The 57270-nt window shown below is 73.2% G+C and carries 50 protein-coding genes and 4 pseudogenes (2 of these 54 cut by a window edge); 32 read left to right on the top strand and 22 right to left on the bottom strand.

The genetic code is table 11. The features are described from left to right. Nucleotides 1-41: the 3' end of an SWIM zinc finger family protein gene (locus BLV05_RS06105; RefSeq protein WP_046766937.1), read on the top strand. The gene continues 1480 nt to the left of window position 1, outside the view; 41 of the gene's 1521 nt are visible here — the last part of the coding sequence; the start codon falls outside the window, past its left edge; the stop codon is at nucleotides 39-41. Nucleotides 42-51: 10 nt separating this feature from the next. On the opposite strand, the gene BLV05_RS06100 is transcribed toward BLV05_RS06105, so the two are convergent. Together BLV05_RS06100 and BLV05_RS06095 are read right to left on the bottom strand one after the other, a co-directional pair. Beyond that, nucleotides 52-333 (bottom strand): DUF2277 domain-containing protein, encoded by a 282-nt coding sequence (locus BLV05_RS06100; RefSeq protein ID WP_046766938.1) that lies wholly within the window; start codon nucleotides 331-333, stop codon nucleotides 52-54. A gap of 41 nt (nucleotides 334-374) precedes the next feature. Further along, nucleotides 375-1361, bottom strand: a complete 987-nt coding sequence (locus tag BLV05_RS06095) for an ArsR/SmtB family transcription factor (RefSeq protein ID WP_046766939.1) — start codon at nucleotides 1359-1361, stop codon at nucleotides 375-377. 106 nt (nucleotides 1362-1467) lie between these two features. Between BLV05_RS06095 and BLV05_RS06090 the strand changes: the two genes are divergently transcribed. Beyond that, entirely contained in the window at nucleotides 1468-1971 is a 504-nt protein-coding gene (locus tag BLV05_RS06090; protein WP_046766940.1) for a YybH family protein, read from the top strand. A 31-nt stretch (nucleotides 1972-2002) separates the two neighbouring features. On the opposite strand, the gene BLV05_RS06085 is transcribed toward BLV05_RS06090, so the two are convergent. Then, on the bottom strand, nucleotides 2003-3187 hold the full coding sequence (locus BLV05_RS06085; RefSeq protein WP_046766941.1) for a winged helix DNA-binding domain-containing protein: 1185 nt from the start codon (nucleotides 3185-3187) through the stop codon (nucleotides 2003-2005). Between the two features lie 193 nt (nucleotides 3188-3380). On the opposite strand from BLV05_RS06085, the gene BLV05_RS38120 reads away from it, so the two are divergent. Next, entirely contained in the window at nucleotides 3381-3515 is a 135-nt protein-coding gene (locus tag BLV05_RS38120) for a hypothetical protein (protein ID WP_267884843.1), read from the top strand. Between the two features lie 3 nt (nucleotides 3516-3518). Here the strand turns inward: BLV05_RS38120 and BLV05_RS06080 are convergent, their stop codons facing one another. The 5 genes from BLV05_RS06080 to BLV05_RS06060 are packed head-to-tail and all read right to left on the bottom strand — an operon-like array spanning nucleotide 3519 to nucleotide 8105. After that, the gene (locus tag BLV05_RS06080) at nucleotides 3519-4292 is read right to left on the bottom strand and encodes a maleylpyruvate isomerase N-terminal domain-containing protein (protein ID WP_052762127.1); all 774 of its coding nucleotides are present in this window, start codon (nucleotides 4290-4292) and stop codon (nucleotides 3519-3521) included. A 19-nt stretch (nucleotides 4293-4311) separates the two neighbouring features. Then, complete coding sequence (gene dgoD / locus BLV05_RS06075) at nucleotides 4312-5457, bottom strand: galactonate dehydratase (RefSeq protein ID WP_046766942.1); 1146 nt, start codon at nucleotides 5455-5457, stop codon at nucleotides 4312-4314. Then, nucleotides 5454-6176, bottom strand: coding sequence for a FadR/GntR family transcriptional regulator (locus BLV05_RS06070; protein ID WP_197683550.1), 723 nt, complete (start codon nucleotides 6174-6176; stop codon nucleotides 5454-5456). Before BLV05_RS06070 ends, dgoD begins: the two co-directional genes overlap by 4 nt. Further along, nucleotides 6173-6967 (bottom strand): SDR family NAD(P)-dependent oxidoreductase, encoded by a 795-nt coding sequence (locus BLV05_RS06065; protein WP_082154935.1) that lies wholly within the window; start codon nucleotides 6965-6967, stop codon nucleotides 6173-6175. The genes BLV05_RS06070 and BLV05_RS06065 overlap by 4 nt, the downstream gene beginning before the upstream one ends. 34 nt (nucleotides 6968-7001) lie before the next feature. Continuing rightward, nucleotides 7002-8105: a helix-turn-helix transcriptional regulator gene (locus BLV05_RS06060; protein ID WP_046766944.1), complete on the bottom strand. Its 1104-nt coding sequence runs from the start codon at nucleotides 8103-8105 to the stop codon at nucleotides 7002-7004. Nucleotides 8106-8168: 63 nt separating this feature from the next. Between BLV05_RS06060 and BLV05_RS06055 the strand changes: the two genes are divergently transcribed. Then, entirely contained in the window at nucleotides 8169-9308 is a 1140-nt protein-coding gene (locus BLV05_RS06055; RefSeq protein ID WP_082154936.1) for an epoxide hydrolase family protein, read from the top strand. A 63-nt stretch (nucleotides 9309-9371) separates the two neighbouring features. Then, on the top strand, nucleotides 9372-10310 hold the full coding sequence (locus BLV05_RS06050) for a phosphatase PAP2 family protein (protein WP_063932492.1): 939 nt from the start codon (nucleotides 9372-9374) through the stop codon (nucleotides 10308-10310). Between the two features lie 475 nt (nucleotides 10311-10785). Here the strand turns inward: BLV05_RS06050 and BLV05_RS06040 are convergent, their stop codons facing one another. Continuing rightward, a complete protein-coding gene (locus BLV05_RS06040) occupies nucleotides 10786-11661 on the bottom strand; it encodes an RNA polymerase sigma-70 factor (protein ID WP_046766946.1) in 876 nt (291 codons plus the stop codon). A gap of 98 nt (nucleotides 11662-11759) precedes the next feature. Here BLV05_RS06040 and BLV05_RS06035 point away from each other — a divergent pair, with 98 nt between their 5' ends. The 5 genes from BLV05_RS06035 to BLV05_RS06015 all read left to right on the top strand — a co-directional run bounded on the left by BLV05_RS06035 (nucleotide 11760) and on the right by BLV05_RS06015 (nucleotide 15911). Continuing rightward, entirely contained in the window at nucleotides 11760-12278 is a 519-nt protein-coding gene (locus BLV05_RS06035) for a DUF1990 family protein (protein ID WP_052762128.1), read from the top strand. A 115-nt stretch (nucleotides 12279-12393) separates the two neighbouring features. After that, nucleotides 12394-12951, top strand: a complete 558-nt coding sequence (locus tag BLV05_RS06030; RefSeq protein WP_046767201.1) for a Uma2 family endonuclease — start codon at nucleotides 12394-12396, stop codon at nucleotides 12949-12951. Nucleotides 12952-13388: 437 nt separating this feature from the next. Beyond that, nucleotides 13389-14048 (top strand): acVLRF1 family peptidyl-tRNA hydrolase, encoded by a 660-nt coding sequence (locus BLV05_RS06025; RefSeq protein ID WP_046766948.1) that lies wholly within the window; start codon nucleotides 13389-13391, stop codon nucleotides 14046-14048. A 159-nt stretch (nucleotides 14049-14207) separates the two neighbouring features. Next, the gene (locus tag BLV05_RS06020) at nucleotides 14208-14831 is read left to right on the top strand and encodes a superoxide dismutase (protein ID WP_046766949.1); all 624 of its coding nucleotides are present in this window, start codon (nucleotides 14208-14210) and stop codon (nucleotides 14829-14831) included. A gap of 201 nt (nucleotides 14832-15032) precedes the next feature. Next, nucleotides 15033-15911 carry a proline dehydrogenase family protein gene (locus tag BLV05_RS06015; protein ID WP_052762129.1) on the top strand — a complete coding sequence of 293 codons (879 nt, stop codon included), beginning with the start codon at nucleotides 15033-15035 and terminating at the stop codon, nucleotides 15909-15911. 1 nt (nucleotide 15912) lies between these two features. Here the strand turns inward: BLV05_RS06015 and BLV05_RS06010 are convergent, their stop codons facing one another. Beyond that, entirely contained in the window at nucleotides 15913-16221 is a 309-nt protein-coding gene (locus tag BLV05_RS06010; RefSeq protein ID WP_152690575.1) for an LLM class oxidoreductase, read from the bottom strand. A gap of 160 nt (nucleotides 16222-16381) precedes the next feature. On the opposite strand from BLV05_RS06010, the pseudogene BLV05_RS06005 reads away from it, so the two are divergent. Next, nucleotides 16382-17305, top strand: a pseudogene (locus BLV05_RS06005) (phosphoketolase family protein); the annotation flags it as partial. Between the two features lie 9 nt (nucleotides 17306-17314). Continuing rightward, nucleotides 17315-17533: pseudogene (locus tag BLV05_RS35575) on the top strand (thiamine-binding protein); the annotation flags it as partial. Here BLV05_RS35575 and BLV05_RS06000 read toward each other — a convergent pair. From BLV05_RS06000 to BLV05_RS05990, 3 genes are all read right to left on the bottom strand, one after another. Further along, nucleotides 17527-18900, bottom strand: coding sequence for a glutamate decarboxylase (locus BLV05_RS06000; protein WP_046766951.1), 1374 nt, complete (start codon nucleotides 18898-18900; stop codon nucleotides 17527-17529). The pseudogene BLV05_RS35575 and the gene BLV05_RS06000 overlap by 7 nt on opposite strands. 63 nt (nucleotides 18901-18963) lie before the next feature. Further along, complete coding sequence (locus BLV05_RS05995) at nucleotides 18964-20946, bottom strand: ABC1 kinase family protein (protein WP_046766952.1); 1983 nt, start codon at nucleotides 20944-20946, stop codon at nucleotides 18964-18966. 120 nt (nucleotides 20947-21066) lie between these two features. Then, a complete protein-coding gene (locus BLV05_RS05990; RefSeq protein WP_052762130.1) occupies nucleotides 21067-24423 on the bottom strand; it encodes a S8 family peptidase in 3357 nt (1118 codons plus the stop codon). A 136-nt stretch (nucleotides 24424-24559) separates the two neighbouring features. Here BLV05_RS05990 and BLV05_RS05985 point away from each other — a divergent pair, with 136 nt between their 5' ends. After that, nucleotides 24560-25528 (top strand): helix-turn-helix domain-containing protein, encoded by a 969-nt coding sequence (locus BLV05_RS05985; RefSeq protein ID WP_197683549.1) that lies wholly within the window; start codon nucleotides 24560-24562, stop codon nucleotides 25526-25528. Here BLV05_RS05985 and BLV05_RS05980 read toward each other — a convergent pair. After that, nucleotides 25525-26862, bottom strand: coding sequence for an MATE family efflux transporter (locus tag BLV05_RS05980; protein ID WP_046767206.1), 1338 nt, complete (start codon nucleotides 26860-26862; stop codon nucleotides 25525-25527). The genes BLV05_RS05985 and BLV05_RS05980 overlap by 4 nt on opposite strands. Before the next feature lie 328 nt (nucleotides 26863-27190). On the opposite strand from BLV05_RS05980, the gene BLV05_RS05975 reads away from it, so the two are divergent. Both BLV05_RS05975 and BLV05_RS37530 read left to right on the top strand, forming a co-directional pair. Continuing rightward, entirely contained in the window at nucleotides 27191-30727 is a 3537-nt protein-coding gene (locus BLV05_RS05975; RefSeq protein ID WP_046767207.1) for a replicative DNA helicase, read from the top strand. A gap of 118 nt (nucleotides 30728-30845) precedes the next feature. Beyond that, nucleotides 30846-31571: pseudogene (locus tag BLV05_RS37530) on the top strand (helix-turn-helix domain-containing protein); the annotation flags it as partial. A gap of 12 nt (nucleotides 31572-31583) precedes the next feature. Here the strand turns inward: BLV05_RS37530 and BLV05_RS38375 are convergent. After that, nucleotides 31584-32762 (bottom strand): MFS transporter, encoded by a 1179-nt coding sequence (locus BLV05_RS38375; protein ID WP_046766954.1) that lies wholly within the window; start codon nucleotides 32760-32762, stop codon nucleotides 31584-31586. A gap of 77 nt (nucleotides 32763-32839) precedes the next feature. Further along, nucleotides 32840-33682 (bottom strand): helix-turn-helix transcriptional regulator, encoded by an 843-nt coding sequence (locus BLV05_RS05960; RefSeq protein WP_046767208.1) that lies wholly within the window; start codon nucleotides 33680-33682, stop codon nucleotides 32840-32842. Nucleotides 33683-33786: 104 nt separating this feature from the next. Between BLV05_RS05960 and BLV05_RS05955 the strand changes: the two genes are divergently transcribed. After that, complete coding sequence (locus tag BLV05_RS05955) at nucleotides 33787-34776, top strand: aldo/keto reductase (protein WP_046766955.1); 990 nt, start codon at nucleotides 33787-33789, stop codon at nucleotides 34774-34776. A 7-nt stretch (nucleotides 34777-34783) separates the two neighbouring features. Here the strand turns inward: BLV05_RS05955 and BLV05_RS05950 are convergent, their stop codons facing one another. Then, complete coding sequence (locus tag BLV05_RS05950; protein ID WP_152690577.1) at nucleotides 34784-35740, bottom strand: helix-turn-helix transcriptional regulator; 957 nt, start codon at nucleotides 35738-35740, stop codon at nucleotides 34784-34786. 75 nt (nucleotides 35741-35815) lie between these two features. On the opposite strand from BLV05_RS05950, the gene BLV05_RS05945 reads away from it, so the two are divergent. The 4 genes from BLV05_RS05945 (at nucleotide 35816) to BLV05_RS05930 (ending at nucleotide 39007) form a co-directional block, all read left to right on the top strand. Next, nucleotides 35816-36376: a mycothiol transferase gene (locus BLV05_RS05945; protein WP_046766957.1), complete on the top strand. Its 561-nt coding sequence runs from the start codon at nucleotides 35816-35818 to the stop codon at nucleotides 36374-36376. Continuing rightward, nucleotides 36373-37002, top strand: coding sequence for a GNAT family N-acetyltransferase (locus BLV05_RS05940; RefSeq protein WP_197683548.1), 630 nt, complete (start codon nucleotides 36373-36375; stop codon nucleotides 37000-37002). Before BLV05_RS05945 ends, BLV05_RS05940 begins: the two co-directional genes overlap by 4 nt. A 410-nt stretch (nucleotides 37003-37412) precedes the next feature. Continuing rightward, nucleotides 37413-37754 (top strand): YciI family protein, encoded by a 342-nt coding sequence (locus BLV05_RS05935; protein WP_046766958.1) that lies wholly within the window; start codon nucleotides 37413-37415, stop codon nucleotides 37752-37754. Beyond that, nucleotides 37751-39007, top strand: a complete 1257-nt coding sequence (locus BLV05_RS05930; protein ID WP_046766959.1) for an RNA polymerase sigma factor — start codon at nucleotides 37751-37753, stop codon at nucleotides 39005-39007. Before BLV05_RS05935 ends, BLV05_RS05930 begins: the two co-directional genes overlap by 4 nt. Here the strand turns inward: BLV05_RS05930 and BLV05_RS05925 are convergent. From BLV05_RS05925 to BLV05_RS05910, 4 genes are all read right to left on the bottom strand, one after another. Next, nucleotides 38982-39446 (bottom strand): hypothetical protein, encoded by a 465-nt coding sequence (locus BLV05_RS05925; protein WP_046766960.1) that lies wholly within the window; start codon nucleotides 39444-39446, stop codon nucleotides 38982-38984. The genes BLV05_RS05930 and BLV05_RS05925 overlap by 26 nt on opposite strands. A 40-nt stretch (nucleotides 39447-39486) precedes the next feature. Next, nucleotides 39487-41586 (bottom strand): MMPL family transporter, encoded by a 2100-nt coding sequence (locus BLV05_RS05920; protein WP_046766961.1) that lies wholly within the window; start codon nucleotides 41584-41586, stop codon nucleotides 39487-39489. Nucleotides 41587-41688: 102 nt separating this feature from the next. Continuing rightward, nucleotides 41689-42375 (bottom strand): response regulator, encoded by a 687-nt coding sequence (locus tag BLV05_RS05915; RefSeq protein WP_197683547.1) that lies wholly within the window; start codon nucleotides 42373-42375, stop codon nucleotides 41689-41691. A 4-nt stretch (nucleotides 42376-42379) separates the two neighbouring features. Next, entirely contained in the window at nucleotides 42380-43540 is a 1161-nt protein-coding gene (locus BLV05_RS05910) for a sensor histidine kinase (RefSeq protein ID WP_052762132.1), read from the bottom strand. Nucleotides 43541-43686: 146 nt separating this feature from the next. Here BLV05_RS05910 and BLV05_RS05905 point away from each other — a divergent pair, with 146 nt between their 5' ends. Beyond that, the gene (locus BLV05_RS05905) at nucleotides 43687-44685 is read left to right on the top strand and encodes a hypothetical protein (protein ID WP_046766962.1); all 999 of its coding nucleotides are present in this window, start codon (nucleotides 43687-43689) and stop codon (nucleotides 44683-44685) included. On the opposite strand, the gene BLV05_RS05900 is transcribed toward BLV05_RS05905, so the two are convergent. Continuing rightward, entirely contained in the window at nucleotides 44648-45205 is a 558-nt protein-coding gene (locus BLV05_RS05900) for a TetR family transcriptional regulator (protein ID WP_046766963.1), read from the bottom strand. The two genes, BLV05_RS05905 and BLV05_RS05900, sit on opposite strands and share 38 nt — an antisense overlap. A gap of 80 nt (nucleotides 45206-45285) precedes the next feature. On the opposite strand from BLV05_RS05900, the gene BLV05_RS05895 reads away from it, so the two are divergent. The 11 genes and pseudogenes from BLV05_RS05895 to BLV05_RS05845 all read left to right on the top strand — a co-directional run. Further along, entirely contained in the window at nucleotides 45286-46173 is an 888-nt protein-coding gene (locus BLV05_RS05895) for an SDR family oxidoreductase (protein WP_046766964.1), read from the top strand. 53 nt (nucleotides 46174-46226) lie between these two features. Further along, on the top strand, nucleotides 46227-47648 hold the full coding sequence (locus BLV05_RS05890) for a 3' terminal RNA ribose 2'-O-methyltransferase Hen1 (RefSeq protein ID WP_046766965.1): 1422 nt from the start codon (nucleotides 46227-46229) through the stop codon (nucleotides 47646-47648). Then, the gene (locus tag BLV05_RS05885) at nucleotides 47645-50191 is read left to right on the top strand and encodes a polynucleotide kinase-phosphatase (RefSeq protein ID WP_046766966.1); all 2547 of its coding nucleotides are present in this window, start codon (nucleotides 47645-47647) and stop codon (nucleotides 50189-50191) included. Before BLV05_RS05890 ends, BLV05_RS05885 begins: the two co-directional genes overlap by 4 nt. A gap of 52 nt (nucleotides 50192-50243) precedes the next feature. Beyond that, nucleotides 50244-50708: a MarR family winged helix-turn-helix transcriptional regulator gene (locus BLV05_RS05880; protein ID WP_046766967.1), complete on the top strand. Its 465-nt coding sequence runs from the start codon at nucleotides 50244-50246 to the stop codon at nucleotides 50706-50708. Then, nucleotides 50705-51139 (top strand): MarR family winged helix-turn-helix transcriptional regulator, encoded by a 435-nt coding sequence (locus BLV05_RS05875; RefSeq protein WP_046766968.1) that lies wholly within the window; start codon nucleotides 50705-50707, stop codon nucleotides 51137-51139. The genes BLV05_RS05880 and BLV05_RS05875 overlap by 4 nt, the downstream gene beginning before the upstream one ends. A gap of 32 nt (nucleotides 51140-51171) precedes the next feature. Continuing rightward, entirely contained in the window at nucleotides 51172-52680 is a 1509-nt protein-coding gene (locus tag BLV05_RS05870; RefSeq protein WP_046766969.1) for an MFS transporter, read from the top strand. Beyond that, nucleotides 52677-54350, top strand: coding sequence for a DUF885 domain-containing protein (locus tag BLV05_RS05865; RefSeq protein ID WP_046766970.1), 1674 nt, complete (start codon nucleotides 52677-52679; stop codon nucleotides 54348-54350). The genes BLV05_RS05870 and BLV05_RS05865 overlap by 4 nt, the downstream gene beginning before the upstream one ends. 3 nt (nucleotides 54351-54353) lie before the next feature. Further along, nucleotides 54354-55444 (top strand): annotated as a pseudogene (locus tag BLV05_RS38505) (winged helix DNA-binding domain-containing protein). After that, nucleotides 55441-55947: a GNAT family N-acetyltransferase gene (locus tag BLV05_RS05855; RefSeq protein ID WP_197683544.1), complete on the top strand. Its 507-nt coding sequence runs from the start codon at nucleotides 55441-55443 to the stop codon at nucleotides 55945-55947. The pseudogene BLV05_RS38505 and the gene BLV05_RS05855 overlap by 4 nt, the downstream one beginning before the upstream one ends. Before the next feature lie 4 nt (nucleotides 55948-55951). Further along, nucleotides 55952-56641 carry an HAD family hydrolase gene (locus tag BLV05_RS05850; protein ID WP_052762133.1) on the top strand — a complete coding sequence of 230 codons (690 nt, stop codon included), beginning with the start codon at nucleotides 55952-55954 and terminating at the stop codon, nucleotides 56639-56641. A 4-nt stretch (nucleotides 56642-56645) separates the two neighbouring features. Beyond that, nucleotides 56646-57270: the 5' portion of an MFS transporter gene (locus BLV05_RS05845; RefSeq protein WP_052762134.1), read on the top strand. 599 nt of this gene lie beyond the right edge of the window; only the first 625 of its 1224 coding nucleotides appear in the window; it begins with the start codon at nucleotides 56646-56648; its stop codon lies off the right edge, out of view.

Below are 57270 nucleotides of genomic sequence, written 5' to 3'. Positions count from 1 at the left end.
GCCGGGCGCTCGAGGAGGAACTGCGCCGCGGCGGACTGTGACGGGTTGCCGTCAGCGCGGCGCGCCAGCCGCGACCCGCGCCTCGTAGCGCGCCCGGGCCTTGGCGGCCTCGGTCTCGCGGTCGCGCGCCGGGGCGTTGGTGACCAGCGCGTCGAGGAGGTGCCGCGTGGTGTGGGCGATCTCCTCGACGGCATGGTCGAACGCCTCGCGGTTGGCCTGCGACGGGTTGCGCGTGCCCGCGAGCTTGCGCACGAACTGCAGCGCGGCGTCGTAGACCTCGTCGTTCGTCGCAGGCGGGGCCAGGTTGTTGAGTGGTCTGATGTTGCGGCACATGTCACCGAGCCTAGGCGCAGCCGCCCACAGTGCGCACGCCGTCAATCGCCGACCACGACGTCGCCGCTGGCGCTGCGCTGGTAGCGGACCACCCGCCCGTCGCGGGTCCGGTGGACGAGCCCGGCCCGCAGCAGGATGCCCAGGTGGTGCGAGACGGTGGCCGGGGCCAGGCCGTGCCGCGCGCTGAGATCGCCGGTGGACCGTGCCTCGCCGAGATCGCAGAGCAGCGCGCCGCGGGTGATCCCCAGCAGCGCGGACACCGCCCGGCGGCGACGATGCCCAGCGGACCCGCCGGCCCGCGCCCGCTCCGAGCCCAGGCCGTCGGCGGGATAGCAGAGCACCGCGTTGCCGGGTGCGCAGATCTGCACGCTCAGCGCCGGCCAGCGCAGCGCCGACGGCGCCAGCACGAGTTCCTCGTCGCGCAGCGCGAGGCGTTCCTGGTATGGCTTGCGGACCTCGAGCCGGCCGCCGGCCCAGCGCAGGTCGGGGTGCAGCGTCGCGAGCACGTCGCCGACGCCGAACTCGGCCAGCCGGTGCGAGCGGGCGCGGATGTCGGCGTCGAGCGTCCCCTGCAGCGCCGCCCAGCCGTCGGCGAGCGTCGCCTGCCAGAAGGCCCGCATCCCCTCGGCGACGCGGGCGGCGAACGTGCCGGCACGCGCGGCCGCACGCACCTCGCCCGGCAACGCGCGCTCGGCCGCGCACCATGCGAGCTGCCGTCTGACGACGTCAGACGGCGTGGCGGCAACGGCGTCGAGCTGGGCCTCGAGCAGGCGCGCCCGGCGTCCAGCCGGTGGCTGCGGCGTCAGCAGATCGGGGATGTAGCCGCGGCCGGCCAGTGGCAGGACGGCCGCGAGCAGCGCGGTGCGCGGGTCGCGCAGGGCCGTCCGCGCCGCCGGACCCGGATCGCCGAACACCGGATGCCGGCGCCCCTGGGCGGCGAGCATCAGCCAGCCGACCAGCTCGTAGGCGGGCGATGGCGTCAGCCGCACCCTCGCCAGGCTGGCGCTGTCGACGTCGACCAGGATCACGGATGCACGATAGCCCGGTCGGTCCAGATTCGACCCGGGTCGAATCTCTTCGGGACCGGCCAGGTCCTGCTCTTGAATCGGCGCACCGTCCCTGAGAGGAGCACCCATGAAGATCCGCGCCCGGGCCGCCCTGCCGGCCATCGGCGTCCTCGCCGCCGCCGCGCTCCCCGCGACCTCGCACGCCGACCTCAGCGCCGAGGCGTCAACCGCCGGTCAGCCGCACCGGCTGTGCGCGAGGACGTTCGACCGCGCCGTCGACGCCTACGTGCAGACGACGTACGACCGCGACTCCGACGGGTTCGCCGCCGTCCTGCACGAGGACGTCACCGCGATCTTCGCCACCGGCGACGTCCTGTACGGCAAGGACCAGACGATGGACTTCATCGACCGGTTCTTCGCCGCGCCGGACTGGACGCAGACGTTCGACGAACTCACCCGCGAGGTGCGTGGCTGCAGCACCGGCTTCGTGCTCTTCGACTCCGTCTACACACCGGCGCCGGACGCCGACCCTGAGCCGCTGGTCATCGGCGTGACGTTCGTCTTCGAACGGGGCCGCTGGCTGGCGCTGCACAACCAGGACAGCACCGGACCGGCCATCGGGACGCCCTGACGGCCGACGGCGGTACGAGACCGCCGCGCGGTCAGCCGGCCAGCTCGCGTTCCAGCGGCGTCCGGAAGGCCGGGATGATCGTGGCGCCGCCGAGGCGTGGCTCGAGCTCCGCGACCGCCCGTTCGACGGCGTCGGCGGCCTCGGCGCCGGCGTCCTCGAGCAGCCGCCACCGGATCGCGCCGCCGGCCATGCCCCAGCCGCCGACCACCCGCCCGCCCCACCACACCGTCGGCCCGATGTTGCCGTTGCGGTCGAACAGCGCTTCGCGGTGCGGACCGAGGAACCAGTCGCGCCGTTGCCAGCCCATCGGCGTCGGGTCGAGGGCGGGCAGCAGCGTGGCCACCGGCGTGGCGTCGGCCTCGGGCTCGGTGTCGTCGGCCAGGACGATGCCGGGTTCGCCGTCGAGGTCGACGTCGGCGGTGTCGAGCCCGGCCAGCACCTGACGCGTGACGCCGAGCGTCCACCCCGTCCACCACTGCACGTCGGCCACCGTGGCCGGACCGAACACCCGCAGCCAGCGCCGGGCCAGCTCGGCCCGCGCCTCGGCGACGGGCACGTCGGGCAGGCCGTCGGGCCACAGCCCGCGCACCGACGCCCACCGGTGCTGCCGCGACAGCCAGGTTCCGGCCGGCCGCCCGCGCACGATGCGGCCGTCGGCGCCCATGAGCGTGAGCACGCGGCTGGTGATGTTCTGCTTGACGTCCCACTTCTTGTCGGTGGTCGGCAGGACGGCGGTGCGCAGCCGCGGCTCGGCCTTGGCCAGCTCGGTGGCCAGCGCCTCGCCGCGTTCGTCGACCGCCTTCTCGGTGCCGGTCTCGACATCGGCCAGCCAGGCGGCGACGTCGCCCTCGACCGGCGGGTCGGTGGGCAGCGTCGAGAGGTGCTGGACCAGCTGACGGCGCAGGCGGTCGGCGATGGCGAGGCCGGCGGCGCTGTGAATGACCGGCATGAGCTCGGTGGGCGTGACGAACATGGTGCGCCGCATCGCGATGAGCTTGACCACCGAGCGGTCGTCGTAGAGCGCGGCCGACACGTCGTCGAGGGTCGCCTCGGGCGCCCTGACCAGCGCCGACACGTACACCGTGGCGGGATCGGTGGCGTGCAGCACGACCATGCCGCCGGTCGCCGCGGCGACCGACCCGGCCGGCGTCTCGCGGGCGAGGTGGTGACGGCGCAGCAGCCGGTGGCGGCGCTGTTCGGCGCTGATCGTGAGCATCTGCCGATCCTGGCACGGCGGTCCGACAATCTCGGAAACTCCTGGATTCACTGGACCACGGAAAGGGAACGATCTACGCGAATTGGTTGACAGCACCTCTAAGGTATGTTTTCGGAACAAATCTTCTCAGTCCGTGGACTTCTCGGGGGGCTCCGTGAGTCAACACAAGGCAACGGAAGAGCGGCGTTACCGCGTGGAGCTGGCGGTCGTCGTCCTCATCGGCATCGCCATCGCCGTCGGCGCCGTCATCGCGATCCTGAGCCTGGGCGGATCGTCCGGCGACGACCTGCCGCAGGAGTTCGGCGGGCTGTCCGCCGGCGTCGAGTAGGCGTCAGCTCCAGCGCACCCGCACCTGCGACCGCCAGTCGCGCAGCACGTTCGGCCGGCCGGTCGCCGTCAGCTCGTCGCCGCGATTCCACAGGCCGAGATAGAGCTGCGCGGCGGTGCCGGACAGCTCGGCGTCCGGTGCGGCCTCCGGCTCCGCGCCCGCCGTCGTCGTCAGCGACTCGGACTCGACCCGCAGCAGCCACGCGTCGCCGGTGTCGGTGGCCCGGACGGCGATCGTGTACGGCCGCTCGGTGCGCAGCTTGCCGCGGCCGCGGGTGATGAACCCGGTGAGCAGCTCGTCGACGCCGTCGGCGGCCGGCTCGGGCGCGACGGTGACCTCGGCCGCCGATGGTGCCCGGCCCAGGACGGCGGCCAGCGCGTCGGCGCCGTGGATCGTCGTCTCGTGCGCCTGCCGCCGGGCCCAGAATCGCCGGGGCGGCGGCGCGTCCTTCAGGAACACCATCGCTTCGGCATCGTCGGGCGTGGCCACGATGGTCGCGAGCAGCGCGTCGAGCCCGTCGGCGAACCAGGACAGTAGGTCGGGCACGGCGTCAGCCTCGGCGACCGAGGCAGCGGTGTCGTGGTCCTTCTCGCCGCGCAGGTGCGCGGCGGCCCAGCGGTGCACCATGCCCTGGTGCGTGACCAGCGCGCGGACGTCCCAGTTCGGGCAGGTGGGCACGGGCGCGGCCAGTCCGGCCCGCGCTGCGGCGTCGTGCAGCGCCGCGCCGCTGCGCCGCAGCAACGTCAGGTGCTCGTCCAGCCCCAGCCGGGTCGCCACGCCCGCATCGTAGACGGGCTCACCACTCCGCGAAGCTCCCGTCCGGGTGCCGCCAGAGCGGGGCGCGCCAGCGGTGCCCGGCCTCGTCGGCGCGGCGGACGGCGGCCTCGTCGATCGCGATGCCCAGCCCGGGCGCCGCGGACCGCTCGACGTGGCCGTCGACGAAGCGGAAGACGGCCGGGTCGACGAGATAGTCGAGCAGATCGTTGCCCAGGTTGTAGTGGATGCCGAGGCTCTGCTCCTGAATGAGGAAGTTCGGCGTCGCGAACGCCACCTGCAGGCTCGCGGCCAGCGCGATCGGGCCGAGCGGGCAGTGCGGCGCCAAGCTCGCGCCGGTGACCTCCGCCTGGGCGGCGATGCGGCGGACCTCGGAGATGCCGCCGGCGTGCGAGATGTCCGGCTGCACGATGCTGACGCCGGCGGCCAGCGGCTCGACGAAGTCGCGCCGGCCGAACAGCCGCTCGCCGGTCGCGATCGGCACCGAGCTGCACGCGACGACGCCCGCCAGCTGAGCGCCCAGCTCCGGAAGCACCGGCTCCTCGACGAACAGCGGGTGCAGCGGCGCCATCAGCGGCAGCAGCCGGCGCGCGTTGGCCGGCGAGACGCGGCCGTGGAAGTCGACGGCGACGTCGCGGTCCGGGCCGAGCACCTCGCGGGCTGCCGCCAACCGCCGCAGCACGTCGTCGGTCTCGGCGGCGGTGCCGATGGGGCCGAGCTTGGCGGTGCCGTTCATCTTCACCGCGGTGAATCCCTCGGCGACCTTCGCGGCGATGCCGTCGGCGACCTCGCCCGGCTCGTCGCCGCCGACCCACGTGTACATGCGGACGCGGTCGCGAACAGGCCCGCCGAGCAGCGCGTGCACCGGCGCGTCGTACACCTGGCCGGCGATGTCCCACAGCGCCTGGTCCAGCCCCGCGACGGCGCTGGAGAGCACCGGCCCGCCGCGGTAGAACGTCGACTTCGTCATGACCTGCCAGTGGTCCTCGATCCGCAGCGGGTCCTGGCCGACGAGGTAGTCGGCCAGCTCGTGGACGGCGGTGCGGACGGTGTCGGCGCGGCCCTCGACGACAGGCTCGCCCCAGCCGACCACCCCCTCGTCGGTGGCGACGCGGCAGAACAGCCAGCGCGGCGGGACCTGGAACGTCTCGATCGCGGTGATCTTCACTCGGGCTCCTTCCCGGACGTGATCGCCCGGACGTCGCGGTCGGCCTCGGCGAGCAGGTCGCGGACGGCGCGCTCGGCGCCGTCGGCGTCGCCACGGGTGACGGCGTCGAGTACGGCTCGGTGCGAGGGGACGCCGCGGTGCGCGGGGGCGCTGTCGCCGCGCGGCCCGCCGCTGTGCACCAGCAGGTCGCGAGCGCGCAGGCCGGTCGCGATGACCTGCTCCAGCTGCCGCAGCAGGGCGTTGTGGGCGGCGGCCAGCAGCGCGTGGTGGAACGTCAGGTCGGCCTCGACGACGCCGTCGACCGAGGCGTCCGGGTCGGCCATGCCGTCGAGGGCGGCGCGCAGCGCGGCGAGGTCGGCGTCGGTCCGCCGGGTCGCCGCCAGCCGTGCGCCGGCCGGCTCGACGATGTCGCGCACCTCGGCGAGGTCGGCCAGGAACGCGTCGTCGGCGCGGTTCTGCGCCTGCCAGCCCAGCACGTCGGCGTCGAGCAGCGCCCACTCCTCGCGCGGCCGGACGATCGTGCCGCGCTTCGGCCGGGCGTCGACCATCCCCTTGGCGGCCAGGACGCGCAGCGCCTCGCGGACGACGGTGCGGCTGACGCCCAGGTCTTTCTCCAGCCGCAGTGGATCGAGCGCCGCGCCGGGTGCGACGTCGCCGCGGACGATCAGCTCGCCGAGGTGCGCGACCACCGCGCCGTGGATGCCCTTGAACACGCTCACGCGGAGTCCGCCGTGACGCTCCAGCCGCCGTCGACGACCAGGCTCGCGCCGGTGACGTAGGACGCGTCGTCAGAGCCGAAGAACGCCACCGCCGCCGCGACCTCGCTGGGCCGGCCGAACCGGGCCAGCGTGGTGGCGCGGATGCTCCGCTCGCGGTCCGGCTCGCTGACGTCGGCCCAGGCCGGCGACATGATCGGGCCCGGGACGACGGTGTTGACTCGCACGTCGGGCCCGTAGTCGGCGGCCAGCTGACGGCCGAGCGACAGCAGCGCGCCCTTCGTCGCCGCGTACGCCGGGCGGCCGGGCAGCCCGCGCATCGCGTGCACCGACGAGGTGATGACGATCGACCCGCCGGTGCGGGTCAGCAGCCCGGCCAGCGCGCGCACGGCGAGGAACGTCGCGGTCAGATTGACGTCGAGCTGCCGGTGCCAGTCGGCGACGGTCAGACGGTCGGCCGGCTGGATCACCGCGATGGCGGCGTTCGAGTGCAGCAGGTCCAGCCGGCCGGGCCCGTCCTCGAGGTGCCGGGCCACCCGCGCCCAGCCCGCCTCGTCGGCGACGTCCAGCGGCAGGCCCTCGGCGCCGCCGCCGAACCCCGTCGCTCGGGCTGCGCTGCCGGCCGCCTCGACAGCCAGGCCCAGGGACGCCTCGTCCACGTCGGCCAGCAGGACGTGGGCGCCCTCGGCGGCCAGCCGCGACGCGGTAGCCGCGCCGATGCCCGAGCCGGCGCCGGTGACCAGCGCGACCTTGCCGCGGAAGCGGGGTGCGAGGACGGTGTCGCTCTCACTCACGAGAGGCAACCTAGCATTCAGTCATCTTGTATGACTATTTGTTCGGCCTGACGGCGACGGCGGCGGCCGCGCGGCCGGCGAGGGCGCGCACCGCTGCGGTCAGCGCGGGCGGCGCCTCGACGGTGAAGTCGCAGCCGAGCGCCACCAGCCGCGACGCCAGCCACTCCATCGAGTCGTCACGCCGTGCGTCCAGTCGCGACCTCGCGTCGTCGACCGCCACGACCTGTCCCGGCCCGTCGCCGAGCCGGCCCGCCACCGCACCCACCGGTGCGTCGAAGTCCACGACGACGCGCAACTCGGGCGTGCCCCAGTCGGTGCGCCGACCGGCGACGTAGGCCGCGGCGTCATCGGCCGGCAGGGGGTGCTCCTCGCGAATGCGCACGCCGGTCGGCTGGACCCGGGCGATCCGGTCCACCCGATACGTCCGCCAGCCTGCGTAGTCGCCGTCGCTGCCGCTGCGAACGCGGTTGTCAGCGCCCGCCCGTAGGGTGGGAGGACGCTCCCCACCGGGCGGGGTCCGGCCAGCGCCGCGGCGAATGTCCCGGTCCACATTCCGGCGGACGTCCCATTCGACGTTCCAGCCGACGAGGTACCAGCGGCGGCCGGAGGGGACCAGCGCGAGCGGTTCGACCAGCCGGCCCGACTGCTCGCCGTCACCCGACGTGTAGCGGAAGCGGACCCGCTCGCGGGTCGCGACGGCGGCAGCCAGCGCCGTCAGCACCTCCGGGTCGACCATCGGGCCGCCGCCGACCGGCAGGGTCGCCACGCCGAGCGAGCGCACCCGATGGCGCAGCCGCGCCGGCAGCACCTGCTCCAGCTTGCCGAGCGCCCGGACCGATGCCTCCTCGATCCCGGCGACGGCGGACCCGGCGGCCGCGCGCAGCCCCACCGCGATCGCCACCGCCTCCTCGTCGTCCAACAAAAGCGGCGGCAGGGCGGCGCCCGCCACCAGCCGGTAGCCGCCGGCCGCGCCGAGCGTCGCCTCGACCGGGTAGCCGAGGTCGCGCAGCCGGTCGACGTCGCGGCGGACGGTGCGTGGGGTGACGCCGAGGCGCCGGGCGAGCTCGCTGCCAGGCCACTCGCGCGGCGTCTGCAGCAGGGACAGCAGCGCGAGCAGCCGCCCGGACGTTTCACTCATGGAGACCAGGATGCCGCAGAACTAGGACAAGAACCGACCTAGATGCGTCCTACCGTCGGACCCATGACCCCCTTCACGATCGACATCCCGCAGTCCGACCTCGACGACCTGCACGACCGGCTGGCCCGCACCCGCTGGACACCGCAGCTGCCCAGCGACGGGTGGGAGCGTGGCGTGCCCACCGACTGGTTGCGCGACCTCGCCGAGTACTGGCGCACCGGCTACGACTGGCGCGCCCGCGAGGCCGCGCTCAACGCGTTCCCGCAGTTCGTCGACGAGATCGACGGGCTGGACCTGCACTACCTGCACGTGCGCTCGCCGGAGCCGGACGCGCTGCCGCTGGTCCTGGCGCACGGCTGGCCGAACTCGTTCGTCGAGTTCGCCCGCACGATCCCGCTGCTCACCGACCCGCGAGCGCACGGAGGCGACCCTGCGCAGGCGTTCCATGTGGTCGTGCCGTCCATCCCCGGGTTCGGCTTCTCCGGCGCGCCGCGCACGACCGGGTTCGGCATCCCCGCGGTGGCCGGCATGTTCGCCGAGCTGATGGCCCGGCTCGGTTACGACCGCTACGGCACGCAGGGCGGCGACCTCGGCGCGTACGTCACGCCTGAACTGGCCCGGCGGCACCCCGACCGCGTCGTCGGCGTGCACATCGACGGCGGCTTCGGCTTCCCGACCGAGGACGACGTGCCCGGCATGACCGAGGAGGAGCGGGCCGAGTGGGACCTGATGCAGCAGTGGTCGTCCGGCGGGGTCGACCACCACGCGCTGCTGCGAGTGGCGCCGCAGACGTTCGGGCACGGCTGGCACGACTCGCCGGTGTCGCTGCTGGCCTGGCACGCGCACAAGTTCCAGGAGTTCTCCATGTCCGACCAGCCGCTGCTCGACGTCATCGACCGCGACCTGTTCCTCGACAACGTCAGCGTCTACTGGTTCACGAAGACCGCCGCGACGTCGTCGTGGCCGATGTACGAAGGGCTGGCACAGGGCGGCGCCGCGAGGTTCGAGTGGCCGAAGGCGCCGGCGGGCGTGCCGTCCGGCGTCTACGGCGGCGGCTCGGCCCTGATGCGGCGGCTGGCCGAGCGCGACGGCCCGATCGTGCACTGGCCCGAGGGCAACCCGGGCCGGCACCACTTCATCGCGATGGAGGAGCCGGCCGGGCACGTTGCGGACATCCGCGCCTTCTTCGCCCAGTTGCGGTGACCCATCCGCTCCCCGGCGGCTCGGTCCCAGGGGATTCTCAGCGTGTCTGACTACCCTCGGAGCATGCGCCGCTACTCGCCCCGGCCCGGAGGTGTCGTCCTCGGCCTGCTGATGTTCCTGGCCGGCGCCCTCGGCACCTGGGCGAGCTGGCGGTGGTTCGTCGACACCGCCGTGGGGCAGCGCATCGACCAGGTCGCCTATCGCGGCTCCGGCATCGGCCGCTCGACGCTGTGGTCGGGCGCGGAGCAGGTGCTCGACGTCGTGTCGGTGCCGTTCGTCGTGGTGGTGCTGGGCGCCGTCGCGCTGATCGCGCTGCTGCGCCAGCGGTGGCTGCTGGCGTTGCAGGTCATCGTGCTGGTCGGCGGCGCCAACCTCACCACGCAGGTGCTCAAGCGCGTGGTATTCGACCGGCCGCGGCTGGCCGAGGACACCGGGCCGCTGGACAACTCGCTGCCCAGCGGGCACACGACGGTCGCGGCCAGCGTCGCGGCCGCGCTGGTTCTGGTGGTGCCGCGACGGGCCCGGCCGGCGGTCGCGATCCTCGGCGCCGGGTACACCGCGATCACCGGCGTCTCCACCATGGTGGGCGGCTGGCACCGGCCGTCCGACGTCGTCGCCGCCATCACCGTCGTGCTGGCCTGGGCCGGGCTGGCGACGGTGCTCACCGCGCTGAGCAGCCCGGAGCGGATACCGTCGCCGCCGGCCGGCAATGCCCCGACGGCGATCGTCAGCGGCCTGTTCGTCGTGGTGGCCGGGGTCGCCGGCGCCATGGCCGCGTCGGCGCTGCTGCGCACCCGCGACGTGCTGAACACCGCGGGCGCCGTCACCGAACGCTCCGACCTGGCGACGGCCTACGTGGGCGCGGGGCTCGGCGTCGTGGCCGTCACGGCGCTCTCGTTCGCCGCGATCCTCGTCGCGCACCAGGTCGCCAGCCGGCCGTCACAGGACGCACGTCCGTCGTCGCGATCCGTCGCGGCCGGCGTCTCCGACACCGTGTCCTAGCCGTTCGGTGCTGTCACGGCAGCGTGCCGGTCGACGGGGAACACGTGTTCAACGTTGCCCGCCGAACTGATGGTCAAGAGTTGACATAGTCTTCCAAAGAGGGCTACACATCTGCGGCCCAGAACGGCAGACTGACGGAATGACCTCTCGTACACCGGCCGCGAGGCCTGTTTATCCTTCTAGCCCGTTCCGCCCCATCGCCCCTCCGCCCCCGCAGAAGTTCGTCGTTGATGACCTGCTCACTCACGACCGTCACGGTCTTGGCCGCGTAGTCAGCGTGCCCGGCGATCACGAGGTACACGTCGATTTCGGCACCGCGGTACGTCGTATCGCCCTGCCGAACCCGAAGGTGACCCGGCTCTGAGCCGTCGCCATTCTGAAATAGTCACAAAACAGCGCCGAAACGTCCCGGCATCCGGCCGCCCGGCATCAGGTTGTGTCAATATCCGCCATGCCGGCGGCCGGGGCGGGACGCTCATCGCCAGTTGCGCCTCAGACCGGTCAGCCGATCCGGGTTCCGGAACGCGAGCAGCCGCACCACCTGGCCGCCCCTCGTCTCGATGAGGCCCGCCACGTCGACGCGTCCGTTCAGCACGCCGACGACGCCCGGCTCGCCGTTGAGCTCCGCGTACTCGAACCGGTAGCCGGCCAGTTCGCGGCGGACCAGCGGGCCCACGAGCAGGCGGGCCACCTTGTCCCGGCCGAAGATCGGGCGCAGGGCCGCGCGCGCCTTCCCGTCGGTGTCGTTCACCATGACGACGTCCGGCGCCAGCACCTCCAGCAGCTCGGCGAGGTCGCCCTCGGCCGTGGCGCGCAGGAACCGCTCGGTCACCGCCCGCCGCTGCTCCGGGTCGGTGTCGAAGCGCGGCCGCCGCGCCTGGACGTGCTCGCGGGCCCGGTGGGCGACCTGCCGCACCGACGCCTCGCTGCGGTCCAGCGCCGTCGCGATCTCCGCGTGCGCGAACCCGAACACCTCGCGCAGCACGAACACCGCCCGCTCGATCGGCGTGAGCGTCTCCAGGACCACGAGCATCGCCATCGACACGTCCTCGGCCAGCTCGACCCCGCCGCTGGCGTCCGGCCCGGTCGCGAGCGGCTCCGGCAGCCACGGCCCGACGTACGTCTCGCGCCGGTTCCGCAGCGTGCGCAGCCGGTTCAGCGCCAGTCGAGTAGCGATGCGGACGAGGTACGCCTTCGGCTCCAGGACGTCGGACCGGTCGGCGGCGGACCACCGCAGCCACGTGTCCTGCACGACGTCCTCGGCGTCGGCCACGCTGCCGAGCAGCTCGTAGGCGACGGTGAACAGCAGCCCGCGGTGCCGCTGGAACGGGTCGGGAGTCGTCTCCGTCACGGCATCGGGACCTTCGGTTCGAGGGAGTGGCCTGCCATGCCATTCAGACACACACTGGTGCACGGTTGTGACATGGGGCTGTGGCAGAGTCGCGAGTGATGTCCTTCACCTACCCCGAGGTCGGCGCCACCCGCGACGGCGAGCCGCTGCCTGACGGCTACGACCACGTCCGGGTCCGCGAGCGCATCGGCCACGGCCGGGCCGCCTTCACCGCCGTCGTCGAGGGCGTCGTGATGTTCGACCTGCATCGCAGCATCGGCCTGCGGGTCGCGACGTCGCAGCCGCGCGCCGCGGTGGGCGTCCGCGTCACCAGCACGCTCGGCGTCGGGCCGGTCGGACTGCGGATCCCGTGCGAGGTGGTCTGGGTGCTCGACGAGGACCGCCGCGGCGGGTACGCCTACGGGACGCTGGCCGGTCACCCGGAACGCGGCGAGGAGTCCTTCGTCGCCGAGCTCGACGACCACGACGACCTCTGGTTCACGGTGACGGCGTTCAGCCGCGCGGCCGCCTGGTACGCCCGCCTCGGCGGGCCGCTCACCCGCGCCGCCCAGGCCGTCGCCACCCGCCGCTACGTGACGGCCGCCCGCCGACTGGCCGCGCGCGCGTCACACGGCTGACCAGCGACGACGAAACGGGCAACCGCCGCGCGATTAGCCCGGAAGTTAGCCCGACCCGTTTCTGGGTGAACCACGGGCCATCCTGCGAATGACATCCGAGCACGAGGAGGGCACCATGACAACCATGCAGGAGCTGCCACGTGTCGTCGAAGCCTGGACGGTGGACGATCTCGACGGCCTGCCCGAGAACGACGGGCTGCGCTACGAACTCATCGATGGGCGGGTCCTGGTGAGCCCGTCCCCGCGACCGAAGCATCAGATCGTCAGCGGCGAACTGTTCCTCCTCCTCCACGGCGCGTGTCCGCCCGAGCTGAAGGTGTTCTACGCGCCACTGGACTGGCAGCCGAATCAGCGGAACTCGCTCATACCCGACCTTCTGGTGGTGGCCAAGGACGACATCGTCGACGGGCCGCTCACCAAGCCGTTGCGGCTGGCCGTCGAGATCCTGTCACCGAGCACCCGGCTCTACGACACCAAGGTCAAGTTCGCGAAGTACGCCGAGGGCGGCGTCGGGTCGTACTGGATCGTCGACCCCGACGGCGGGCCGTCGATCGTCGCCTACGACCTCGTCGACGGCGACTATGTGGAGGTGGCGCGGACCACTGGGGACGAGGAGGTCCGGCTGGAGCGGCCGTACCCGGTGACCGTCACACCGTCGGCGCTGCTCGGCTGATCGCCGCCGCCGGCCGTCGGCGCTGGTCCGGACCCGTCCGCACAGCGAGGTGACGCGTTGTAGCCGGCCGCGGAGGCCTGACGTCAGCCCCGAGTTGATCTGTGGGTGATCGTGACCTGGACCTCGACGATCTGTCCGGTATGGTGTAGGAATCGAAGTGTGATCGTGCCGGTCGAAGGTACGGTCTTGCCCTTCCGGCGGTCGACCACCGGACCGAAGGGTCCGGCGATGACACCGGGCTGACGCCCGGGGTCCCAGACAGTTCACATCACGGTCCATACGACGAGTGCCGTGGAGTCCGAACACCGGCGGGGGTCAAGCAAGAGCCGCCGACCCATCGGATCCATGGCAGCGTTCGGGTACCGGTTGCGGCCCCGGCTCGCTGCGGAGGCCGGGGTCGCAACCTCCGCCGCTCTTCGGCAGGGCATCCTCTGGAGATGCCCGATCGCGTGCTCACCATCCCGCCGGAACGGCTGGCGGCCTGGCTGGCCGGGTTCGCCCGCCGGCACGGCGCCACCACCCACCGCGCCGGGCCCGGTGCCGTCGTCGTCGAGGCGGCGGACGGAGCGGTCGCGAGCTGCGCGGTCCCGTTCCCCCCGTTGCCGCACGACGACGCCGCCGCACCGTACGGCGGCCTCATCGCGCACGCCGCCCGCGACCGGCGGGTCGCCGTGCTGCTGGTGCGCCGCGGCGGTTACGCGGCCGGCGTCTTCCACGGCGCCGCGCTGGTGACGTCGAAAGTGGGTTCGCGGCACGTGCAGGGCCGGACGGCCGCCGGCGGCCAGTCGCAGCAGCGGTTCGCCCGGCGGCGTGAGAAGCAGGCCCGCGAGGCGTTCGAGGCCGCCGCCGACGTCGCCGCGCGGGTGCTGCTGCCGCACGCTGCCGAGCTCGACGCCGTCGTCACCGGGGGCGACCGCGCCGCCGTCGACCACGTCCTCGCCGACCGGCGGCTGACGGCGCTGGCCGCACTCCGCGACCGCTCCGCCGGCCTGCCGCACCTGGCCGTGCCGGACCCGAAACGGGTCGTCCTCGACGCGACGCCGGCGACATTCCGGGCCGTCCGGATCACCCTGTCCGAGCCGGACATCACAGGGTGAAGCGGTGCCGCCGACCGCGAGGTCTGACGCCAGTCGGTCAAGAATGAGCCTGACACCGCAGAGTTCGGACCGTTTGTGGTCGCGCTCAGTGGGCAGGCGTAGGTTAGCCAGTGACAGGTCCCGGGCCTGACGATGTCGTCGAGAGGAAGCTCAGAAGCAATGGCCGTCTACTCTCTGCCGGATCTCCCCTACGACTACGGTGCGCTCGAACCGCACATCGCCGGTCAGATCATGGAGCTCCACCACTCCAAGCACCACCAGACGTACGTCACCGGCACGAACACCGCGCTCGAGCAGCTGGAGGAGGCACGCGCCACCAGCAAGCTCGACACGGTGAACCTGCTGCAGAAGAACCTGGCCTTCAACCTCGCCGGTCACGTCAACCACACCGTCTTCTGGAACAACCTGTCGCCCGAGGGTGGCGACAAGCCCGACGGTGACCTCGGCGCCGCGGTCGACGAGTTCTTCGGTTCGTTCGACGGCTTCCGCGCGCACTACACGGCGGCCGCGCTGGGCATCCAGGGCTCGGGCTGGTCCATCCTGGCGTGGGAGAGCATCGGCCAGCGGCTGGTCATCGAGCAGCTCTACGACCACCAGGGCAACCTCGCCGCCGGCACCGTCCCGCTGCTCATGCTCGACATGTGGGAGCACGCGTTCTACCTGCAGTACAAGAACGTGAAGCCCGACTACGTGGCGGCGTTCTGGAACATCGTCAATTGGCCCGACGTCGCCACGCGGTTCGAGGCGGCCCGGACGAAGACCGCAGGGCTCATCACGCCCTGACGCGTTCCGCGAGGGGGCGCCGGCGACCCGCCGGCGCCCTCGACCGACCGGAGGCCCGCGTGTTCAAACCGCCGCCGCAGCCGAGCCGGCGCCGCACCACCGTGCGGATCGCTCTCGTCGCGCTGTGCGTCGGTTACGCGTCGGTGCTCGCGGGTCTCCTGCTCGGGTTCTGAGCCTCCGCCGGCTGTTACCGTCGGTGAGGTGATCGCATCGCTCACCCGGCGCGCGCTCTACGCGCTCGCCACCAGTACCGAGGTCGAGTCGCTGGTCCGGGCGATCCCGCCGGCCCAGGACCTCGCCTACTCCGCCGCCCGCCGCTACGTCGCAGGCACCACGCTCGACGAGGCGATCGAGACCGTCCGCCGGCTCACCGCCGCCGGCCTGGCCGTCAGCCTCGACCTGTTCGGCGAGGGCGCCGCCGACGAAGATGAGCTCGCGGCGACGGTGCGCGGCTACCGCGAGGCGGCGGCCGCGCTGGCGGACGTCGGCGGCGACGTGTACCTGGAGATCGTGCCGTCGCACCTGGGCCTGGACCTGGGGTTCGACGTCTGCCGCCGGCACGTGGAGCAGCTCGTGGAGGTGCTCCCGGCGGGCGCACGGCTGGAGATCAGCGCCGAGGAGAGCCGGCGCACGCCGCAGATCATGGACCTCACCGTCGCGCTGGCCGAGGCCGGTGCGCCGCTCGTGGCGACCGTCCAGGCCAACCTGCGCCGCAGCCCCGACGACGTCGACCGCCTGCTCGCCGCGGGGGTGCCGATCCGGCTGGCCAAGGGCGCCTACCTGGAGTCCGCCGACGTCGCGCACGCGTGGGGCGAGGGGGCCACCGTGGCCTTCATCAAGCTGGCCCACCGGGTGCACGCGGCCGGTAGCGCGCCGGTGCTGGCGACGCACGATGCCGTGGTGCGCGAGGCGCTGCTGGAGGCGCTGCCCGGCGCCGGGGTCGAGATGCTGCTGGGCGTCCGCGAGGACGACGCCCGCGAACTGGTCGCGCGCGGCGTCCCCGTCCGCGTCTACGCGCCGTACGGCGACAGCTGGTTCCGCTACTGGATGCGCCGGGTGGCCGAGGCGCAGGGCGCCTGACTCACACCGGCTGCAGGGTGCGGGTCTCGAACAGCCGGTCGGCCACACGCTCGCCGTCGTCGACGAACGCGACGAGGTAGGCGCGCAGCTCGCGGGTGAACTCGGCGATCGCGTCCGGCTCGAAGCCGGCGATGCGGGCCAGGGCGACGACGTCGCCGGTCTCCGCGTCGACGATCGCCTCCGTGATCCGGTCCGGGTCCTGCCCGCAGGCGATGGTCAGGCTGCGGATGGTCTCGCCGCGCTCGAGGGCGGCCTCCAGGGCCGCGGGGGTGACGCCGAGGATGTGTGCCGCCGTCGGGATCGCGTACATGGCCGTCTCCATCGTGTGAGGTCCGAGTCGGTTCGTGCTTGAGATCCTTCCGGTCGATCCTGAGAACAGCCGGAGACGGTCCTGAGAAACGTGTATGAGTCCGCGGCTCTCGGGTACATGCTGGTCCTTGACGAGCAGCCCACCCGAAGGAGCGGCGACGATGCTCGACGAGGCCAGTACCCCGACCATCGACGACGCCCTGCTCACCCGCATCGACGCGTGGTGGCGAGCAGCCAACTACCTCTCCGTCGGGCAGATCTACCTGCTGGACAACCCGCTGCTGCGCGAGCCGCTGCGGGCCGAGCACGTCAAGCCGCGCCTGCTCGGACACTGGGGCACGTCGCCCGGCCAGAACTTCCTGTACGCGCACCTCAACCGCGCGATCGTCCAGCGCGACCTCGACATGATCTACCTCTCCGGGCCGGGCCACGGCGGCCCGTCGCTGGTGTCGGCGGCCTGGCTCGACGGCACCTACAGCGAGGTCTACTCCAACGTCGGCGACGACGAGGCCGGCCTGCGGGAGCTGTTCCGGCAGTTCTCCTTCCCCGGCGGCATCCCGAGCCACGTGGCGCCCGAGACGCCCGGCTCGATCCACGAAGGCGGCGAGCTGGGCTACGTGCTGTCGCACGCCTACGGCGCCGCCTTCGACAACCCCGGGCTGACGGTGGCGGCCTGCATCGGCGACGGCGAGGCCGAGACCGGCCCGCTGGCCACGGCCTGGCACAGCAACAAGTTCCTGAACCCCGCCACGGACGGCGCTGTGCTGCCGATCCTGCACCTCAACGGGTACAAGATCGCCAACCCGACGGTGCTGGCCCGCATCCCGCGGCGCGAGCTGGAACACCTGATGGCCGGCTACGGCCACACGCCGTACTGGTTCGAGGCCGGCTTCGACGACGAGGACCACCTGTCCGTCCACCGCCGGTTCGCCGAGCTGCTGGACCACGTGCTGGACCAGATCGCGACGAACCAGCGCGAGGCGCGCGCCGGCACCTACGACTACCGCCCGGACTGGCCGGTGATCATCTTCAAGACGCCGAAGGGCTGGACCGGCCCGCGCGAGGTCGACGGCCACCAGGTCGAGGACACCTAGTCCGGGCTGCCGAACAGCACCGACTCCATGTTCACCACCATCGAGGGCGAGTGGGACGAGGTCTTCGACGTCGTCAAGCGCGCCACCGAGGCGGTCGGCCGGCACGGCCATCGCGTCAGCCTGGTGCTCAAGGCCGACATCCGGCCCGGTCACACCGGCGAGATCACCGGCAAGGTCGAGCGCCTCGAAGCGGCGCTGGCGCGCAAACGGGATCAGTAGCCGGTCCCCGACTTCACCCGGCGGCGCTCGCGCTCGTGCAGCCCGCCCTTCGCGTCCAGCGTCGTGCACGCGTGCGCGAGGTCGTCGGCCAGCGTGTCCGCCAGCGAGCGGCTGAGGGTCTGCTTCACGAGCGCGCGCAGGACCGTCACGTCCTGGGCGTTCGGCGGCAGTGAGTAGGCCGGCAGCATCCAGCCGTGCTCGCCGGCCAGCTGCCCGGCGACGTCGAACTCGTCGTAGGCGTGCTCGCCGGCCAGCCGGAACGCGACCAGCGGCAACTGCTCCGCGCCGGGCTCGCCGACCAGCTCGAAGTCGCCGGCCGCGACGATCCGCTCGGCCAGCTCCGCGGCGTTGGCCTGCATGGTCCGCATGATCGCCTGGTAGCCGGCGTGCCCGTAGCGGACGAGGTTGTAGTACTGCGCGAGCACCATGCTGGCGTTGGTGGAGAAGTTCAGCGTGAACGTGGCGTCGCGCTTGCCCAGGTAGTTCTCGTAGAAGACGAGGTCCTCGGCGAGGTCGTCGGTGGTGCGGAACACCAGCCAGCCGATGCCGGGATAGACCAGCCCGTACTTGTGCCCGGACACGTTGATCGAGCGGACCTGCTCGAGGCGGAAGTCCCACTTCGTGTCCGGGTAGAGGAACGGCCAGACGAAGCCGCCGCTCGCGCCGTCGACGTGCAGCGGGACGTCGAGGCCGCGCTCGTCGCGCAGCCGGACCAGCAGGTCGTTGATGCCGGCGATGTCGTCGGCGTGCCCGGTGAACGTGGTCCCGAGCACCGCCGCGACGCCGATGGTGTTCTCGTCGACGTGCGGCTCGACGTCGTCGGGGCCGATGGTGAGGCGGTCCGGCCGCAGCGGGATGATCCGCGGCTCGACGTCGAAATAGCGGCAGAACTTCTCCCAGACGACGTGGACGTCGCCGCCGAACACCAGGTTGGGCCGGTCGGTGCTCTGCCGCGCCGCCTCGCGCCGCTGCCGCCACTTCCACTTCAGCGACAGCGCGCCGAGCATGATCGCCTCGGACGACCCCTGGGTGCGGGTACCGGTGGTCGGGCCGGGCGCGTGGAAGAGGTCGGCCAGCATCCGGATGCAGCGTTGCTCGATCAGCGCGGTCTGCGGGTACTCGGCGTGGTCGATGTAGTTGCGGTGCAGGTTCTCGGCGATGACCCGCTGCGCCTCGGGCTCCATCCACGTCGTCACGAACGTGGCCAGGTTGCGCATCGGGATGCCGTCGAGGACCAGCTCCTCCCCGAGCAGCCGCATCGCGTCGACGGCCGGCATGCCCTGCCGTGGCAGCCGGTCGTCGGGCGCTGGTCGCTGCAGGAACTCGGTGCCGTAGCGGTCGTCGTAGGTGTCCTCGTGCCGCGCCATGACGTCGACCCTAGGGCCGGTGCGCCCCACGGCGTCCCCCGAAACGGGTGAGAGCGGCGCCCGTCAGCCGCGGCGGAAGATCTGCGCCAGTACCCGCAGCGCCAGGATCGCGCTGATCACCAGCATGTTGTAGCCGATCAGCTCGTACAGGCCGACGGAGTCGGTCAGCTGCGGCCCGCCGCCGGTGCCGATCAGCAGCACCGCCATGATCCCGGTGGTCGCGGCGAGGAACGTCAGCAGCACCTCGTGCAGCATCGTGGTCAGCACGGCGCGGTCGCGCTCGTCGGCCAGCAGCCTGATGTTGATGCCCAGCCGCCCGTGTTCGGTGGCGCTGGCGATGCGTTCCACGCGGCGGGGCAGCCGGCGCAGGATCGGCAGCAGCGCGGCCAGCTCCTCGGTGACCGCCTGCTTGAGGTGCTCCGGCCCGTACTGCTCCTCGACGTACCCGCTGGCCAGCGAGCGGGCGCCGCCGATAAGGTCGAACCTCGGCGTGAGCCGGGTCAGTGTGCCCTCGGCCGTCGCCAGCGCCCGGAAGACCGCGGCGATCTCCGGCGGGATGGCCAGGCCGTGGTCCGCGACCACCCGGAACAGGTCGCCGAACATCCGGACGCCCGAGCTGGGGGTGCCGGACGTGTGCTTGGCCATGAACCGGCCGAGGTCGCGCTCCAGCTGCTGCTGGTCGATCTCGTCCGGACGCGGCACCAGTTCGAGCAGCGCGTCGCTGACGGCGAGCGGGTCGCCGCGGTCGACGCCGACGAGCAGCCGCTGCAGCGCGTCGCGCAGGGCACCGTCCAGCCGTCCTACGGAGCCGAAGTCGAGCAGGCCGAGCCGGCCGTCGTCGAGCAGGAAGATGTTCCCGCCGTGCGGGTCGGCGTGGAAGATGCCGTCGAGGACGATCTGCCGCAGCAGGCAGTCCAGCAGCGTCGTCGCCAGCGCGTCGCGGTCCAGGCCGCGCTGCTCGATGACGGCGTCGACGCGGTTGAGCGGCGTGCCCTGCAGCCGGTCCATCACCAGCACCCGCTCGGTGCACAGCGCGAGATGCGGCTCGGGCAGGACGACGTCGGGCTGCCGGCTGGGCGCCGTCGCCACGGCGGTGATGTTGTCCGCCTCGATGCGGTAGTCCAGCTCCTCGCGGATCGCCTCGGCCAGACCGGCGGCCAGCGGGCGAACGCCCATGCGACGGCCCCACCGGGTGCCGGACTCCAGCCGCGCGGCCAGCCGCCCGGCGATGTCGAGGTCGCGTTCGACCACCGGCCGGATGCCGGGCCGCTGCACCTTGACGACGACCTCGGCGCCGCTGTGCAGCCGCGCGACGTGCACCTGGCCGACGGACGCTGCCGCCAGCGGCTCGCGGTCGAACTCGGCGAAGACGTCCTCGACCGGGGCCTTCAGCTCCTCGACGAGCACCCGCTCGATGTCCGGCCACGGCACCGGCGCGGCGTCGTCCTGCAGCCGCGCCAGCTCGTCGGCCATCTCGGCCGGCAGCACGTCACGCCGGGTGGCCAGGATCTGGCCGAGCTTCACGAACGTGACGCCGCCCGCGTTGAGCGTGGTGGTCAGCGCTCGGCCCAGCTGCGCCCGGCCGGACGGCGCGTCGAGGGCGCGGTCGCGGGTGCCGCGCAGGTACGACCCGAGGCCGTGCCGCATCGCGATGCCGATGATCTGCCAGTACCGCCGGGTCCGCCGCAGCCGGCCGAGCAGCCCGCGGCCCCACACCAGCGCGGGCGGCAGCGACCCCATCGGCACGAACGCCTCGATGATCACCAGCAGCACCATCGACGCGAGGATCGTCAGCACGCCGGCCAGCAGCGCGAACCAGAACGCGACCGGGCCCTCGCTCTGGTCGGAGATCCCCTCGGGCGACAGGGTGAACTGGTCGAGCAGCGCGAACATGATCAGCGGGCCGACGAACAGCGCGAACGCGCCGGTCAGCAGCAACCGGAACAGTCCGAGCCGCACGCCGAGCAACCGCTGCGCGATCAGGCCGAAGACCAACGCGGTGAGCACCGATAAGGTCGCGACGATCGGAAACGTCAGTACATCCATGGCGGGTCGGGCCCTTCGGGTCGCGCTCATCGTCCGGGTGACGGCGCGTCAAGCGCTCCACCCGCGACGTCCACGGCCGCCAGTGTTCCAGCCCAACCCCGAGCGGCCCGGTAGCCGCCCTCAGACGACGCCGTAGAGCCGCTGCGTCCACTGGGTCAGGCTGAGCCCCTTCGCGTCGGTCAGCTCCACCTTGAACGAGACGTGCCCGCCGGCGGCCGGCCGGTTGTCGACGGTCGCGACGACGGTGTCGCCGTCGAGCGTCGCGGGCACCTCCGCCCACGTCGCGCCGTCGTCGTAGGACACCCAGGCGGCCGCGTCGGTGAGCGCGCCGGGCAGGTACGACGGGGTCGACTCGACGCCGACCTCGACGCGGTAGCCGTCCACCGCGGCGGCCCGGTTCCGCGCGTCGACGGCGACGTCGTAGGTCGGGAACAGCAGCGGCAGCGCGCGGCCGTCGTCCGACGACGACGAGCTGAACCGCCAGCTGGTCTGCGTGTACAGCGGCGACGTCCAGGTCGAATGTCCACGGTCGTACCGGATGAGCTCGTAGACCAGCTCGAGGTCGGTCGGGGCGGCCGGCACGTCCCACTGGCCCTGGCCGTAGAAGCCCCAGGCGCCCAACGACTGGCCGTTCGCGAACAGCTCCATGTTGCCGAGGTCGTTGAGCCCGTTCCACGCGAAGTGGCCGGCCTGGCTGTCGGCCCACGCCGGGAGGTTCGTCCAGATGACGTTCCCGACGCGGCCGCTCGGGTCGTACCGGCCTCGCGGGTCGGCGGGCACCGCGGGCCGCAGCCCGGCGCCGTACCACGTCTCGGCGGTGCGGCTGCCGGCCTCCAGCGGCCGCACCGGCGACGACATCGGCGTGCCCCAGTACCAGAGCGTGCCGTCGGGGTGGACCACGGTCTGCTGGACCGGCACGTCCGGGGTCACGTACGCCGTCCGGGCGCCCGGCGCCGCGACCTGCACGACGTCGCCGATCGGCACGTGGGCCTCGCGCAGCGTGCTGTACGCGTCGAAGTACTGCGCGTACCGATCGGTGCCGCCGGGCGTGTGGTACGTCGAGTCGACGCGGGCCAGCCGGTCCCGCTCGACCCGGTGGTTGACGTCGCGGGTCGTGATCGGCCCGGTGTGCGGGTAGATCAGGTGGTAGTCGGCCGGCTGGGCCGCTCCGTCCGGCGTCGTGTAGAGCCACGACTCGGTGACGTCGAAGTCGCCGCGCTCGACGTTGCCCATCCGGCCCAGGTAGAGCGTCTCCAGGCCGTCGCGGAAGTAACGGGTGTTGGACAGGATCCAGTTGTCGACGACGCGCGCGTACGACACGCTGCCGCTGTGCAGCCGTAGCGGCTCGTCGGTGCTGACCCGGACCGGCAGCGCGCGGCGGGCGTCGAGCGTCACCGTCCGGTCGCTGGTCAGCGCGAGTTCCGGCTCAGCCAGGAAGGCCGCCTCGGTGACCTGGAACGTGTCCGGGTCGGTGACGCTGACGGTCGACGCGATGGAGTAGGTTCCGGCCCGCAGCCGCAGCGTGACCTCGTCGCCCTCGAGGCCGATCCGCTGTGCCGCGATGCTGTCCAGGTCGAACACGTCCAGCGTGCTGCTGCCGCCCGCCGGCCGGCCGTCGCGGCCGAGCACCCGGAACGTGACGTCGACGTGCTGCGGCTCGGCGTAGGCGCCGATCGGGGTGACGACGGTCTGGTCGCCGGCCCGCGCGACCAGGCGCAGGCTGACCGCGCCGTAGTGCCCGTAGTCGAGGACGGACGGGTCGAACGTGACGGGCAGCGCGGCGGTGCCGCCGGCCGGCACGGTCAGCGTCGTCGCGCCGAGGGCCGTCGCGTCGTCCGGGAGGCCGGCGCCGTTCTCGCCGCGGGCGTCCAGCGTGAACGTCAGCGTCGCGCCGGCGGTGCCGGTGTTCGTGTAGACGACGTCGGTGGTGACGGCCTCGGACGGGTCGTGCGGCCAGGCCAGCGTGCCGAGGTCGACAGTGCCCGGGCCGCTGAGCTGCGCGGTCGCCGCCGTCGCGACGTCGAGGATGCCGGCGCCCTGGTCGTAGACGTCGGTGTCGTTCGCCGGCCGGACCGTGCTCTGCAGCGCGGCCTTGACCTGCTCGCCGCTCCAGTCCGGGTGCGCCTGCCGGACGACGGCGGCGGCGCCCGCGACGTGCGGCGTGGCCATCGATGTGCCGCTCATGTCCGTGTAGGTGGCGTCGCCGCGGCCGCCGGCGCGGGCGGCCGTGATGCTCACGCCCGGCGCGGCGATGTCGGGCTTGACGGCGCGCGTCACCGGCACCGGGCCACGGCCGGAGAAGCTCGCCGTCGCGTCGGTGAGGTCGACGGCGGCGACGGTGAGCGCGCCGGCGGCGCAGCCCGGGCTGGTGATGGTCTCGGCCGGGCCGCCGAGGTTGCCCGCCGCGACGACGAACAGCGTGTCCGACGCCGCCGACAGCGCGTCGACCGCCTGGACCATCGGGTCGTCGCAGGCGCCCAGCTCGGTGTTGCCGAGGCTCATGTTGACGACGTCGGCGCCCTGCGCGACGGCCCACTCCATGCCGGCGATGATCCACGACAGCTCGCCGAAGCCGTTGTCGCCGAGCACCTTGCCGACCAGCAGGTCCGCACCCGGCGCGACGCCGCGGTGGCTCGCGCCCTCGGACGCCGCGCCGCTGCCGAGCACCGTCGACGCGACGTGGGTGCCGTGGCCGTCGCGGTCGACGACGTCGGGGCTGTCGGTGAAGTTCTCGGCCGCGACGACGGCGTCCGCGAGGTCCGGGTGCTCGGCGTCGATGCCGGTGTCGAGGACGGCGACCGTGCTGCCGGCGCCGTCGAACCCGGCCGCCCAGGCCTCCGGCGCGCCGACGTACGGGACGCTCTGGTCCAGGACCGGCGCGACCCGTGCGTCCAGCCAGATCTTCTCGACCTGCCGGCCGAACGTCGTCGACTGCGGCACGACGGCGTTCCAGACGGCCTCCGTGGCGGCCTTGTCCGCGTCGAGGACGTCGGCGCCGATCGACGGCAGGCTGGTGGTCAGCTCGGCGCCGGCGGGGAGGGCGGCGCCGCGGGAGGATGCGGCGCCGCCGGCATAGGTGACGATCAGCGGCAGCGTGTCGCTGGACGCGTCGTCGAGGCCCTGCTCGACCAGCCCGGTGACGTTGAACAGCTGGCAGTCGACGCGGTCCGCGGCCAGCGCCTGCTCGGCCGACGCCGGGATGACGTAGACGTCGTCGCCCTCGGTGCGCACGTCGTAGCCGCCGGGGTCGTCGGACTGCACGCGCACGGCCGGCGTGGTGCCCCGTCCGTACGTCAGCATGGCGACGTCGCCGGTGATCAGCGTGACGGTGCGGACGCCGCCGGCCTCGACGCCGTCGGGGATCTGCGGCAGCGGCGTGACCGGAGTGTCGTCCGCGGGCGCGGCGGCCTGGGCGGTGAGCGGCAGCGTGGCCAGCGCGAACGTCAGCGCGACGGCGGTGCGGCGGAGGGCAGGCACGGTAGGCCCCGCTTTCAGGAGGAGACAGACCATTCGTAAATCTGCCACGATTCACCACGAGTCACGCTGACGCGAATGCGTCATGACCGGTATCCGCCAGCGACGACACGCGGGCAGAGGAGGCATCGTATTCGATGTGCTCGGGCTGGGTGAGGTGGAGGAGTCCGCCTATCGCGCGCTGGTCGAGGTGCCGTCCACCGACGTCGCCGCGCTGGCCGCACGGCTGGGCGTCCGGCCCGGCGAGGCGGCCACGGCGCTGGCGTCGCTGGAGCGCCGCGGCCTCGCCGCCCGGTCCAGCGCCAGCGCCGAGCACTACGTCGCCTCGCCGCCGTCCGTCGCGCTCGCCGCCCTCGTCGTCGACCGGCAGGAGGAGCTGCGCCGCGCCGAGGTCGAGATCGCCGCGCTGACCGAGGCCTACCGGCGCACCGAGTCCGACCGCAGCGTCGGCGACGTGGTCGACGTCGTCTACGGCCCGCAGGCGGTGGCGCAGCGGTTCATGCAGCTGCAGGCGTCGGCCCGGTCCGAGGTGCTCGGGCTGACGAAGGCCGAGGTCATCGCGATCTCCGGCGAGGAGAACACGGCCGAGGAGGCCGCCGTCGGGCGCGGCGTCCAGTTCCGCGTCGTCCTCGAGCGGGCGGCGTTCGACCGGCCCGGCTTCGCGGCCGCCGCCGAGGCCGCCCTGGCCGACGGCGAGGAGGTGCGGGTCGCGCCGGAGGTGCCGATCCGGCTGCTCGTGGTCGACCGGCAGATCGCCCTGGTGCCGCTGGTGTCAGGCGAGGCGCGGGCGGTCGGCGCGCTGCTGGTGCACCAGAGTGGCCTGCTGGACGCGTTGATGGCGCTGTTCGAGAAGGTGTGGAACGACTCCGTGCCGCTGGTCCTCGGCACCGGCGGGGCGCTGGCCGAGCGGCCGCCGACCGGGCTCACCGCGCTGGACTCCCGGATCTTCGGGCTGCTGCTGGCCGGGCTGACCGACCAGGCGATCGCGAACATGCTGGACATGTCGCTGCGGACGGTGCAGCGGCGGGTGCGCGTGCTGATGGACGTCGCCGGCGCCGACACCCGCCTGCAGCTCGGCTTCCAGGCCGCGAAGCACGGCTGGGCCTAGCGCACGGCGCCGGTGACCATCCAGGTGTCCTGACGTTCGCGCAGCGCGAGCGTGACCAGCCGCACCAGCATCCAGACGCCGATCGCGCCCCACAGCCACATCAGGCCCGCCTGCCCCGGCACGTCCGCGACTGCCACCGCCCAGGCCGCCGGCAGGAACGCCGCCACCGAGAGCACCGACGCCCAGGCCAGGTAGCGCCCGTCGCCGGCGCCGATCAGCACGCCGTCGAGCACGAACACCCACCCGGCGACCGGCTGCATCGCCGCGGCGACGACCAGCGCGGCGAACAGCAGCGACCGCACCTCGGCGTCGGGCGTGAACAGCCGCGCATAGCCGTTGCCGACGACCAGCAGGAGGAGGGCGAGGGCGAACCCGGCCAGCACGCCCCACTGGACCATGCGCCGGGTGATCGCCCGCGCGCCGTCGACGTCGCCGGCGCCGAGCGCGCGGCCGACCAGCGCCTGGGCGGCGATCGCGACGGCGTCGAGGATCAGCGCCAGCAGCGTCCAGGTCGTGAACGCCACCTGGTGAGCGGCCAGCTCCGCCGTCCCCAGCCCGGCCGCCACGACGGTGATGACGATGAGCGCGACCCGCATGGCGACCGTCCGCACGATCAGCGGCACCCCGGCCCCGAACGACTGGGCGACGCCGCGCGCGTCCGGCCCGATGCCGACGCCCGCGCGCCGGGCGCCGCGCACCACGACGCGGACGAAGACCGCGGCCATGCCGGCCTGGGCCAGGACGGTGCCGAGCGCCGAGCCGCCGATGCCGAGGTCGAGCCCGTACACGAGCACGACGTTGAGCAGGACGTTCGCGACCGCGCCGGTCACCGCGACGTAGAGCGGGGTCCTGGTGTCCTGCAGGCCGCGCAGCACGCCGGTGGCGGCGAGGACCAGCAGCATGGACGGGATGCCGAGGAGGCTGATCCGCAGGTACGTCTCCGCGTGCCCTGCCACGTCCTCGCCGGGCCCGAACAGCGACACCACCCACGGTGTCAGCGGCCAGCCGGCGGCCAGGGTGGCGGCGCCGATCAGCACCGCCAGCCAGCAGCCGTCGATGCCGGAGCGCAGCGCGCCGGCCTGGTCGCCCGCGCCCAGCCTCCTGGCCACCGCGGCCGTCGTCCCGTAGGCGAGGAAGATCGACACGTTCACCAGCGTCCCGAGCACCGCCGACGCGATGCCCAGGCCGGCCAGCTCGGGCGTGCCGAGATGGCCGATGATGGCGGCGTCGGTGAGCAGGAACAGCGGCTCGGCGACCAGCGCGCCCAGGGCGGGCAGCGCGAGCCGCCAGATCTCGCCGTCGGCCGGGTGCCGCCGGAACGGATGTCGAATCATCAGCACCGACGGTAGGGGTGGCGCCTGTCATCGCGTGACTGGCGTCTCGCCATCTGAGATCTTGCCCTGTGAATCTCCGTCCACACCCGGTGGACGAGGAATCACGCGGGTGAACTGCGGTTTCGCCGGACCCGTGACCACCTCGCCCGTCCGCTGTCCCCAGGGTTTTCCACAGTTGGGGATGATCGTTTACGGTGCGTCTCCACAGCCGGTCCACAGCACCTGTGGATCACCGACTTGGCGACGCGCCGAAGGGGGTCATAGGTTCGCCAAACAGCCGTGGCTGTTGGAACATGTGTATGAACGAACCGGTGTCGAAGGGGTGAGCGTGAGCGTCGCGGAGCTGCCCGATCGCCGGGAGGAAGCCCCGGCCGACTACGGCCGCACGCCGCCCCAGGACGTCGCCGCCGAGCAGTCGGTCCTCGGCGGCATGCTGCTGTCCAAGGACGCCATCGCCGACGTCGTCGAGATCATGCGCGGCAGCGACTTCTACCGCCCGGCGCACGAGGCCGTCTACGAGGCGATCATCGACCTCTACGGTCGCGGCGAACCCGCCGACGCCGTCACCGTCGCCGCGCAACTGCAGAAGCGCGGTGAGCTGGGCCGGGTCGGCGGCGCGCCGTACCTGCACACCCTGGTCTCCTCCGTGCCGTCGGCGGCCAACGCCGGGTTCTACGCCGAGATCATCCGCGAGCGGGCCATGCTGCGTCGCCTCGTCGAGGCCGGCACCCGCATCACCCAGATGGGCTACAGCGACGACGGCGACGCCGACACCATCGTCGACCGCGCCCAGGCCGAGATCTACGCGATCACCGAGAAGCGGTCGTCCGAGGACTACCACCCGCTGTCGGAGATCATGGAGGGCACGCTCGACGAGATCGAGGCCATCGGCTCGCGCGGCGGCCAGATGGTCGGCGTCCCCACCGGCTTCACCGACCTCGACGCGCTGACCAACGGCCTGCACCCCGGCCAGCTGGTGATCCTGGCCGCCCGCCCGGCCGTCGGGAAGGCGCTCGCGCTGGACACCCCGCTGCCGACGCCGTCCGGCTGGACCACCATGGGCGACGTTCAGGTCGGCGACCTGCTCATCGGTGCGGACGGGCGGCCCACCAGGGTGGTCGCCGCCACGGAGGTCATGGCCGATCGGCCGTGCTACGAGGTCGAGTTCACTGACGGCACGGTCATCGTGGCCGACGCACAGCACCAGTGGGCCACGACCACCACGCGTTCGCGCGGCCATGGGCGGATGGTTGAGGAATCCGTGTCGCCAGGGCAACGCAAATCCCTCAACCATTCGGAACCCCTCGGCTCGCAGGCGGTGACGACGGAGGAAATCGCCAGGACGCTGCGCTGCGACGATGGCCGGCTCAATCACGCGGTCGACCTTGCCGCGCCATTCGATCTGCCGGAGCGCGACCTGCCGCTCCCGCCATACGTGGTGGGTCTCTGGCTCAGCGGCGGCCACGGCGGCGCGATCGCGCGAGCCACGCTGCGGACCATGCGCGTTCTCGGCGACAAGCACATCCCGCGGGATTACCTCCGGGCGTCGATCCGGCAGCGCCGCGACCTCCTTGCCGGCCTGCTCGACACCGATGGATACGTGAACCCGAGCGGCGCCGTGCAGTTCGCCGTCACCAACCGCCGGCTCGCCGAGGACACGCTCGAACTCGTCCACTCGCTCGGCTATCGGGCGCGGATGACCACGAAACGGGTCAAGGGACGCTCCGAGGCCAGCTCGACGTCGTACTGCATCACCTTCACGCCACGCGACCGCGTGTTCCGGCTCCGGCGCAAGCTCGAGCGTCAGCGCCTCGGCCGCGGCCCGACGGCCCGCATGGTCGTCGACGTCAGGCCCGTCCCGTCCGTCCCGGTCCGCTGTGTCGAGGTCGACGCCGCCGATCATCTCTACCTGGCCGGCCGCTCCTGCATCCCGACCCACAACTCGACGCTCGGCCTCGACCTCGCCCGCGCGGCGTCCATCAAGAACGGCCTGACGTCGGTCATCTACTCGCTGGAGATGGGCCGTAACGAGATCACGATGCGGCTGCTGTCCGCCGAGGCCAAGGTCCCGCTGCACCACATGCGGTCCGGCCAGATGACCGACGACGACTGGAATCGCATCGCCCGCAGCACCGGCGAGGTCTCCAGCGCGCCGCTGTTCATCGACGACTCGCCGAACATGACCATGATGGAGATCCGGGCCAAGTGCCGGCGGCTCAAGCAGCGCAACGACCTCCGCCTCGTCATCATCGACTACCTCCAGCTGATGAGCAGCGGCAAGCGGGTCGAGAGCCGCCAGCAGGAGGTCGCCGAGTTCTCCCGGGCGCTCAAGCTGCTGGCCAAGGAGCTCGAGGTCCCGGTCATCGCGATGAGCCAGCTCAACCGTGGCCCTGAACAGCGCCAGGACAAGAAGCCCATGCTCTCCGACCTGCGCGAGTCCGGTTGCCTCCCGGCCTCGACGCGCATCATGCGCGCCGACACCGGCGCCGAGATCACCATCGGCGAGCTGCTGGCGTCGGGGGCGCGCGACATCCCGGTCTGGAGCCTCGACGACAGCCTGCGGTACGTCCCGCGCACCATGACGCATGCGTTCCCGAGCGGCCGCAAGCAGACCTTCCGGCTCCGGCTTGCCTCGGGCAAGCAGATCGACGCCACGGCGAACCACCCGTTCCTGACCTACGACGGCTGGCGGCCGCTGGGCGACCTCTCGGTGGGGAGCCGCCTGGCCGTGCCGCGGCACGTCCCGGCTCCGCTGGTGACGCAGCAGTGGGCCGACGCCGAGGTGGTCATGCTCGCGCACCTCATCGGCGACGGCTCGTTCGTGCGCCGCCAGCCGATCCGGTACGCGTCGGTCGACGAGGAGAACCTGACGGCGGTCACCGAGGCCGCGCGGCACTTCGGCATCACCGCCGTCCGCGACGACTACGCGGCCGCACGGGTGACGACGCTGCGGCTCCCCGCGCCGTACCGGCTGACACACGGGCGGCGCAACCCGATCGCCGCCTGGCTCGACGGGCTCGGGTTGTTCGGCCTGCGCTCGCACGAGAAGTTCGTCCCTGACGGCGTCTTCGGCCTGCCGAAGGCTCAGATCACGATGTTCCTGCGGCACCTGTGGGCCACCGACGGCTCGGTGACGGTGAACCGCAACGGCCGGTCCGGACGCATTTACTACGCCTCCACCAGCCGGCGCCTCCTCGACGGCGTCTCGCGACTGCTGCTGCGCTACGGCATCTCGACCCGCGTTCGAGTCGCCACGCCCAAGGCGGGGTACCGGCCGCAGTACACGCTCGACATCTCCGGCCGTGACGAGCAGCTGCGGTTCCTGCGCGAGATCGGCTGCCACGGCGCCCGCTCCGCGGGGTGCGCTCGCCTGCTGGCCGCGCTGGAGGCCGGTACGTGGAACGCCAACGTCGACACCGTTCCCCGCGAGGTCTGGCAGGACGTCCGCTCCATCCTTGCCGAGCAGGGCATGACGCACCGCCAGTTCGCGGCCGCCATGAACAGCCGCGAGCGTCTGGGCCGGGTGGCGACGGTGCTGGGCAGCGCGGAGCTGGAGATGTACGCCACCAACGACCTCCTCTGGGACGAGGTCGTCGCCATCGAGCCGCTGGGCGAGCAGGACGTCTACGACGCCACCGTCATGGGCAACCACAACTTCATCGCCGACGGCGTCGCCACCCACAACAGCATCGAGCAGGACGCCGACATGGTGATCCTGCTGCATCGCGAGGACGCCTACGAGAAGGAGTCGCCGCGCGCAGGCGAGGCCGACTTCATCGTGGCCAAGCACCGAAACGGCCCCACCGCCACCATCACGGTCGCCTTCCAGGGCCACTACAGCCGCTTCGTCGACATGGCCCAGTGAGGCACCGCCGGGAATAACCGGACCGCGGGCGGCGGCTGCGTTGTCTGTGACAGCACTCCTGCCCACCCCTGAGCCGGCCGCGACCACCGATCCCGGCGGGCTGGCGGCGCGCTGGGAGATGTCGTCCGTCCGCCGCGTGCGGCTCGACGCCGGCGACGTCCTTGCTGACGCGCCGGGGTCGATGTGGGCGCTGGTCTGGGAGGGCGCCGTCGCCGTCGAGACGGCGACGGGGCGTCGGCCGCTCGCCGCCGGCGACGCCGTCTATGTCGACACGACCACGGCGTATCGGCTGGTGGCGACGGAGCCGGCGTTCGTGCTGGTGGCCGACCTGCGGCTGGTCGTGCCGGCGCATCCGGTGCCGAGCCCGCTGGTGGTGACGGCGTTCAGCGACCGGCACCGCGGGGTCACCGGCCTGGTGATGACCTGCCCCATCAGCGACGGCTGCCATCCGTCGCTGTTCGTGGCGAGCTACGCGGGGCTGGTCGGAGCGGCGATGACGGCGTCGTGGCTGGAGGACGCGCCGCGCGCCGAGGACGCGAGCCAAGGCGACGAGCAGGTGGCGTCCGTTGTCGCCGCGCTGGTGGCCGAGCCTGGTGAGGCGTGGACGCTGGACCGGATGGCCGGCCTCGTCCACCTGTCCCGTTCCGCGCTGACCGACCGCTTCCGGCGGGTCACCGGACGCAGCCCGATGCAGGTCCTCCGCGACGTGCGGATGTGGGAGGCGCGCCGCCGGCTGGGCGCCGACGGGCAGGCGGTGACGCGGGTGGCGTACGCCGTCGGGTACGGGTCGGTGGCCGCGTTCAGCCGCGCCTTCTCGTCCCACCACGGCGTCGCGCCGCAACGGTGGCGCGAGCGCTCAGCGGGCAGCGGCGGGAACCCGCAGCAGCGCGAAGCCCAGCCCGGCGGCGACGGCGGCGACCGCGCCGACGACGAGCGGGGTGCCGACGCCGTAGCTGTCGAGGAGGACGCCGCCTGCCGCGGAGCCGATCGTGATGGCGACCTGGAACGCGGTGACCTGCAGCGACATCGCGGACTCGACGCGTTCGGGTTCGACCCGCGTCACCCAGAGCTGAGTCGCAACGGGAACCATGTTGAACGCGAAGCCCCACACCACGATCGCCACCGCCAGCAGCGGTAGCGTCGACGCCGTCGCCGCGACGAGCAGACTGACGCCGAGCAGCACCGGCGCCGCCGCGGCGAGCAGCCGCAGCCGGACGGCCGCCACCCCGGCCAGGACCGTCCCGGCCACGCCGCCGAGCCCCCACGCCAGCAAGAGCCAGGTCGTGCTGTCCGCGTCGATCCGCTCGGTCGCGATCCGGATGTACGGGTAGGCGGCGAAGTTGCCGAACGCGACCAGCACGACGCACCCGACGCCCGCCATCAGGCGACGGTGACGCAGCGCCTCGCGCAGCATCCGGATCCCCGCGGACGGATGCGCCGGGATGGACGGCAGGGCGCGGGCGATCCCCGCGGCGGCCAGCACACCGAGCACCGCGGCGCCGCCGAACGCGGCCCGCCAGCCGATCGCGTCGCCGACGAGGGCGCCGACCGGCACGCCGATGACGGTGGCGAGGCTGACGCCGAACGAGAGGGCCGCCGACACGGCGCGGTCCCGGCCGCGCATCGCGTGCAGGCCGGCGCCGAACGCGAACGACCAGAAGCCGGCGATCGCCACCCCGAGCAGCAGCCGGCCCGCGAGGAGCACGACGAAGTTCGGCGCGACGGCCACCGCGAGGTTCGCCACCGACCCGACGACCAGCAGCCCGACGAGCACCCGGCGGCGGTCGGTGCGCGGGAGGAGGACGGCGATGCTCGGGGCGGTGACGGCACCGGCGATCGCCGTGGCCGCGACGGCCAGCCCGGCGACCCCTTCGCTGACGCCGACGTCGGCTGCGAGCGCGGGGAGGACGCTGGCCGGCAGGAACTCGCTCGCGACGAGCATCGCGATCCCGGCCGCGAGCGCGACGACGGGGGTCCAGCTGGGTCGGTCGACGGTGTCGAGCGTCGTCTGGGCGTGCGAGGACGAGGGGGCCACCCGTCCAGCCTCGGTGCGGCGGGCGCTCGGCGGTTGATCGCGCGGACGGGGTGGTTGATGCGGCGGCCGGTACCGGCTCAGGCGTTCGTGCGGAAGTCCTGGGTGCCGATGACCCGCAGCAGCTCCAGCTTCTCGGCGGCGTCGGTGCCCTCAACCGGGAAGTACGCCAGCAGCTTGACGTCCTCGTCCGGGGTGAGCAGCACCTCGCAGTTCAGGTGGATCGGCCCGACCTCGGGGTGGAGGAAGGTCTTGAGGTCGGAGCGGCGCACCGCGACCTCGTGGCGCTCCCACAGCTCGCGGAACTCGGCGCTGCGCTCGAGCAGGTCCCGCACCAGCTCGGTGACGTCGCGGTCGCCGGCCCGGCGGGAGTGCGTCGCCCGCAGGTCGCTGACGTGGGCGCCGGACAGCCGCGGCCGGTCCTCCTCGGGCGCCAGGTCGCGCGCTCCGGGTTCGGTGAACCAGCGCCAGTAGACGTTGCCCGCGCGGCCGGTCCGGATGTCGCGCTCACCCACGAGGGCCGCGAGGAGGGCGTTGCGCCACAGCACTTCGCCCAGGTCGCTGTAGATGCAGACGGGGACGTCGACGAGGCGGCCGGCGAGCGCGATCAGGCCCGGGCGGACGTGGCGACCGGCCCGGCGCGGCGGCGCGGACAGCCCGGCCAGGTGGAAGAGGTGGTCGCGCTGGTCGAGATCGCAGCGCAGCGCCCGGGCCAGCGCCGCCACCACGCCGTCGGACGGCGCCGAGCCGCGGGCCTGCTCCAGCCGCGTGTAGTGGTCGGCGGACACGCCCGCGAGCTGCGCCACCTCTTCGCGCCGGAGCCCGGGCGTGCGGCGGCGGAGGCCGTCGGGCAGGCCGACGTCGGCCGGGCGCAGCAGCTCACGCCGGCGGCGGAGGAAGTCGGCGAGCCCGGCACGGTCAATCACGCCTCCATGGTGCACCGCGGCCGCGACCGGATCCAGGGAGAGGTCGTCCCTGGATACACCGGGCCTGCACACGCGGGCCCATCGACGCCGACGCTGGGAGCATGACAACCTCGCTCGACACCCGCACCCTCGGCCGCACCGGCCCCGCCGTCACGTCGCCCGGCCTGGGCTGCATGGGCCTCTCCGGCGCCTACGGCCGCACCGACGACGACGAGAGCGTCCAGGTCATCCACAGTTATCTGGACGCCGGCGGCACCCTGCTCGACACCGGCGACTTCTACGGCGCCGGCCACAACGAACAACTGATCGCCCGCGCCTTGCGCGAACGCAACCGGGACGACGTCGTGCTCTCGGTGAAGTTCGGCGCGGTCCTCGCTCCGGGCAGCCTGCCGGCCGGGTTCGACGGCCGCCCGGCGTCGGTCCGCAACTCGCTCACCTACTCGCTGCAGCGTCTCGGCACCGACCACGTGGACGTCTACCGGCCGGCGCGGCTGGACCGCAGCGTGCCGATCGAGGACACCGTCGGCGCCATCGCCGAGCTGGTCGAGCAGGGCTACGTCCGCCACATCGGGCTGAGCGAGGTCGGCGCAGAAACGATCCGCCGGGCCGCGGCGGTCGCGCCCATCTGCGACCTGCAGATCGAGTACTCGCTGCTCAGCCGCGGGATCGAGGACGAGATCCTGCCCACCTGCCGGGAGCTCGGCATCGGCATCACCGCCTACGGCGTGCTCTCGCGCGGCCTGATCGGCGGCAGCGGCACGATCGACGGCGCCCGCGCGATGGTGCCGCGGTTCCAGGGCGCGAACCGCGAGCACAACGACGCGCTCGTCGCCCGGCTGCGGGGACTGGCCGACGAGAAGGGCGTGACGATCGCGCAGCTGGCGATCGCCTGGGTCGCGGCCCAGGGCGACGACATCGTTCCGGTCGTCGGCGCGCGCCGCCTCGACCAGCTCGCCACGATGATCGCCAGCGCCGGCATCACGCTGGACGACGCCGACCTCGCCCGTCTCGTCGAGCTGATCCCGGCCGGCGCCGCGCGCGGCGACCGCTACCCGACGCGGTTCATGGCCGACCTCGACAGCGAGCGGTGAGGGCGGGCTAGAGCCCGGACGCGGCGACGAGGCGCTGGCCGACGGCGCGGGCGGTGTGCTGCAGCTCGACGCAGCGGACGATCCGGAACGCCACCGGCAGCCGCGCCAGCTGCTCGGCGTACCACCACGGATTGCTCGTGCTGCCGGTCAGCCGCGTCGTCTCGTCGTCGATCGGTTCCAGCGTGCCCAGCATGGGCGCCACGTGTGGACGCACCTTCTCCAGCGGCCCCTCGATGATCACCTCGGTGTCGAACTCCCAGCCGCGGGCCAGGTGCGCCTCCAGTTCGGCGACGGCGTCCAGCTCGGCCGGCGGCTCGAACGAGCCGGGCAGGACGGCTACCTCCGTCACGCGGTCGATGCGGTAGGCGCGCCGGGCGGCGGAGCCGTGCGACCAGCACAGCAGGTACCAGCGGCCGTGCCGGACGACGACGGCCCAGGGCTCGACGTCGGCGGACCACTCGGAGCCGGACTCGGAGCGGTAGCCGATCCGCACCAGCCGGCGATCCGCGCAGGCCTGCACCAGCGCAGTCGCGATGGACGGGTCGGGGCGGGCGGCCGCGCGGTCCGGCGCCGGCGACGTCGTACGACGGACCGCCTCGGCCTGCTGGGCGACCGGCTCGGGCAGCGTGCGCAGCAGCTTGCCCAGCGCACTCCCGACCGGGTCCGTGGCGTCGGCGGCGTCGTGGTGACCGTCGAGCACGGCCATGACCAGCCCGAGCACCTCGGCGGCGCTGAACAGCAGCGGCGGCAGCCGGACCCCGCGGCCGACGCGGTAGCCGCCGTACGGGCCGCGGACGGACTCGATCGGGAGGCCGGCCTCGCGGAGGATTCCGACGTAGCGGCGCGCGGCCCGCTCGGTGACGCCGAGCTTCTCGGCCAGCCGGTCGGCCGTGATGCCGGGCGTGCCTTGAATCAGCTCGAGCGCCAGCAGCGCCCGCGCCGTCGGGCTCGCGTCGATCGCCACGGCAGCTCCCATTCTCGACACCGCAATTCCCAATCCGGAAGCAGAACGTCCGGAACCGACTCTAACCTGCTTGCCATGGACCTACAGGACATGACCGTCATCAAGGAGTCGATGGCCGGCGACGAGGTCGAGATGCTGATGTTCGCCCTCGACCGCGCCCGCGCGCAGTTCGCCTGGAAGTGCGACGGCCTCGACGCCGCGGCGCTGATCACGCCGCTTCCGCCGTCGACGATGACGCTCGGCGGGATGCTCAAGCACATGGCGCTGTGCGAGGACATGCGCATCGCCGAGTTCATCACCGGCGAGCACATGCCCGAGCCGTGGAAGCAGGAGAACTTCGACGCCGACTCCGACTGGGACTGGCACTCCGCGGCGAGCGACACGCCGGACGAGCTGTACGCGCTGTGGCGGGCGTCGGTGCAGCGGTCCCGCGCGGCCTGGGCGACGGTGCTCGCGAACGGAGGCCTCGACCAGCCGTCGATCTTCACGACCCCGTCCGGCGAGCACCCCAACCTGCGGCGGGTGCTGGTCGACGCGGTGGAGCACTACATCCGCCACGCGGGGCACGCCGACCTCCTCCGCGAGAACATCGACGGGCGCGTCGGCGAGGACCCGCCACAGCCCCAGGCGTCGTGAAGGAGCCGATCCACGCCGACCAGGTGCGGGTCGTCCCGGCGAACGAGGCGTCCTGGCACGACCTCACCCTCGTCTTCGGGACGGCCGACTACGCGGCCCGCTGCCGCTGCCAGCGGTTCAAGGTCGAGGGCTGGATCTGGCGCGACTCGACGTTCGACGAGCGGCTCGCGGCGCAGGAGCAGCAGACCGCGTGCGACGACCCCGGCGCCGAGCGCACCAGCGGCCTCGTCGCCTATGTCGACGGCGACCCGGCCGGCTGGGTCGCCGTCGAGCCGCGTCTGGCCTACCCGGCGCTGTTCAGGGGCCGCAGCCCGGTGCCGTGGAAGGGCCGTGACGAGGACCGCGACGACGCCGGCGTGTGGGTGGTGACCTGCACGATCGTCCGCCGCGGCTTCCGTGGCCGCGGCCTGACGTACCACCTCGCCGCAGCCGCCGTCGGCCATGCCCGCGACCGCGGCGCCCGCGCGCTGGAGGCGTACTCGATGCTCACCGAGCCAGGCAAGGAGATCACCTGGGGCGAACTGCACGTCGGCGCCCGCCAGGTGTTCGAGGAGGCCGGGTTCACGCAGGTCAGCCACCCCACCAAGCGCCGTGCCGTGATGCGGATCGACTTCGCGCCCGGCTGATCGCGAGGTTCGCTGGCGCCCCTCACGCATCTGGTACCCAGCGGGAGAAGCCCTGCTCCACCTGATCATTTCGGGCTCTTCTGCCGATCGGTGCGCTGGCGGCCGTGGCTGGAGGACGCGTTTGGCCATCGAAGACGGTCGTAGCCATCGAGGGCTGCCGGCCCACGGCATGATCACCGGGCCCGTGCCAGGGCGAATGGTCGGCCGAGCCAAGGCCAGACCCTCACCACGCCGGGGCGAGTGGCGAGCGGTGCGTATAGGTGCTCATTGCAAAGCGGGCGGACGGCCAGGCGCACCACACGCCTCGCCTGAGCGCGAAACACTTCGCCGCGAGGTGTCGGATCCCGGCCGCCCCGATCGTCGTGGGGGCGTGCAGGGAAGATGACACCATCCAGCGAAGGAGAAGTCCCATGAAGTACCTGATGCTCGTCGGCACCGACCCCGACCACACCGAGGCCGACGCCGCGGCGGCGCCCGACATCGAGGAGTGGTCCGCCTACGTCACCGGCGCCGGGAAGCACATCGTCGGCGACCGCCTCCGCCCGGCGTCCGCGGCCACGACGGTGCGGGTCCGTAACGGCGAGCTGCTGGTCACCGACGGCCCGTACGCCGAGACCAACGAGTGGATCGCCGGCTTCGACGTCCTCGACTGCGAGGACCTGGACGAGGCGATCGAGATCGCGTCGAAGCACTCGATGGCCTACACGGGACGGCTCGAGCTGCGGCCGTTCTGGCCCCTCGACGGCGAGTGACCGACCCAGCCGGCGTCAGCGCGGCCCTCGGCGACGCCGTCGCCGCCGAGCGGCTGCGCATCGTCGCCGCGCTGATCCGGGTCACCGGCGATTTCGACCTGGCCGAGGACTGCCTGATGGACGCCGTCGAGCGGGCGCTGGAGCGCTGGCCCGCCGACGGCGTCCCGGACAACCCGAGCGCCTGGCTGACGACGGCTGCCCGGCGCCGCGCCATCGACGTCCTGAGGCGGCGGCAGACCGAGCGGGCGAAGCTGCGCGAGGCGCAGGCGCTGGCCGAGCTGGCCGGCGACCTCACTGCCGACGAGCCCGGCCCGTACGGCGACGACCGGCTGAAGCTGCTGTTCACCTGCTGCCACCCGGCGCTGCCGATGGCCGGCCGGGTGGCCCTGACGCTGAAGTCGGTGGCCGGGCTGTCGACGCGGCAGATCGCCCGGGCGTTCCTGGTCAGCGAGGCGACGATGGGGCAGCGGCTGCTGCGCACCAAGAACAGGATCGAGCACACCGGCATCGGCTTCCGGGTGCCCGAGCCGCACCGGCTGGCCGGCCGCACGGACGCCGTCCTCGCCGTCGTCTACCTGATCTTCACCGAGGGCTACGCGGCGACCGAGGGCGAGCCGTTCCACGACGACCTCGCCGCCGAGGCGGTGCAGCTGGCCGGGCTGGTCGCGCAGCTGCTGCCCGGCGACGACGAGGTACTCGGTCTGCACGCGCTACTGCTCCTGCAGCACGCCCGCCGCGCGGCCCGGACCGACGCCGACGGCGAGCTGGTCACACTGGAGGACCAGGACCGCGGCCGGTGGGACCACGACCAGATCGACGCCGGGCTGGCCGCGCTGGCCGCCGCCCGGGCCACCGGCCGGCCGCCCGGGTACTACCGGCTGCAGGCCGAGATCGCGGCGCTGCACGCGACCGCGGCGCACGCCGATGACACCGACTGGGCGCGCATCGTCATCGCGTACGACGCGCTGCTGGCACTGCGCCCGTCGCCGGTGATCGCCCTGAACCGCGCCGTCGCGGTCGGCCTCAGCGACGGTCCCGAGGCCGGGCTGGCCGCCGTCGACGACCTGGGCGGCGAGCCCGCGGACTACCCGCTGCTGCCGGCCGTCCGGGCCGACCTGCTGCGGCGGGCCGGACGGCATCGCGAGGCGGCCGCCGCCTACCGCGAGGCCGTCGCCGTCGCCCGCACCGAACCGGAGCGCCGCGTCCTGGAACGCCGCCTCAGCGAGGTCAGCGGCCCACCCGGCGATAGCTGACGGCGAAGTCGGTCGACCACGTCCGGCCGTCGGGCGACGCCTCCCAGCGCCCGTCGATGGTCGCGCCGTCGGCGGCGACCGTGCCCTCGAAGCGCTGGTGGAAGTCCTCGGCGGGCCGGGACGCCTGCGTCCACCGGCCGCCGTCGAAGGTCATCGCGTAGACGCGGCAGACGCCCCGTGAGTCGGCGAGCAGCACGGTGTAGGCGCCGGAGTAGTCGTCGAGCCCGATGACGGTCTCGGTCCACTCCGGCGCCGCGCCCTCCCACTCGGGGACGAGGTAGGTCTGCGGGTCGGTCCGCTGGGCGACGAACCCGCCGTCGAGCCGGCGGAACGTCGACCGTGCCCGGCTCATGACCCGGTCGCCGATCGTGGCGGTGACGTCCCAGGTACCCACCAGAACGTCCAGGCGGGCCAGTCGAGGATTCATGGTTCGGTCCATGACCCTCAGACTGGCCCACCCGGAGGAATTCAGCGAGAGGTCAGCGCACCAGCGCCGGCTCCTGCTGCATCCTGGCCTCGGCCGACTCCGGCTCGGGTGCCGAGTCCGTGAGCGCCAGCCGCTCGTGCACGCGGCGCAGCCGCCGGGGCAGCCACCAGTTGCGCGAGCCCAGCAGCGTCATCGTCGCCGGGACCAGCAGCATCCGGACCACGATCGCGTCCAGCGCGATCGCCAGCACCAGACCCAGCCCGATCGCCTTGATCGGCGCGAACCCGCCGAACATGAACCCGGCGAAGACCACCCCGATGATCAGCGCGGCCGCCGTGACGATCCCGCCGGTGCGCTGCAGCCCGGCCACGACGGACCCGGCGGCGCCGTCGCCGGCCAGCCAGCGCTCGCGGATCCGCGACAGCAGGAACACCTCGTAGTCGACGGAGAGGCCGAAGGCGATCGCGCCGACCAGGATCGGGACGGTGAGGTGCAGATAGCCGAGGCCCTCGGCGCCGACCAGGCCGGCGAAGTGGCCCTGCTGGAACACCCAGACGACCACGCCGAGGGAGGCGCCGATGCTCAGCAGGTTGGTGAGGATCGCCTTGATCGGCAGCAGGATCGAGCCGGTGAAGGCGAACAGCAGGGTCAGCGTGCCGAACGCCACCAGCGCGATCGCCCACGGCAGCCGGTCGGCCAGCATCGCCTGGTAGTCGACCAGGATCGCGGTGTCGCCGCCGACGAGCACCTCGAACGGCAGGTCGAGGTCGCGGATCGAGCGGACGGCGTCCTTCGCGGCTTCGCCCTCGGCGTGGCCGGACGGGGTCGCGGTCAGCCCGGTGAGGTCGTCGGTCATCGGGACGACCTCGACCGACGCGATGCCGGGCAGGTCCTCGACGGTGGAGCGCAGGCCCTCGACCTCGCCGGCCGGAGCCGACGCGACGATCTCGATATCGCCGGCCCACCGCGCCTGCTCGGGGAAGTGGGTGCCGAGCTGCGTCCACAGTTCGCGGGTGTCGGTCGACGTCGGCAGCATCCGCGGGTCGCCCTGCGAGATGTGCATGTCGGCGACCGGCACGGCCAGCGTGACCAGTGCGGCCGCCGTCGTGACGAGCGTGAGGACGGGCCGCTTCTGCACGGCGCGGGCGACGCGGGCGAACACGCCGTCACCGGACCGCTCGCGCGACGGCGAGATGCGGTGGCCGAACTTCGCCAGCAGCGCCGGCAGCAGGGTCAGCGCGGCCGCCATGTCGGCCAGCACGACGGCGGACCCGGCGAGCCCCATCGAGCGCAGGAACGGGTCGTTGAAGACGACCAGCCCGGCCAGCGCGACGGCCACAGTCAGGCCGGAGAACACGACCGTCCGCCCGGCCGTCGCCGAGGTGCGCAGCACGGCCTCGTGCACGTCGGTCGTGGTGCGTCGTTCCTCGCGGAACCGGCTCACCATCAGAAGTGCATAGTCGACGGCCAGGCCGACGGCGAGCATCGTCGTGATCTGGATCGAGTACACCGAGACGTCGGTGACCTGGCTGAACGTGAACAGGATTCCGAACGTCGAGCCGACGCCGACGATCGCGATCAGCAGCGGCAACCCGGCGGCGAGCACCCCGCCGAACACGACCAGCAGCAGGATCAGCACGACCGGCATGCTCAGCATCTCCGCGCGGGCGACGTCCTCCTGCGCGGTGTCGGAGAACTCGACGTCGGACAGCGGGCCGCCGGCCACGACGACGGACGTCGCGTCGATCGACTCGAGGCGTTCGGCGGCCGCTGCCGCCTCCTCCTCGCCGTCGTCCTCCAGTCCGGGCGAGAGCGCGACCTCGACGAGGACCGCGTCGCCGGTCTGCGACGGCAGGGCCGGCGAGACCGACTCGATGCCGGGCTGGGCGGCGACGTCGGCGAGCGCGGTGTCGACCGCCGCGGGCGAGGCGGGGCCGGTGATGACGGCGGTGATGGTGTCCGGCTGCGGGGCGGCGTGGTCCACGCGCTCCTCGGCCTGGGCGGACTCGCTGCCCGGGACGACACCGGTGTCGGAGGTGAGGCTCTCGAACACGCCGGTGCCGATGCCGAACCCGGCGGCGAGGACGGTGACCCAGGCGAGGATGACGACGATGGGCCGCCTGACGGCGAACCCGGTGATGCTGCGCAACATGGCGGCCTCCAGCGATCGAGAATTGCATCCGATGGACTGCGTCGATCGTGTCCCCGGGGGCCTGCGGGCGAATCGCCGCTGAGAGCGGACTTGGCCTCGCTCTCAGGAGTGAGAATCCCCGGGTGTGACCAGGCCGGTCTCGTACGCGAGCACGACCGCCTGGACGCGGTCGCGCAGACCGAGCTTGCTGAGCATGCTGCTCACGTGCGTCTTGACGGTGTGCTCGGTGACGAACAGCTCGGCCGCGATCTCGGCGTTGGACAGCCCGCGGGCGACCTGGCGCAGCGTGTCCGTCTCGCGGGCGGTCAGCAGGTCCAGGCGGCCGTCGGCGCGGCCCTGCCCGGCGCCCGGCGGCACGACCCGCCCGACGACGTCGGCGATCAGCCGGCGCGTGACGGACGGCGCCAGCAGCGCCTCGCCTGACGCGACGACGCGGACCGCCTCGACCAGCTCGTCGCGGCGCATGTCCTTGAGCAGGAACCCGCTGGCGCCGGCCCGCAGCGCGTCGTAGACGTAGTCGTCGATGTCGAACGTCGTGAGCACGAGCACCCGGGCGTCGGTCTCGCGGCAGATCGCGGTGGTCGCCTCGATGCCGTCCATGGCCGGCATCCGGACGTCCATCAGCACGACGTCGGGCTTCAGCGCGCGGGCGGCGGCGACCGCCTGGACGCCGTCCTCGGCCTCGCCGACGACGGCGATGTCGGGCTGCACGTCGAGGATCATCGCGAAGCCGCCGCGCACCAGCGCCTGGTCATCGGCGATCAGCACACGGATGGTCGGCTCTGGCACATCGCTAATCCAAGCGCAGGGAGGCCACGACACGGAAGCCTCTGCCGGGTCCCGGCCCGGCGTCGAGCGTCCCGCCCGCCGCGAGCACCCGCTCGCGCATGCCGATCAGGCCGTGCCCGCTCCCGTTGGCCGACGGCGTCGGGGGCGCGCTCGGCGGGCCGGCGCCGTCATCGGCGACCTCGATGCTCAGGTGGTCGTCGGTCCAGCTCAGCCGCACGTCGACGCGGCCGGCGGCGGCGTGCTTGACGGTGTTGGTGAGCGACTCCTGGACGATCCGGTACGCCGTCGCCGCGACGTCCGCCGGAACCGGCCGCGGATCGCCGTCCTCGGTGAGGGTCGCGGTCAGGCCGGTCCCTTCGACGCGGCGAACGAGGTCGGGGAGCGCGTCGAGGCCGGGGAGCGGCGACCGGTCGCCGCCGGCGGCGTCGGACTCCGTGCGCAGCACGCCGAGCACCCGCCGCAGCTGGGCCAGCGCCTCGCGGGCGGTGACGGAGATGGTGTCGAACATCTGCTCCGCGCGGTCGGGGTCGTGCCGGACGGCGACCGGCCCGGCCTCGGCCTGCACGACCACGAGGGTCATCGAGTGGGCCAGGATGTCGTGCATCTCGCGGGCGATGCGCTCGCGTTCACGGGTGGCGGCGGTCTCCTGCTCCTTCGTGAGCCGCAGCGCGCGCTCCTCGAGCAACGTGATGCGGTCGCCGCGGGCCCGGGCCGAGACGCCGAGCGCGTAGGCGCCGGCGAAGAAGATGCCGATCACGCCGAGGTTCAGCGCTTCGTCGTCGGGCAGCAGGATCGACACCGAGATGCCCACGGCGGTGGCGGCCACCCCGATCAGCCGCTTGACCGGCGGCGACAGCGCGGCGAACGTGTACGTGGCGACCAGCTGCGCCGCGGGGACGTCGTTGAGCCCGCCGGCCATCGAGAGCACGGTCGTCGTGATGCCGGTGATCCCCGCGACGGCGAACGGGTACTGCCGCCGCCACATCAGCGGGAGCGAGTTCGCGGCGGCCCCCAACGGCACCCACCAGGCGAACCGCTGCTCGACGCCCGCGTCGAACATGACGTAGAGCGCGCACAGGATCGCGATGGCCGCGTCGACGTAGACCGGCGGCAGGCCACGTCCCCACGCCGCCAGCCGCTCGCCGTACCCGCTCGGTCGCGCCATCTGCTCAGTATCGGCGCGGTGCGGCGGCGAAGTCCTCACTCCCAGGAGCGAGAAACCGTCACCGGCCCCACCTCTAGACGGAAGTCATGCGCTTCTGGACGGAAGACGGATGCCCGGCCGCAGCCCGTCGCCCTAGCGTCGAACGCATGCTGACCGTCCGCGGCATCTCCTACCTGGTCGGCGAGGCGAGCACCGACGAGGTGCGGCGGGACCTGGGGGTCATCGCCCGGGAGCTGCACTGCACCACGGTGATGCTCATCGGAGACGGGGAGCGGTTGATCGATGCCGCCCGTATCGCCCTCGGGACCGGTCTCGGCGTCTACCTCCGGCCGCACGTTCCCGAGCTGCGTCAGCCGAAGCTGCTGGAGCACCTGGACGCCGTCGCCGCGGCGGCCGAGGAACTTCGCCGGGCGCACCCGGACCAGGTGACGCTCATGGTCGGCAGCGAGTTCTCCCACACCGTGCCCGGCATCGTCCCCGGACCTCGGTCGTTCCTGCGATTGAAGCTCATCGTGCGCTTCCACCGCGTGCTGCGGCGAAGGATCGACCGGCGGCTGCACCGGCTGCTCACCATCGCCACGACCACCGCGCGGCGCCGCTTCGGCGGGCCGGTCAGCTACTCCGCGGCCGGGTGGGAACACGTCGACTGGTCGCTGTTCGACCTGGTCGGCGTCAGCCTCTACCGCTCCCGCCGCAACCAGGCCGGCTACGCGGACCGCCTGCGCAGCCTGGTGCGCGACCACGACAAGCCCGTCGTCATCACGGAGTTCGGGTGCGGCGCCTTCACCGGAGCCGACCAGCGCGGAGCCGGTTCGTTCTGGATCGTCAACTGGTTCGCCGCACCCCCGCGCATCCGCGGCGACCACCCCCGCGACGAGGCGGTCCAAGCCCGCTACCTCGGAGAGCTCATCGACCAGTACGACGCGGAGGGCGTGCACGGCTGCTTCGTGTTCACCTTCGCCATGCCCGACTTCCCGCATCACGACGATCCTCGTCTCGACCTCGACAAGGCCGGGTTCGGGGTCGTGGCGGTGACCGGCGACGGTGCGCGCCGGCCCAAGGAGGCGTTCCACGCGGTCGCGCGCCGCTACGCCGACCCGGATGCCGTCACTTCAGAGCGCGCAGCGCCGCCGCCGCCTCGGTGATGCAGGCCCCTATGCCGGGCGGCTCCTCCGCCGAGACCCAGCGCGCGAACCCGACCTGGAAGACCGTGACGGCGCTCTGCGCGGCCAGGGTGGCGGCCGGCTCGGCGACGCCGCGGGTGCGCAGCGCGCCGGCCGTGGCATCGGCCAGTGCGGCGAGTTTCAGCAGCTCGCGCTCCTGCAGACCGGGGTTGGCCGCGATGATGGCTGAGCGGCGGACGGAGTGCTCGTGGCGGTCGTCGAGCAGGCCGCCGACGGCGAGCATGCCGGCGAGGGCCGCGTCGAGCGGTGTGTGAGCGGCCGGCGCCGCCAGGATCGCCTCGACCGCCGTCCGCTCCAGGGTCCGCGAGCTGTCGAAGAGGACCTCGCGCTTGTCGGCGAAGTGCCGGAAGAAGGTGCGCTCGGTGACGCCGGCGCGCTCGGCGATGTCGCCGGCGGTGGTCTGTTCGAAGCCGCGCTCGGCGAAAAGCTCCATCGCCGCGCGGATCATGCGCCCCTGCGCGTCCGGCTCCCAGCGCCCCATGCCGGAAGTGTAGCGATGACAGTCGCTGACATCACGCGCTAGTATCGATGTCAGTCACTGTCATCACGAGAGGAAGTCCCATGCGCGTCTTCGTCACCGGAGCCTCCGGCTGGATCGGCTCGGCCGTCACCGACGAGCTCCTCGCCGACGGTCACGAGGTCCTCGGTCTCGCCCGCTCCGACCAGTCCGCCGCCGCCCTCGCGGCCAAGGGCGCTGCCGTCCATCGCGGCAGCCTCGACGACCTCGACAGCCTGGCGGCCGGAGCGGCGGCCGCCGACGGCGTCATCCACCTGGCGTTCAAGCACGACTTCTCGGACTACGCCGCCGCGGGCCGCACCGAGCATGCGGCCGTCCAGCGCATGCTCGACGGGCTCGCGGACAGCGGCCGGCCGTTCCTGCTCGCGTCGGGCATGGCGGGAGCCGCCGAGGGGCGCCCGCTGACCGAGGACGACGCGTCGCCGCACCACGGCGCCGACTCGCTGCGTGGCGGCGCCGAGAACCTCGCGCTGCAGTACGCCGGCCGCGGCGTCCGTGCGGTCGCGGTGCGCTTCGCCCCGACCGTGCACGGCATGGGCGACCCCGGGTTCGTGTCGACGCTGACGACGATCGCGAAGGAGCGCGGCGCGGCCGGCTACGTCGGTGACGGCGCCACGGCCTGGGCGGCGGTGCACCGCTCCGATGCGGCGCGGCTGGTGCGGCTCGCGCTGGAGAAGGCACAGGCCGGGTCGCGCGTGCATGCGGCGGCCGAGGGCAGCCTGCTGTCGCGCGACATCGCCGCCGCGCTGGGTGGTCACCTGGGGCTGCCGACAGCGTCGGTGGCGGCGGAGGACGCGGAGGCGCACTTCGGCTGGATGGCCCGCTTCTTCGGCGCGGAGCTCACCGCGTCGAGCGTTCGCACCACGGAACTGCTCGGCTGGACGCCCACCAGCCCGACGCTGTTCGAGGACATCGCCGCCGGCGCCTACTGAGTGCCGCGAGAAAACACATCGTCACTGGGTAGCCGGACGGCGAGAATGGTCCGGTGCTGCTGACCCTGACCTCGACCGCCGCCCACGCCAGCGACCTCGGCTACCTGCTGCACAAGCATCCCGAGCGGGTGCAGAGTTTCGAGTTGAGCGTCGGCGTCGCGCACGTCTTCTACCCGGAGGCGACCGACGAGCGGTGCACTGTCGCGCTGCTGCTCGAGGTCGACCCGGTCGAGCTCGTGCGCGGCCGGCGGTTCGGCGGCGACGCGCTCAGCCTGGCGCAGTACGTCAACGATCGGCCGTACGCGGCGTCGTCGATGCTGTCGGTGGCGCTGGGCCGGGTGTTCGGGTCGGCGCTGAAGGGCCGCTGCGACGCCCGGCCGGAGCTGGTCGGCGTGCCGCTGCCGCTGGAGGTGCACGTCCCGGCGCTGCCGTCGCGCGGTGGCGCCGACGTCGTGAGCGGGCTGTTCGAGCCGCTCGGCTGGTCGGTGTCGGCGACGGTGCGGCCGCTGGACCCGGAGCTGCCCGCGTGGGGCGACTCCCGCTACGTCGACGTCGTGCTGCGCGGCACGCTGCCGCTGGACCAGGCGCTGTCGCACCTGTACGTGCTGCTGCCGGTGCTCGACGGCGCGAAGCACTACTGGGTGAGCAGCGACGAGGTCGACAAGCTGATCCGCAGCGGCGGGTCCTGGCTGCAGGCGCACCCCGAGCGCGACGCGATCGTCAAGCGCTACCTCGCGCACAAGCGCGGCTTCGTCGCCGACGCGCTGGCCCGGCTGGCCGAACTGGACGAGTCGGCCGAGGTGGACGTCGTGACCAGCGACGATGCCGACGAGACCGAGGAGGTCGACCCGCCCGCGCTGGTGCCGCTGTCGACGCTGCGCAAGGCGGCCGTCGTCGAGCAGTTGAAGGCGGCCGGGGCTCAGCGCGTCGTCGACCTCGGTTGCGGCGAGGGGGCGCTGCTGCGCGAGCTGCTGGCCGACCCGTCGTTCACCGAGATCGTCGGCGCCGACGTCGCGCCGCGGGTGCTGGAGCGCGCGGCCGGGCGGCTACACCTGGACCGCATGGGTGATCGGCAGCGAGCCCGCATCACGCTGCTGCAGTCCTCGGTCATCTACCGCGACGACCGCCTGGCCGGCTTCGACGCCGTCGTGCTGATGGAGGTCGTCGAGCACGTCGACCCGGAGCGGCTGCCCGATCTCGAGCGGACGGTGTTCGGGCACGCGCGGCCGCGCACGGTCGTCGTCACCACGCCGAACGCCGAGTACAACGTGCTGTTCGAAGGGCTGGCGGCCGGCACCATGCGCCATTCCGACCACCGGTTCGAGTGGACCCGGGCCGAGTTCGCCGACTGGGCCGAGCGGGTCGCCGCCGCGCACGGATACACCGTCGCCTACGCCGCCGTCGGGGAGCCCGATCCCGGCGCGGGGCCGCCGACCCAGCTCGCCACCTTCACCCGGACGGAGGCGCCCGCATGAGCAGCATCGCCATCCCGGAGCTGTCGCTGGTCGCGCTCGTGGGCGTGTCCGGCTCGGGCAAGTCGACGTTCGCGGCCCGCCTTTTCGGCCGGTTCGAGGTCGTCTCCAGCGACTTCTGCCGCGGCCTCGTCGCCGACGACGAGAACGACCAGACGGTCAGCGGCGACGCGTTCGACGTCCTCTACTACATCGCCGGCAAGCGGCTGGCCGGCGGCCGGCTCACCGTCGTCGACGCCACCAACGTGCAGCGCGAGGCCCGGCGTCAGGTCGTGGACCTGGCCAAGGCGCACGACGTGCTGCCGGTCGCGATCGTCCTCGACGTCCCCGAGAGTGTGTGCCTGGAGCGCAACCGCGACCGGCCGGACCGCGACTTCGGGCCGCACGTCGTCCGGCGGCAGCGCGACCAGCTCCGCCGTTCGATCAAAGGGCTGGCGAAGGAGGGGTTCCGGCAGGTGCACGTGCTGCGCTCGGTCGAGGAGATCGAGTCGGCGACGATCGTGCGCGAGCGGCTGTACAACGACCGCCGCGACGAGCACGGCCCGTTCGACGTCATCGGCGACGTGCACGGCTGCCGGTCCGAGCTGGAGGCGCTGCTGGACCGGCTCGGCTACGTCGTCGCCCGCGACGACGCCGGGCGCGCCGTCGACGCCGTCCACCCCGAGGGCCGCCGGGTGATCTTCCTCGGCGACCTCGTCGACCGCGGCCCGGACAGCCCGGGCGTCCTGCGCCTGGCCATGGGCATGACGGCGGCCGGGCACGCGCTCGCCGTCCCCGGCAACCACGAGCACAAGCTGGTCCGCGCGCTGGGCGGCAAGCAGGTCAAGATCGGGCACGGGCTGGCCGAGACGCTGGAGCAGCTGGAACAGCAGCCGCCGGAGTTCCGCGACGCGGTGCTGGGCTGGTGCCGCGACCTCGTCTCGCACCTCGTCCTCGACGACGGCAAGCTGGTGGTCGCGCACGCCGGGCTCAAGGAGGCCTACCACGGCCGTGCGTCCGGCCGGGTGCGCGCGTTCGCGCTCTACGGCGACACGACCGGCGAGACCGACGAGTTCGGCCTGCCGGTCCGCTACCCGTGGGCCACCGAGTACCGCGGCCGCGCGATGGTGCTGTACGGCCACACGCCGACGCCGGAGCCCGAGTGGGTCAACAACACGATGTGCCTCGACACCGGCTGCGTGTTCGGCGGGCACCTCACCGCGCTGCGCTACCCCGAGCGCGAGGTCGTGCAGGTGCCGGCCGAGCAGGTCTGGTACGAGCCGGTGAAGCCGCTGGTCGCGCCCGCTGCCGTGGCGTCGCGCGGTGGCGACGAGCTGGACCTCACCGACGTGCTCGGTAAGCGCGTCGTCGAGACCGCGCACCACGGCCGGGTCTCGGTGCGCGCGGAGAACGCGGCCGGCGCGCTGGAGGTGATGAGCCGGTTCGCGCTGCATCCGCGCTGGCTGCCGTACCTGCCGCCGACCATGGCGCCGGTCGCGACGTCGCCGCTGCCCGACGTCCTCGAGCACCCGGCCGAGGCGTTCGGCGCCTACGCGGCCGACGGCGTCGGCGAGGTCGTGTGCGAAGAGAAGCACATGGGCTCGCGTGCCGTGGTGCTGGTCTGCCGCGACCAGGCGACGGCGACGCGCCGGTTCGGCGCGCCGCCCGGCGAGACCGGCGCGGTGTACACCCGGACCGGGCGGTCGTTCTTCGGCGCGGACCTGGCCGAGGCGCTGCTCGACGGCGTGCGGACCGCGGTGACGGCGCCGGGGCTGTGGGACGAGCTGGGGACCGGCTGGCTGCTGCTCGACGCCGAGCTGCTGCCGTGGTCGGCGAAGGCGGAGTCGCTGCTGCGCGGCCAGTACGCCTCGGTCGGCGCGGCGGCACGGTCGGCGCTGCCGGCGGCGGTGTCGGCGTTGTCCACCGCGTCGGCCCGGGGCCTGGACGTCACGGCGCTGCTCGACCGGACCCGGGCGCGGCTGGACAACGCGGCCGCCTTCGCCGACGCGTACCGGCGCTACGTCTGGCCGGTCGACGGGCTCGACGGCGTGCAGTTGGCGCCGTTCCAGCTGCTCGCGTCCGAGGGCGCCACGTGGCACGACCGGCCGCACCTGTGGCACCTGGAGCTGGCCGACCGGCTGGTGGCGGCCGATCCCGTCCTGTTCCGGCCGACGCGGCGGCTGGCGGTGTCGACGTCGTCGCCGTCGTCCGTCGAGGCCGGGGTCGAGTGGTGGGCGGCGCTGACCGCGTCAGGCGGCGAGGGGATGGTCGTCAAGCCGGCGGCCGGTCTCGTCCGGGCGCCGCGCGGGCTCGTGCAGCCGGGGCTCAAGGTGCGCGGACGCGAGTACCTGCGGATCATCTACGGCCCCGACTACACGCTGCCGGGCCACCTGGAGCGGCTGAAGGACCGTGGCCTCGGGCACAAGCGGTCGCTGGCGCTGCGCGAGTACGCGCTCGGTCTGGAGTCGCTGGAGCGGCTGGCCCGGTCCGAGCCGCTGTGGCGCGTGCACGAGCCGGTCTTCGCCGTCCTGGCCCTGGAGTCCGAGCCGGTCGACCCGCGGCTGTGAGCCGGCACATAAAAGATTGCCATGGACATAGTGTCCACGTACAGTTTTTCCGGTGAAGAAGAACCCGACCGCGGGCTACCTCGTCTGGCGGCTCTCCACCAAGTGGGGCGCGCTGCTCGACCGCACGCTCGCGCCGTTCGGGCTCACCCAGGCGCAGTTCTCCGTGCTGGCCACGCTCTACGGCGTCAGCCAGGACGGCGGGCAGCCCAGCCAGCGGGAACTGTCCGACCACACCGGCCTCGACCCGGTCTTCGTCTCCAAGCTGGTGCGCACGCTCGAGGGCAACGGGCTGCTGCGCCGCACCAGCGACCCGGCCGACTCGCGCGCCGTCCGCGTCACGCTCACCGACGCGGGCGCCGAGGTCATCCTGGCCGCGGGCGAGCGCGTCATGACCTTGCAGCAGCAGCTCGCCGAACCCCTCGGCGGACCCGACAGCGAGCGGACGCGCGAGTTCGTCGCGACCCTGACCGTCCTGCTCGACGCTCCGTCGCCGCCCGACCCCGGGAGGAATCCATGATCATCACCCCGCTGACCGGTGTCGACATCGGGGTCGCCGCCAAGGCCATCCACGCCCTGCTCGGCGTCATGCTCGACGCCAAGAGCGTCACGCCGGCCGAATGGGTCGCCCTCCGGACGCTCGGGACCGCGCCCGGCCGGGTGTCCCAGCCCTCCCTGCGCGACGGCCTCGTCCTCGCCCTCGACATCGAACCCGCCGACGCGACGGCGGTGCTCTGCGCGCTGGAGGACCGCGGGCTGCTCGAGTACGACACATACGAGCAGGTGGGGCTCACGGCGGCCGGCCAGCTCCAGTACGACGAGCTGCACGCCGGCGTCATCGCGATGACCGCCGAGCTGTATGCCGGCATCGACGCAAGCGAGCTGGCCACGACCCGCCGAGTGCTCGCCACCGTCACCGCGCGGGCGACGGAGCTGCGCTCGCAGCTGTAGGACTTGACCTCAACGATAGTTGAGGTTGTCTGCTGGGGGACGTGACCCCCACCGAATCCTCCCGCCGGGCGTGGGCCGGGCTGGCCGTGCTCTGTGTCGTCGCTGTGCTGGCGTCGCTGGAACTGACCGTCACCCATCTCGCGCTGCCCGCCATCGACGCCGACCTGCGCCCGACCGGGACGCAGCTGCTCTGGATCGTCGACGTCTACGCGTTCCTGCTGGCCGGGTCGATGCTGGCGCTCGGCGCCGTCGGGGACCGGATCGGCCGGCGGCGGCTGCTGATGATCGGCGCCGGGGCGTACGGCGTGCTGTCGGTCGTGGCCGCGTACGCCCCGACCGCGGAGACGCTGATCGCGGCGCGGGCGCTGCTGGGGGTGGCCGGCGCGACGCTGATGCCGTCGACGCTGTCGTTGACGGCGACGATGTTCCGCGACGCGCGGCAGCGGGCTGTGGCCGTCGGGATCGTGATCGCCAGCGTGTCGGGCGGGACGGCGATCGGGCCGCTGGTCGGCGGCGCGCTGCTGGAGCGGTTCTGGTGGGGCTCGGTGTTCCTGCTCGGGGTGCCGGTGATGGTGCTGATCCTCGTGCTCGGCCCGGTGCTGCTGCCGGAACAGAGGAACACGGCGGCGGCCCGGATCGACGTGGTCAGCGTGGTGTTGTCGCTGGCCGCGGTGCTGCCGCTGGTGTGGGGGCTGAAGGAGATCGCCGCCCATGGGGTGGGGTGGGCGACCGGCGCCGCGGTCGCCGGCGGTCTGGTCGTCGGGGCGGTGTTCGTCGTCCGGCAGCGGTCGCTGGCCGACCCGGTGGTCGACGTGCGGCTGTTCCGCGACCCGGCGTTCTCGGTGGCCGTCGCGACGCTGGCGATCGGCATCTTCGTGCTCTGGGGCGCGAACTACTACCTGGCCCAGTACCTGCAATTGGTGCAGGACCTCTCGCCGCTGCGCGCGGGGCTCTGGACGGCGCCCTCGGCGATCGGGGTGATCGCCGGGTCGCTGCTGGCCCCGCGGCTGACCCGCCGGATCCGGCCGGGGGTGGTGATCGGCGCCGGCCTGACGGTGTCGGCGGCGGGCTTCGTGCTGCTCACCCAGCTGACGGCGACGTCGGGGCTGGGCCTGCTGGTGGCCGGCTCGGTGACGGTGTCGGCGGGACTCGGCCCGATGATGGCGCTGGCCACCGATCAGGTCGTCGGGGCCACGCCGCCGGAGCGGGCCGGCGCCGCCGCGGCGCTGTCGTCGATGGCGCCGCAACTGGGCGGCGCGCTCGGCATCGCCGTCCTGGGCAGCGTGGTCGCGGCAGTCTTCCGGGGCGCCGGCACCGGAGCGGACACGCTGGGCGCGGCCGTCGCGGCGGCGGAGGACCTGCCGGCAGGCATGGCGGAGACCACGCTCGCGGCCGCGCGCGACGCGTTCACCGACGGGATCGTGGTGGCCGCGACGGTCAGTGCCGTACTCGCGGCATTGCTGGCGATATCCGTTGTCGCGCTGTCAGTCCGCCGGGATACGGTCATTCCCACGAGCCGATCCCGGGGGAGATCCACATGACCATCGCCCAGCTCGCCGACGAGCTCATCGATGTCCTGTTCGACGTGGCCCCGCTCGAAGCGTCGCTGCTGGGCTTCCGCGAGCGCGAGGACAAGCTCACCGACTACTCCGAGGCCGGCGAAGCGGCGGCCGACGCCCGGCTGGCCGACGTCGCGGCCCGAGCGGAGGCCGTCGACCCGGCCGGGCTCGACGACGCCGAGCGCACCACGCGGGCGGTCATCCTGCAGCAGGTCGAGTCCCAACGCGACCTCCTGGCGGTGCGCGGCGTCGAGTACACCGTCACCGACTCGTTCTTCGCGCCGGCGCCCGCCACGCTCTCGTTCCTGCCGATGACCGGCATCACCGAGCCCGCCCACGCCGACGGCTACCTCGCCCGGCTGGCCGGGCTGCCGGCGCTGCTCGACGCCATCGCCGTGCGGCATCGCGCCGGCATCGTCGCCGGCCGGCTGCCGGTCCGCCGGCTGGCCGAGGCCACCGTCGAGCACTTCACCCGCTACCTCGCCAGCCCCGCCGACGACCCGCTCCGCCGCCCCGAGCCGGCGGCCGGCAGCGGCACCGACGCCGCGGCGTTCCGGGCCGAGCGCGACCGCCTGCTCGCCGAGGTAGTGCACCCGGCCGTCGGGGCCTACCGTGACGCCGTCGCCGCCGACGTCGTCGCCCACGGCCGGCCCGACGACCGCGCCGGGCTGTGCTGGCTGCCGGGCGGCGACGAGTTCTACGCCAAGGCCACCAAGGTCCACACCACCACCACCCGCACGCCAGACGAGCTGCACCAGACCGGCCTCGACGTGCTGGCCGGGCTCACCGACGAGTACGCGGCCGTCGGCGAGCGGGCGTTCGGCACCGGCGAGCTGAGCGAGATCCTGCAGCGGCTGCGCACCGACCCGGCCATGCGCTGGCGCGACGCCGACGAGCTGCTGCGGGCCGCGCGCTCGGCCATCCGGCGGGCCGAGCAGGTCGCGCCGCAGTGGTTCGGCCGGCTGCCGTCGCAGAGCTGCGTCGTCGAGGCGGTACCCGCGGCCGAGGCGCCGGGCGCTCCCGGTGCCTACTACATGCAGCCGGCCATGGACGGCAGCCGCCCGGGCACCTACTACGCGAACACCCACGACGCCGAGAAGCGCGACCGCTACAGCGCCGAGTCCGTCGCCTTCCACGAGGGCGTGCCCGGCCACCACTTCCAGCTCACCATCGCCCAGGAGCTCACCGACCTGCCGCTGCTGCGCCGGCTCGCCTCCATCACCGCCTTCGACGAGGGCTGGGGCCTCTACGCCGAGCGGCTGGCCGACGAGATGGGCCTGTACTCCGACGACATCGCCAGGCTGGGCATGCTGAGCGAGGACTCCATGCGGGCCTGCCGCCTGGTCGTCGACACCGGGCTGCACGCCAAGGGCTGGAGCCGGCAGCAGGCGGTCGACTTCATGGTCGCCAACACCGCCACCAGCCGGCTCGAGATCGAGACCGAGGTCGACCGCTACATCTCCGCGCCCGGCCAGGCGCTGGCCTACATGGTCGGCCGGCTGGAGATCCAGCGCATCCGCGCGGCCGCGGCGGCCACCGTCGGCGACCGGTTCGACCTGCGCGCCTTCCACGACGTCGTGCTGGGCAACGGCCCGCTGCCGATGAGCGTGCTCGACGACGTCGTCGGCGCCTGGGCCGCGCGGCAGGGCTGACCCGTGGACGAGGCCGAGCTCGTACGCCGCCGGTTGCGCACCGTCGGCCTCGGCGGCCCGCTCGACGCGGCGGCGCCGGCCGGCGCCGTCGCCTGGTTCGGCGCGGTCCAGTCGCAGGACTACCACCCGGCGAAGTGGGGCGTCGCGCAGCGGCTCGGCGGCACCGTCACCGACCCCGGCCTCGACCGCGCGTTCGCCGACGGCGCGCTGCTGCGCACCCACGTGCTGCGGCCGACCTGGCACTTCGTCACGCCCGACGACATCGGCTGGCTGCTGGCGCTGACCGGGCCGCGGGTGCACGTGCTCAACGGCTACCCCTACCGGCGGTTCGAGCTCGACGACGCGCTGCTGCGGCGGGCGTCGGACCTCATCGCCGACGCGCTCGGCGGCCGGACGTATCTGACCCGGGCGCAGGTCGGGACCGTTCTCGAACGGGCCGGCATCGTCGCCGAGCGGTTCCGGCTGGCCTACATCCTCATGTACGCCGAGCTGGAGGGCATCGTCTGCGCGGACCGCTCGCCGGCAAGCAGCACACGTACGCGCTGCTCGCCGAGCGTGCGCCGGGCGCCCGTTCCCTCGACCGCGACGCGGCGCTGTCCGAGCTGACCCGCCGGTACTTCACCAGCCACGGGCCGGCCACGGCGAAGGACTTCGCCTGGTGGTCCAGCCTGACCAGGGCCGACATCACCGCCGGTCTGGCGCTGGCCGGCGATGCGCTCGAGAGCATCGACGTCGACGGCGTCACGTACTGGTCCGCGGCGGGCACGGCCGACGCCGCCGTCGACGAGACCGCCGTCCACCTGCTGCAGGCCTACGACGAGTACCTGGTCGGCTACACCGAGAGCAAGCGCCTGCTCGACCTCGGCGGCGTCGCCGCCGGCACCCGGATCGACAGCGCCGCCAACGGCGTGCTGCTGCTCGGCACCCAGGTCGCCGGGCGATGGCGGCGGACGCTGAAGGCCGGCGAGGTGGTCCTCGACATCAGCCTGTACGAGCAGTACCGCGCGGCGGCCACACCCGGGCTGCAAGCGGCCGCCGACGCCCACGGCGCGTTCGTCGAGCGATCAGCCACGGTCAGCGCGAGCGTGCTGTGAGCGACGGCCACATCGTCACCGACCGGTTCGAGCTGGTGCCGCTGACCGTCGACGACGCGGCCGAGATGGCCGGCGTGCTGAGCGATCCGGGGCTGTACGAGTTCATCGGCGGCGCCCCGCCCGCCGTGGCCGACCTGCGCGCGTGGTACACGAGGCTGGTCGCCGGCCGGTCGCCCGACGGCCGGCAGCAGTGGTTCAACTGGATCGTCCGCCGCACCCCCGATGCCCGCGCCGTCGGCACCGTCCAGGCCACCGTCACCGACGAGGGCAGGCAGGCCGAGATCGCCTGGATCGTCGGCGCCGACTTCCAGGGGCAGGGGTACGCCACCGCGGCCGCCGGCGCGCTCGTCGAGTGGCTCGACGGCCGCGGCGTACGGACCATCACCGCGCACGTGCACCCCGAGCACCAGGCGTCCATGGTGGTCGCCGAGCGGGCCGGGCTGCAGCCGACGGACCGCTTCGAGGACGGCGAACGGCTCTGGATCCGCGCCGACGTAGGGTGAGGACGTGCCTGAGCTCGCCGCGGTGGTGTTCGATCTCGACGACACACTCTTCGACCATTCCGGCTCCGCCACCCGCGGCTTCGGCACCTGGCTGTCCACGTTCCACGGGCCTCCCACGCCTGAGCTGACCGCGGCCTGGTTCGAGCTGCAGGACCGGCACTTCGGCGCGTGGCGCGACGGGCGGATCAGCATGACCGAGCAGCGCCGGCGCCGCGTCGGCGGCATGCTCGAGCTGATCGGCCGGCCGCCGCTGGACGAGCCCGGCCTCGACGCGCTGTGGCGCGACTACTTCGCCGCCTACCGGTCCGGCTGGCAGCGCTTCGACGACGCCGAGACGGCGCTCGAGCTGGTGGCCGGGGCCGGCCTGCGCACCGGCATCCTCACCAACGGTCCCGACGACATGCAGTACGACAAGATCGCCGTCATCGGGCTGACCGGCCGGGTCGGCCCGGTCCTCACGGCCGAGGCACTGGGCAGCGCCAAGCCCGACCCGGGCGCCTACGCGGGCCTGTGTGCCGCGCTCGGCCTCGACCCGGCCGCCATCCTCTACGTCGGCGACGACTACCGCCTCGACGTCGTCGGCGCCCGCGCGGCCGGGCTGCGCGCCGTCCACCTCGACCGGCACGGCACCGGACCGGCCGGCGAACGCGACCGCATCGCGTCGCTGCACGACCTGGCCGCGCACCTCGTGTAGCGCCGTGGCGGGGACCTGGCGCGGCCCGTTCCTGCGCTACCTCGCCGGCCGCGGCCTCTCGCTGGCCGGCAGCACGCTGGCGACCGTCGTGCTGGCGTGCGCCGTGCTCGACGCGGGCGGCGACGCGTTCGACGTCGGCCTCGTGCTGACGACGTCGGTGCTGACCCAGACGCTCGGCCTGCCGGTCGCCGGGGTGCTGGCCGACCGTGCGCCCCGGCGGACCGTCGTCGTCGCGAACGCCGCGCTCGCCGTCGCCCAGACGACGATGGGCCTGCTGCTGGTGGCCGCGCCCGGCCGCGTGCCCGTGGCCGCGTTCGTCGCCGCGGCGGCGGTGACCGGTGCGGCGGCCGCCGCCACCAAGCCGGCGCTGCACGGCATCGTCGTCGAGCTGGTGCCGCCGGAGGCACGGCAGTCCGCCAGCGCCTGGCAGCGGCTGGTCGTCAACGTGGCCCGCATCGGCGTGCCGGGGCTGAGCACGGTGCTCGCCGCGGCCGTCGGCTTCGGGCCGGTGCTGATCGGCGCCGGTGCGGCGTTCGCGGCCGGTGCGGTCGTGCTGGCGACGCTGCCGCTCGGCGTGGTCCGGGCCGCGCGGACGACGTGGCGGGCGGACGCGCGCGAGGGCTGGGCGG

Origin of the sequence: Jiangella alkaliphila (assembly GCF_900105925.1) — a bacterium.
GTDB classification, from domain to species: domain Bacteria; phylum Actinomycetota; class Actinomycetes; order Jiangellales; family Jiangellaceae; genus Jiangella; species Jiangella alkaliphila.
The sequence above is the reverse complement of the archived record's forward strand: the minus strand, read 5'-3'. Positions and strand labels throughout refer to the sequence as shown.

What these genes read in the sequence shown, in the direction of transcription:
- BLV05_RS06100 (WP_046766938.1), bottom strand. Translation starts at nt 333, where the DNA reads ATGTGCCGCAACATCAGACCACTCAACAACCTGGCCCCGCCTGCGACG.
- BLV05_RS06090 (WP_046766940.1), top strand. Translation starts at nt 1,468, where the DNA reads ATGAAGATCCGCGCCCGGGCCGCCCTGCCGGCCATCGGCGTCCTCGCC.
- BLV05_RS06085 (WP_046766941.1), bottom strand. Translation starts at nt 3,187, where the DNA reads ATGCTCACGATCAGCGCCGAACAGCGCCGCCACCGGCTGCTGCGCCGT.
- BLV05_RS06060 (WP_046766944.1), bottom strand. Translation starts at nt 8,105, where the DNA reads ATGAGTGAAACGTCCGGGCGGCTGCTCGCGCTGCTGTCCCTGCTGCAG.
- BLV05_RS06055 (WP_082154936.1), top strand. Translation starts at nt 8,169, where the DNA reads ATGACCCCCTTCACGATCGACATCCCGCAGTCCGACCTCGACGACCTG.
- BLV05_RS06050 (WP_063932492.1), top strand. Translation starts at nt 9,372, where the DNA reads ATGCGCCGCTACTCGCCCCGGCCCGGAGGTGTCGTCCTCGGCCTGCTG.
- BLV05_RS06035 (WP_052762128.1), top strand. Translation starts at nt 11,760, where the DNA reads ATGTCCTTCACCTACCCCGAGGTCGGCGCCACCCGCGACGGCGAGCCG.
- BLV05_RS06030 (WP_046767201.1), top strand. Translation starts at nt 12,394, where the DNA reads ATGACAACCATGCAGGAGCTGCCACGTGTCGTCGAAGCCTGGACGGTG.
- BLV05_RS06025 (WP_046766948.1), top strand. Translation starts at nt 13,389, where the DNA reads ATGCCCGATCGCGTGCTCACCATCCCGCCGGAACGGCTGGCGGCCTGG.
- BLV05_RS06020 (WP_046766949.1), top strand. Translation starts at nt 14,208, where the DNA reads ATGGCCGTCTACTCTCTGCCGGATCTCCCCTACGACTACGGTGCGCTC.
- BLV05_RS06010 (WP_152690575.1), bottom strand. Translation starts at nt 16,221, where the DNA reads ATGTACGCGATCCCGACGGCGGCACACATCCTCGGCGTCACCCCCGCG.
- BLV05_RS06000 (WP_046766951.1), bottom strand. Translation starts at nt 18,900, where the DNA reads ATGGCGCGGCACGAGGACACCTACGACGACCGCTACGGCACCGAGTTC.
- BLV05_RS05995 (WP_046766952.1), bottom strand. Translation starts at nt 20,946, where the DNA reads ATGGATGTACTGACGTTTCCGATCGTCGCGACCTTATCGGTGCTCACC.
- BLV05_RS05980 (WP_046767206.1), bottom strand. Translation starts at nt 26,862, where the DNA reads ATGATTCGACATCCGTTCCGGCGGCACCCGGCCGACGGCGAGATCTGG.
- BLV05_RS05955 (WP_046766955.1), top strand. Translation starts at nt 33,787, where the DNA reads ATGACAACCTCGCTCGACACCCGCACCCTCGGCCGCACCGGCCCCGCC.
- BLV05_RS05945 (WP_046766957.1), top strand. Translation starts at nt 35,816, where the DNA reads ATGGACCTACAGGACATGACCGTCATCAAGGAGTCGATGGCCGGCGAC.
- BLV05_RS05935 (WP_046766958.1), top strand. Translation starts at nt 37,413, where the DNA reads ATGAAGTACCTGATGCTCGTCGGCACCGACCCCGACCACACCGAGGCC.
- BLV05_RS05925 (WP_046766960.1), bottom strand. Translation starts at nt 39,446, where the DNA reads ATGGACCGAACCATGAATCCTCGACTGGCCCGCCTGGACGTTCTGGTG.
- BLV05_RS05920 (WP_046766961.1), bottom strand. Translation starts at nt 41,586, where the DNA reads ATGTTGCGCAGCATCACCGGGTTCGCCGTCAGGCGGCCCATCGTCGTC.
- BLV05_RS05910 (WP_052762132.1), bottom strand. Translation starts at nt 43,540, where the DNA reads ATGGCGCGACCGAGCGGGTACGGCGAGCGGCTGGCGGCGTGGGGACGT.
- BLV05_RS05905 (WP_046766962.1), top strand. Translation starts at nt 43,687, where the DNA reads ATGCTGACCGTCCGCGGCATCTCCTACCTGGTCGGCGAGGCGAGCACC.
- BLV05_RS05900 (WP_046766963.1), bottom strand. Translation starts at nt 45,205, where the DNA reads ATGGGGCGCTGGGAGCCGGACGCGCAGGGGCGCATGATCCGCGCGGCG.
- BLV05_RS05895 (WP_046766964.1), top strand. Translation starts at nt 45,286, where the DNA reads ATGCGCGTCTTCGTCACCGGAGCCTCCGGCTGGATCGGCTCGGCCGTC.
- BLV05_RS05885 (WP_046766966.1), top strand. Translation starts at nt 47,645, where the DNA reads ATGAGCAGCATCGCCATCCCGGAGCTGTCGCTGGTCGCGCTCGTGGGC.
- BLV05_RS05875 (WP_046766968.1), top strand. Translation starts at nt 50,705, where the DNA reads ATGATCATCACCCCGCTGACCGGTGTCGACATCGGGGTCGCCGCCAAG.
- BLV05_RS05865 (WP_046766970.1), top strand. Translation starts at nt 52,677, where the DNA reads ATGACCATCGCCCAGCTCGCCGACGAGCTCATCGATGTCCTGTTCGAC.